Annotated in this window: 55 protein-coding genes (2 of these 55 cut by a window edge); 33 read left to right on the forward strand and 22 right to left on the reverse strand. The window is 40.4% G+C overall.

The genetic code is table 11. The features are described from left to right. Both ACSLUH_RS08040 and ACSLUH_RS08045 read right to left on the reverse strand, forming a co-directional pair. Positions 1 to 620, reverse strand: the 5' portion of a protein-coding gene (locus ACSLUH_RS08040) for a PhzF family protein (RefSeq protein ID WP_448565794.1). Its footprint begins 247 nt before the window's first position; 620 of the gene's 867 nt are visible here — the first part of the coding sequence; its start codon is at positions 618 to 620; the stop codon falls past the left edge of the window. Positions 621 to 683: 63 nt separating this feature from the next. Further along, complete coding sequence (locus ACSLUH_RS08045; protein WP_448565795.1) at positions 684 to 1,031, reverse strand: MerR family transcriptional regulator; 348 nt, start codon at positions 1,029 to 1,031, stop codon at positions 684 to 686. A 245-nt stretch (positions 1,032 to 1,276) separates the two neighbouring features. On the opposite strand from ACSLUH_RS08045, the gene ACSLUH_RS08050 reads away from it, so the two are divergent. Further along, entirely contained in the window at positions 1,277 to 3,598 is a 2,322-nt protein-coding gene (locus ACSLUH_RS08050; protein ID WP_448565796.1) for a Tex family protein, read from the forward strand. Between the two features lie 332 nt (positions 3,599 to 3,930). After that, positions 3,931 to 4,515, forward strand: coding sequence for a hypothetical protein (locus ACSLUH_RS08055; protein ID WP_448565797.1), 585 nt, complete (start codon positions 3,931 to 3,933; stop codon positions 4,513 to 4,515). 94 nt (positions 4,516 to 4,609) lie between these two features. On the opposite strand, the gene ACSLUH_RS08060 is transcribed toward ACSLUH_RS08055, so the two are convergent. Then, positions 4,610 to 6,151 carry a methyl-accepting chemotaxis protein gene (locus ACSLUH_RS08060; protein WP_448565798.1) on the reverse strand — a complete coding sequence of 514 codons (1,542 nt, stop codon included), beginning with the start codon at positions 6,149 to 6,151 and terminating at the stop codon, positions 4,610 to 4,612. A 288-nt stretch (positions 6,152 to 6,439) separates the two neighbouring features. Continuing rightward, the gene (locus ACSLUH_RS08065) at positions 6,440 to 7,474 is read right to left on the reverse strand and encodes a DcaP family trimeric outer membrane transporter (RefSeq protein ID WP_448565799.1); all 1,035 of its coding nucleotides are present in this window, start codon (positions 7,472 to 7,474) and stop codon (positions 6,440 to 6,442) included. A gap of 653 nt (positions 7,475 to 8,127) precedes the next feature. Here ACSLUH_RS08065 and ACSLUH_RS08070 point away from each other — a divergent pair. The 4 genes from ACSLUH_RS08070 (at position 8,128) to ACSLUH_RS08085 (ending at position 13,678) form a co-directional block, all read left to right on the forward strand. Beyond that, complete coding sequence (locus tag ACSLUH_RS08070) at positions 8,128 to 10,404, forward strand: S9 family peptidase (protein WP_448565800.1); 2,277 nt, start codon at positions 8,128 to 8,130, stop codon at positions 10,402 to 10,404. Between the two features lie 134 nt (positions 10,405 to 10,538). Beyond that, positions 10,539 to 10,853: a TraR/DksA family transcriptional regulator gene (locus ACSLUH_RS08075; protein WP_448565801.1), complete on the forward strand. Its 315-nt coding sequence runs from the start codon at positions 10,539 to 10,541 to the stop codon at positions 10,851 to 10,853. A gap of 9 nt (positions 10,854 to 10,862) precedes the next feature. Further along, positions 10,863 to 11,114 carry an HP1242/YdcH family protein gene (locus ACSLUH_RS08080; RefSeq protein WP_448565802.1) on the forward strand — a complete coding sequence of 84 codons (252 nt, stop codon included), beginning with the start codon at positions 10,863 to 10,865 and terminating at the stop codon, positions 11,112 to 11,114. Between the two features lie 290 nt (positions 11,115 to 11,404). Further along, on the forward strand, positions 11,405 to 13,678 hold the full coding sequence (locus tag ACSLUH_RS08085; RefSeq protein WP_448565803.1) for an ABC transporter substrate-binding protein: 2,274 nt from the start codon (positions 11,405 to 11,407) through the stop codon (positions 13,676 to 13,678). On the opposite strand, the gene ACSLUH_RS08090 is transcribed toward ACSLUH_RS08085, so the two are convergent. Beyond that, positions 13,675 to 14,373, reverse strand: a complete 699-nt coding sequence (locus tag ACSLUH_RS08090) for an exonuclease domain-containing protein (RefSeq protein WP_448565804.1) — start codon at positions 14,371 to 14,373, stop codon at positions 13,675 to 13,677. The two genes, ACSLUH_RS08085 and ACSLUH_RS08090, sit on opposite strands and share 4 nt — an antisense overlap. Before the next feature lie 7 nt (positions 14,374 to 14,380). After that, positions 14,381 to 16,234 carry a putative nucleotidyltransferase substrate binding domain-containing protein gene (locus ACSLUH_RS08095; RefSeq protein ID WP_448565805.1) on the reverse strand — a complete coding sequence of 618 codons (1,854 nt, stop codon included), beginning with the start codon at positions 16,232 to 16,234 and terminating at the stop codon, positions 14,381 to 14,383. A 287-nt stretch (positions 16,235 to 16,521) separates the two neighbouring features. On the opposite strand from ACSLUH_RS08095, the gene ACSLUH_RS08100 reads away from it, so the two are divergent. From ACSLUH_RS08100 to ACSLUH_RS08115, 4 genes are all read left to right on the forward strand, one after another. Continuing rightward, positions 16,522 to 16,770, forward strand: a complete 249-nt coding sequence (locus ACSLUH_RS08100; RefSeq protein WP_448565806.1) for a DUF4212 domain-containing protein — start codon at positions 16,522 to 16,524, stop codon at positions 16,768 to 16,770. A 3-nt stretch (positions 16,771 to 16,773) separates the two neighbouring features. Further along, the gene (locus tag ACSLUH_RS08105; RefSeq protein ID WP_448565808.1) at positions 16,774 to 18,513 is read left to right on the forward strand and encodes a sodium:solute symporter family protein; all 1,740 of its coding nucleotides are present in this window, start codon (positions 16,774 to 16,776) and stop codon (positions 18,511 to 18,513) included. Between the two features lie 64 nt (positions 18,514 to 18,577). After that, positions 18,578 to 19,018: a hypothetical protein gene (locus tag ACSLUH_RS08110; RefSeq protein WP_448565809.1), complete on the forward strand. Its 441-nt coding sequence runs from the start codon at positions 18,578 to 18,580 to the stop codon at positions 19,016 to 19,018. Positions 19,019 to 19,104: 86 nt separating this feature from the next. After that, the gene (locus ACSLUH_RS08115; protein ID WP_448565810.1) at positions 19,105 to 22,545 is read left to right on the forward strand and encodes a hybrid sensor histidine kinase/response regulator; all 3,441 of its coding nucleotides are present in this window, start codon (positions 19,105 to 19,107) and stop codon (positions 22,543 to 22,545) included. 92 nt (positions 22,546 to 22,637) lie between these two features. Here ACSLUH_RS08115 and ACSLUH_RS08120 read toward each other — a convergent pair whose 3' ends face one another. The 5 genes from ACSLUH_RS08120 to coaBC form a co-directional block, all read right to left on the reverse strand. Further along, positions 22,638 to 22,988: a DUF3718 domain-containing protein gene (locus ACSLUH_RS08120; protein WP_448565812.1), complete on the reverse strand. Its 351-nt coding sequence runs from the start codon at positions 22,986 to 22,988 to the stop codon at positions 22,638 to 22,640. Positions 22,989 to 23,322: 334 nt separating this feature from the next. Continuing rightward, complete coding sequence (locus tag ACSLUH_RS08125) at positions 23,323 to 23,979, reverse strand: response regulator (protein ID WP_448565814.1); 657 nt, start codon at positions 23,977 to 23,979, stop codon at positions 23,323 to 23,325. 152 nt (positions 23,980 to 24,131) lie between these two features. Further along, on the reverse strand, positions 24,132 to 25,595 hold the full coding sequence (locus ACSLUH_RS08130) for an aminoacyl-histidine dipeptidase (RefSeq protein WP_448565816.1): 1,464 nt from the start codon (positions 25,593 to 25,595) through the stop codon (positions 24,132 to 24,134). Positions 25,596 to 25,733: 138 nt separating this feature from the next. Further along, a complete protein-coding gene (gene slmA / locus ACSLUH_RS08135) occupies positions 25,734 to 26,318 on the reverse strand; it encodes a nucleoid occlusion factor SlmA (RefSeq protein WP_448565818.1) in 585 nt (194 codons plus the stop codon). 64 nt (positions 26,319 to 26,382) lie between these two features. Beyond that, a complete protein-coding gene (coaBC, locus tag ACSLUH_RS08140) occupies positions 26,383 to 27,585 on the reverse strand; it encodes a bifunctional phosphopantothenoylcysteine decarboxylase/phosphopantothenate--cysteine ligase CoaBC (RefSeq protein ID WP_448565820.1) in 1,203 nt (400 codons plus the stop codon). 77 nt (positions 27,586 to 27,662) lie between these two features. Between coaBC and radC the strand changes: the two genes are divergently transcribed. The 7 genes from radC to ACSLUH_RS08175 all read left to right on the forward strand — a co-directional run bounded on the left by radC (position 27,663) and on the right by ACSLUH_RS08175 (position 31,372). Beyond that, the gene (gene radC, locus ACSLUH_RS08145; protein WP_448565822.1) at positions 27,663 to 28,337 is read left to right on the forward strand and encodes a RadC family protein; all 675 of its coding nucleotides are present in this window, start codon (positions 27,663 to 27,665) and stop codon (positions 28,335 to 28,337) included. A gap of 156 nt (positions 28,338 to 28,493) precedes the next feature. Next, the gene (locus ACSLUH_RS08150; protein WP_448565824.1) at positions 28,494 to 28,805 is read left to right on the forward strand and encodes a PilZ domain-containing protein; all 312 of its coding nucleotides are present in this window, start codon (positions 28,494 to 28,496) and stop codon (positions 28,803 to 28,805) included. Positions 28,806 to 28,890: 85 nt separating this feature from the next. Then, on the forward strand, positions 28,891 to 29,559 hold the full coding sequence (locus tag ACSLUH_RS08155) for an AAA family ATPase (protein WP_448565826.1): 669 nt from the start codon (positions 28,891 to 28,893) through the stop codon (positions 29,557 to 29,559). After that, entirely contained in the window at positions 29,546 to 29,941 is a 396-nt protein-coding gene (locus ACSLUH_RS08160; RefSeq protein ID WP_448565827.1) for a hypothetical protein, read from the forward strand. The genes ACSLUH_RS08155 and ACSLUH_RS08160 overlap by 14 nt, the downstream gene beginning before the upstream one ends. Before the next feature lie 247 nt (positions 29,942 to 30,188). Further along, complete coding sequence (rpmB, locus tag ACSLUH_RS08165) at positions 30,189 to 30,425, forward strand: 50S ribosomal protein L28 (RefSeq protein ID WP_284244515.1); 237 nt, start codon at positions 30,189 to 30,191, stop codon at positions 30,423 to 30,425. 9 nt (positions 30,426 to 30,434) lie between these two features. After that, positions 30,435 to 30,590 (forward strand): 50S ribosomal protein L33, encoded by a 156-nt coding sequence (gene rpmG / locus ACSLUH_RS08170; protein ID WP_033078277.1) that lies wholly within the window; start codon positions 30,435 to 30,437, stop codon positions 30,588 to 30,590. 164 nt (positions 30,591 to 30,754) lie between these two features. Next, positions 30,755 to 31,372 carry a glutathione S-transferase gene (locus tag ACSLUH_RS08175; RefSeq protein WP_448565829.1) on the forward strand — a complete coding sequence of 206 codons (618 nt, stop codon included), beginning with the start codon at positions 30,755 to 30,757 and terminating at the stop codon, positions 31,370 to 31,372. 63 nt (positions 31,373 to 31,435) lie between these two features. Here ACSLUH_RS08175 and ACSLUH_RS08180 read toward each other — a convergent pair whose 3' ends face one another. Then, positions 31,436 to 33,172, reverse strand: coding sequence for a DUF885 domain-containing protein (locus tag ACSLUH_RS08180; RefSeq protein WP_448565831.1), 1,737 nt, complete (start codon positions 33,170 to 33,172; stop codon positions 31,436 to 31,438). 146 nt (positions 33,173 to 33,318) lie between these two features. Between ACSLUH_RS08180 and ACSLUH_RS08185 the strand changes: the two genes are divergently transcribed. Genes ACSLUH_RS08185 through mutM form a run of 3 tightly spaced genes read left to right on the forward strand, consistent with a single transcriptional unit; the run spans position 33,319 to position 35,545 of the window. After that, a complete protein-coding gene (locus tag ACSLUH_RS08185; RefSeq protein ID WP_448565832.1) occupies positions 33,319 to 33,801 on the forward strand; it encodes a hypothetical protein in 483 nt (160 codons plus the stop codon). Positions 33,802 to 33,819: 18 nt separating this feature from the next. Continuing rightward, positions 33,820 to 34,719, forward strand: a complete 900-nt coding sequence (locus ACSLUH_RS08190; RefSeq protein WP_448565834.1) for an ATP-grasp domain-containing protein — start codon at positions 33,820 to 33,822, stop codon at positions 34,717 to 34,719. A gap of 10 nt (positions 34,720 to 34,729) precedes the next feature. Further along, a complete protein-coding gene (gene mutM / locus ACSLUH_RS08195) occupies positions 34,730 to 35,545 on the forward strand; it encodes a bifunctional DNA-formamidopyrimidine glycosylase/DNA-(apurinic or apyrimidinic site) lyase (protein WP_448565836.1) in 816 nt (271 codons plus the stop codon). Positions 35,546 to 35,547: 2 nt separating this feature from the next. On the opposite strand, the gene ACSLUH_RS08200 is transcribed toward mutM, so the two are convergent. Together ACSLUH_RS08200 and coaD are read right to left on the reverse strand one after the other, a co-directional pair. Next, complete coding sequence (locus ACSLUH_RS08200) at positions 35,548 to 35,985, reverse strand: DUF6491 family protein (protein ID WP_448565838.1); 438 nt, start codon at positions 35,983 to 35,985, stop codon at positions 35,548 to 35,550. Positions 35,986 to 35,998: 13 nt separating this feature from the next. After that, entirely contained in the window at positions 35,999 to 36,484 is a 486-nt protein-coding gene (gene coaD, locus ACSLUH_RS08205) for a pantetheine-phosphate adenylyltransferase (RefSeq protein WP_448565840.1), read from the reverse strand. A 206-nt stretch (positions 36,485 to 36,690) separates the two neighbouring features. Between coaD and ACSLUH_RS08210 the strand changes: the two genes are divergently transcribed. After that, complete coding sequence (locus ACSLUH_RS08210) at positions 36,691 to 37,347, forward strand: TetR/AcrR family transcriptional regulator (RefSeq protein WP_448565841.1); 657 nt, start codon at positions 36,691 to 36,693, stop codon at positions 37,345 to 37,347. Here ACSLUH_RS08210 and ACSLUH_RS08215 read toward each other — a convergent pair. Together ACSLUH_RS08215 and waaA are read right to left on the reverse strand one after the other, a co-directional pair. Beyond that, complete coding sequence (locus tag ACSLUH_RS08215; protein ID WP_448565843.1) at positions 37,333 to 38,157, reverse strand: 3-deoxy-D-manno-octulosonic acid kinase; 825 nt, start codon at positions 38,155 to 38,157, stop codon at positions 37,333 to 37,335. The two genes, ACSLUH_RS08210 and ACSLUH_RS08215, sit on opposite strands and share 15 nt — an antisense overlap. Positions 38,158 to 38,159: 2 nt before the next feature. Then, positions 38,160 to 39,449: a lipid IV(A) 3-deoxy-D-manno-octulosonic acid transferase gene (gene waaA / locus ACSLUH_RS08220; protein ID WP_448565845.1), complete on the reverse strand. Its 1,290-nt coding sequence runs from the start codon at positions 39,447 to 39,449 to the stop codon at positions 38,160 to 38,162. A gap of 341 nt (positions 39,450 to 39,790) precedes the next feature. Here waaA and ACSLUH_RS08225 point away from each other — a divergent pair, with 341 nt between their 5' ends. From ACSLUH_RS08225 to glpG, 5 genes are all read left to right on the forward strand, one after another. Next, positions 39,791 to 40,582, forward strand: coding sequence for an alpha/beta hydrolase (locus ACSLUH_RS08225; protein WP_448565847.1), 792 nt, complete (start codon positions 39,791 to 39,793; stop codon positions 40,580 to 40,582). 187 nt (positions 40,583 to 40,769) lie between these two features. Then, positions 40,770 to 41,975 (forward strand): glycine C-acetyltransferase, encoded by a 1,206-nt coding sequence (gene kbl / locus ACSLUH_RS08230; RefSeq protein WP_448565849.1) that lies wholly within the window; start codon positions 40,770 to 40,772, stop codon positions 41,973 to 41,975. Positions 41,976 to 41,985: 10 nt separating this feature from the next. Continuing rightward, positions 41,986 to 43,011 (forward strand): L-threonine 3-dehydrogenase, zinc-binding type, encoded by a 1,026-nt coding sequence (gene tdh / locus ACSLUH_RS08235; RefSeq protein WP_448565851.1) that lies wholly within the window; start codon positions 41,986 to 41,988, stop codon positions 43,009 to 43,011. Between the two features lies 1 nt (position 43,012). Beyond that, on the forward strand, positions 43,013 to 43,357 hold the full coding sequence (gene glpE, locus ACSLUH_RS08240) for a thiosulfate sulfurtransferase GlpE (protein ID WP_448565853.1): 345 nt from the start codon (positions 43,013 to 43,015) through the stop codon (positions 43,355 to 43,357). Then, positions 43,344 to 44,195 (forward strand): rhomboid family intramembrane serine protease GlpG, encoded by an 852-nt coding sequence (gene glpG / locus ACSLUH_RS08245; protein ID WP_448565855.1) that lies wholly within the window; start codon positions 43,344 to 43,346, stop codon positions 44,193 to 44,195. Before glpE ends, glpG begins: the two co-directional genes overlap by 14 nt. A gap of 9 nt (positions 44,196 to 44,204) precedes the next feature. On the opposite strand, the gene ACSLUH_RS08250 is transcribed toward glpG, so the two are convergent. After that, entirely contained in the window at positions 44,205 to 44,594 is a 390-nt protein-coding gene (locus ACSLUH_RS08250) for a flagellar basal body-associated protein FliL (protein WP_448565856.1), read from the reverse strand. A gap of 222 nt (positions 44,595 to 44,816) precedes the next feature. Between ACSLUH_RS08250 and ACSLUH_RS08255 the strand changes: the two genes are divergently transcribed. Beyond that, a complete protein-coding gene (locus ACSLUH_RS08255) occupies positions 44,817 to 45,380 on the forward strand; it encodes a chorismate--pyruvate lyase family protein (RefSeq protein ID WP_448565857.1) in 564 nt (187 codons plus the stop codon). 11 nt (positions 45,381 to 45,391) lie between these two features. Beyond that, positions 45,392 to 46,267, forward strand: a complete 876-nt coding sequence (gene ubiA / locus ACSLUH_RS08260; RefSeq protein WP_448565859.1) for a 4-hydroxybenzoate octaprenyltransferase — start codon at positions 45,392 to 45,394, stop codon at positions 46,265 to 46,267. Positions 46,268 to 46,303: 36 nt separating this feature from the next. On the opposite strand, the gene plsB is transcribed toward ubiA, so the two are convergent. After that, the gene (gene plsB, locus ACSLUH_RS08265; RefSeq protein ID WP_448565860.1) at positions 46,304 to 48,745 is read right to left on the reverse strand and encodes a glycerol-3-phosphate 1-O-acyltransferase PlsB; all 2,442 of its coding nucleotides are present in this window, start codon (positions 48,743 to 48,745) and stop codon (positions 46,304 to 46,306) included. A 156-nt stretch (positions 48,746 to 48,901) separates the two neighbouring features. On the opposite strand from plsB, the gene ACSLUH_RS08270 reads away from it, so the two are divergent. The 5 genes from ACSLUH_RS08270 to ACSLUH_RS08290 all read left to right on the forward strand — a co-directional run bounded on the left by ACSLUH_RS08270 (position 48,902) and on the right by ACSLUH_RS08290 (position 54,760). After that, complete coding sequence (locus ACSLUH_RS08270; RefSeq protein WP_448565862.1) at positions 48,902 to 50,230, forward strand: M20/M25/M40 family metallo-hydrolase; 1,329 nt, start codon at positions 48,902 to 48,904, stop codon at positions 50,228 to 50,230. 292 nt (positions 50,231 to 50,522) lie between these two features. Beyond that, positions 50,523 to 52,730: a M4 family metallopeptidase gene (locus ACSLUH_RS08275; RefSeq protein ID WP_448565864.1), complete on the forward strand. Its 2,208-nt coding sequence runs from the start codon at positions 50,523 to 50,525 to the stop codon at positions 52,728 to 52,730. A gap of 145 nt (positions 52,731 to 52,875) precedes the next feature. Beyond that, positions 52,876 to 53,490 (forward strand): TonB family protein, encoded by a 615-nt coding sequence (locus ACSLUH_RS08280; RefSeq protein WP_448565866.1) that lies wholly within the window; start codon positions 52,876 to 52,878, stop codon positions 53,488 to 53,490. After that, a complete protein-coding gene (locus ACSLUH_RS08285; RefSeq protein ID WP_448565868.1) occupies positions 53,487 to 54,062 on the forward strand; it encodes an RNA polymerase sigma factor in 576 nt (191 codons plus the stop codon). The genes ACSLUH_RS08280 and ACSLUH_RS08285 overlap by 4 nt, the downstream gene beginning before the upstream one ends. Then, positions 54,059 to 54,760 (forward strand): energy transducer TonB, encoded by a 702-nt coding sequence (locus ACSLUH_RS08290; protein WP_448565870.1) that lies wholly within the window; start codon positions 54,059 to 54,061, stop codon positions 54,758 to 54,760. Before ACSLUH_RS08285 ends, ACSLUH_RS08290 begins: the two co-directional genes overlap by 4 nt. 113 nt (positions 54,761 to 54,873) lie before the next feature. On the opposite strand, the gene ACSLUH_RS08295 is transcribed toward ACSLUH_RS08290, so the two are convergent. The 4 genes from ACSLUH_RS08295 to ACSLUH_RS08310 form a co-directional block, all read right to left on the reverse strand. Continuing rightward, positions 54,874 to 55,611, reverse strand: a complete 738-nt coding sequence (locus ACSLUH_RS08295; RefSeq protein WP_448565872.1) for a substrate-binding periplasmic protein — start codon at positions 55,609 to 55,611, stop codon at positions 54,874 to 54,876. A gap of 45 nt (positions 55,612 to 55,656) precedes the next feature. After that, positions 55,657 to 56,256 (reverse strand): paraquat-inducible protein A, encoded by a 600-nt coding sequence (locus ACSLUH_RS08300; RefSeq protein ID WP_448565874.1) that lies wholly within the window; start codon positions 56,254 to 56,256, stop codon positions 55,657 to 55,659. A gap of 255 nt (positions 56,257 to 56,511) precedes the next feature. After that, complete coding sequence (locus tag ACSLUH_RS08305; protein WP_448565876.1) at positions 56,512 to 57,651, reverse strand: porin; 1,140 nt, start codon at positions 57,649 to 57,651, stop codon at positions 56,512 to 56,514. Positions 57,652 to 57,663: 12 nt separating this feature from the next. Next, on the reverse strand, positions 57,664 to 57,671 hold the 3' end of the coding sequence (locus ACSLUH_RS08310) for a phosphate ABC transporter substrate-binding protein (RefSeq protein WP_448566034.1). The gene runs 382 nt beyond the window's last position; 8 of the gene's 390 nt are visible here — the last part of the coding sequence; its start codon lies off the right edge, out of view; its stop codon occupies positions 57,664 to 57,666.

Here is a 57,671-nt window from a genome sequence, read left to right on the forward strand (position 1 = left end):
ATACGGGTGGATGCAGTTCTATTTGCTATATTGGTTTCTAACGTAAAAACATAAAAACCAATGAGGTTATATTTTTCTGAATAAGCAGCAATTGCTTCGAAATCAGGTGTTAGCCTTTGTAATGTCAGGATATTGTCAACACCGATCACTAAGAAACTATTGCCGGTATTAACAATTTTTGGTTCGCCAATACCGTGTTCTTTAGTTATTCCGAGCGTCTGGTAGATTTCATCTAAACTTTCATCTACATCTCGGTATTTAGGTGGCAATTGCTCCATAAATGCTTTGTTTTCTTTCAACTGGATTTGTCGAATGCCATCAATGGTTTCTTTTGAGCTGTTGGGAGTTGCAAGTAACCCTTGCTGCGATAAATAACTAAAAGCAGCGATTGTGGCGTGACCACAATGCGCGATTTGTTTTTCCGGTGTAAAGAATTCAAGCTTGTAGTCAGCCTTGGTCGAGCGTGATACAAAAGCGGTTTCAGAAAGGCCAATTTCTTTTGCCAGTAATTGCTTTTGTGCTTGAGTAAATTTGTCGCTATCTAGAATAACGCCGGCTGGATTTCCACCCGTTTTTCCATCGATAAAAGCGTTAACAATAGGTACGTTGAGGATCATCATTTATCTCCGTTAGTGTGTTGAGTTGGTTAACGTGAGATCTATGGTAATTAGCTAGACCATACTCTAGGTCAAGGACTTTTTTAATCGCGCGATTTTTTCATTGGTTACTTTGAGGTAATGCTCAATATCTTGCTTTTTTTGTTCAAGTTGGGCTAGGTGTTGTTGAAGAAACGCCATACACTTTTCTTGATCATCTTGATAATAAGCTTGTGCATAGTGCTGAATCTGACTTAATGGCATGCCCGCGTTTTTCATACAGGCAATCCAATTCAACAGGTCGACATCTTGAATACTATAATTTCTGTGGCCACTGTCATCAATATCAGGTCGCTTTATCAGTCCCTGTTTTTCGTAGTAACGAATGGTATGAATACCTAGGTTGGTTTGTTTACTGACTTGACCTATTTTCATAATCTTACCCTTCGTTTATTCGATAGCATAAAGCCTAAGCGACAATTGATGAATGTAAAGCTTTTTCATTAAGTTACCAATGTCGTGATCAAATGCTGTTAGCACGAACGAAATTTAGCCGGAAAAGCTCAACACGCCCTAGTAAAAGCACTTAACAAAATTCACATAAATACTATCATCATTCGTTCATTAACACGTTATACTATGCGCCTGAAAAATTTGTCATTCGCGAGTGGGAAAAATAAATGACCGCAATTGCTGAGCAAATCGCTCTAGAACTTAACGTTAAAACATCTCAAATTAATGCTGCAATCAAGCTCCTCGATGACGGGGCAACGGTTCCATTTATTGCTCGATATCGCAAAGAAGTTACCCAAGGCTTAGATGATGGCCACTTACGTGTTTTAGAACAACGTCTTAGTTATTTGCGAGAACTCAATGAACGTCGCGCGGTTATTTTAGCCAATATCGAGCAACAGCAAAAATTAACGCCTGAACTCGCTGAAAAAATTAATGCGGCAGATAATAAAACCCGCTTAGAAGACTTATATTTACCCTATAAACCTAAACGGAAAACTAAAGGTCAACAGGCGATTTTAGCAGGGTTGTTGCCCTTAGCCGATAGTATTGTTGCAGATTTGCAAGTGGATCCCGAGCTACTCGCTAGCGATTTTATTAACCCTGAACAGGGTATCAATGACGTTAAAGAAGTGCTTGATGGCGTCAGCGCTATAATAATGGAACGTATGGCCGAAGACGCTGAATTGTTGCAAAAGCTCAGAAATCATTTGCGTAAGAATGGTCATATTCGTGGTGTCGTCGTTAATGAAAAAGACGCAGCGGCGCAAAAGTATAAAGACTATTTTAACCACAGTGAATTGCTGATTAAAGTACCCGCTCACCGAGCATTAGCGATGTTACGTGGAAGAAATGAAGGCTTTTTGCGTTTATCGATAGAGGCGGATCCAGGACAAGACGCGAATGCCTATAGTAGCGGTGAGCAAATTATTCATGATCACTATCGATTTAATCTAAGTGCTCAACCGGCAGCAAGCTTTTTAACTAAAGTGATTCGTCGAGCATGGAAGACGAAATTGTTAACTAGCTTAGAAACAGAATTGCTTGGGCAACTTAGAGAGCGTGCCGAGCAAGAGTCTATTAAAGTCTTTGCTGAAAATTTAAAAGATTTATTACTTGCTGCCCCCGCTGGTGCAAAGGTAACCCTTGGCCTAGATCCTGGATTAAGAACGGGTTGTAAATTAGCGGTGGTTGATGAGACTGGCAAGTTGCTGCAAACCTTGACGATTTTTCCTCATGCACCGCAAAATAATTGGGAAAAATCAAAACGCACTATCGTTAATTTATGTAAACAACATAAAGTGGAGCTGATTGCGATTGGTAATGGCACCGGCTCACGAGAGTCAGACAAGTTAGTTGCCGAAGCGATTTCAGAACTTGAAGCCAATAAGCCAACGCGATTGATTGTCAGTGAAGCGGGCGCCTCGGTCTACTCGGCTTCCGAACTTGCTGCGAATGAATTTCCAGAGTTGGATGTTTCTCTGCGTGGCGCGGTTTCTATTGCCAGACGTCTTCAAGACCCACTAGCAGAATTAGTGAAAATTGATGCCAAAGCCATTGGCGTTGGACAGTACCAGCACGACGTTAACCAAAGTAAGCTAACTCAAGCACTTGATAATGTCATTGAAGATTGCGTAAATGCCGTTGGCGTCGATGTTAACAGTGCCTCGCCAGCATTATTAGCACGCGTTGCCGGCTTAAGTAAAACCATGGCGCAAAACTTAGTACAATATCGTGATCAGCATGGTCGTTTCACGTTGAGGGAACAATTACAACATGTACCACGTATCGGTCCTAAAGCGTTCGAGCAAGCGGCTGGCTTCTTACGTATCCGTGATGGAGAAAACCCACTTGATGCCTCTGGTGTTCACCCAGAAACGTACCCTATCGTTGAAAAGATTATTCGCCAATTAAACCGCGAGCTAGATCAATTGCTTGGACAAAAAGAATTGTTAGCGACAGTCGATAAAAGTCAACTAATTGATGACGATTTTGGCGTGCTAACGGTTAGCGATGTCGTCAATGAATTAGAAAAACCAGGGCGCGATCCGCGTCCAGAGTTTAAAACCGCGAGCTTTAAAGAAGGTGTTAATAGTATTGAAGATTTATCTGAAGGTATGATATTAGAGGGAGTGATTTCCAATGTTGCAAACTTTGGTGCATTTGTTGATATTGGTGTTCATCAAGATGGCTTAGTACATATTTCTTCATTAACTAATAAATTTGTCAGTGACCCGCGTGAAGTGGTTAAAGCAGGTGATATTGTTAAAGTGAAGGTCACGGAAGTTGATGTGAAACGCAAGCGTATTAGTCTAACCATGCGATTAGATGAACCAACAGCGGCTAAACCTAAAGCTAACGTAGCTAAAGCGCCAGCCAAGCATAATGCTCAGCCTAAAACGAGAGGCCAACAGAGTAAGCCTAAAGCACCTAATAATGCTGCGATGGGTAATGCGTTTGCTGATGCCTTTGCAAAACTGAAAAAGTAATACTAATAGCAATAAATAGTTAACCAATTCAGAGCTATCTCAGGATTGTGTGAACAAAGCACATTGATGCCGTTGTCGTCATTCTCGGCTTTGTCTCCTGAGTCGCTCTACTTCCTGAATCTATGCAATCGTCCAGCAAAGAGATTTGTGAGGTTATCACTTTCCTGACAAGCTCGAACTGTTTTGTCAGTTAACACGCTAAAATTAAAAAACAATACCAGCCTTTTGATTAAAAGATTTTGTTTCTTCATTGAAATTCTTTTACAGTATCGACGCACTGCAATTTTAGGAAGCAGGCTGAATTAAAATAGTTTTAACAAGGAGTTATCACGATGAAAAAATCATTCATCTATTCTATCGGGTTGTGTTTATCACTAGGAGCTTTTCAAGCGACCGCAGGACAAAATTCTGGTGTGCTTGATGGTACCTATGTACCGGTATCTGGTCATAGCTTTTCTCGAGAAGTCAGTCGAATATCTTTAGGGGAGGCGCCACGTCAAGTCGGACGCTATAGTGTCGTCCTACACCGCGAAGGGTGGAGTGACCTATCCGAGCAAGAAAAAAAGCGGATTAGAAAACGTTTGGTGATCCGTGGTGAATATACTGGGGTGATGGACATGGGTACGATGACCTTATCTCACACTTTAGTTAATGATGAAAAAACCGGGACGCTGTATTCTCAAGGCGATTTTTTGATTCCACAGCAAGGCGATGGCTTTTGTTCAGCGGGTATACCGTTAACAGGGGTTGAACAGATCAATTTTGTTGCCGGCACTGGCGATTATGAAGACTTAGTGATGGGCACTTTAGTATTGCATGCGCTAGTGAATAATTGTCCGGGTGAAGATGACTATTTGAGAAACCATTTTGATGTGATGGTTGGCTCTGGCGGGCTAACATTTTTCGCTCAACCTTAAGGCATGATGTCAGTAGGGGATACCCTACTGACACTTACTATTGTCTATCGTTTGAAGCCTATTTAAAATCAGCTGGTATTTATCGCCAGCGAAGTTAACCTCTAAAAGTTGAGGCAAGCTCTTCTAAGCCATCGGCATTCTCTTTAACTTTCTCACCATTATGGCTAACAGCTTCTGCGCTAGCGGTATTGTTTTTAGCAATATCATCAATGGCATGAATACTTTGGCTAACCTGATCGGCAACGACACTTTGCTCTTCTGTCGCTGTAGCGATCTGTGCCGTAATGCCGCTAATTTCGTCGACCATGGTTTTGATGGTTGCCATGCTCTCCTGAGCTTGATGAGTATCTTGGACACAATGATTGGCATCATCGCGACTAAGTAGCATTACATCACTCCACTTTTTCAAGGTGTTTTGCAAATCAACCACAGACCCTTGAATATGCTCTGTAGCGCTTTGGGTTCTACCCGCTAGCGTGCGAACTTCATCGGCGACCACAGCAAAACCGCGACCTTGTTCACCAGCGCGAGCCGCTTCAATGGCGGCATTCAGTGCTAATAAGTTTGTTTGGTCAGCGATCCCTTGAATCTCACTCATTATCGTGGCAATTTTGGTGGCATCATCCACTAAGGCTTCAGCACTGGCAGCAGCATTTTCGACACTCGAGGATAACTTGGTGATCTTGCCTTGCGTGGTGTTGATTAAGGTATTCGTTTGGTCGCATTGGCCAACAATCTCAGTGACTTTGTCATGAGCTTCATTGGTATTTTGGCTCACTTCTCCAATCGTTGCACTCATCTCGGTGATCGCTGTCGCTAATTGACCTAATTGGTTATTTTCTTCAAATAATCCGTCAAGTGTCTGTTGTGCGGTTTGATTTAGTTCATCAGCAAGTTGGGCAAGTATTGCCCCTGAGTCTCTGCTGCGCCCTAAAATGGTTCTGACTTTAGCTTGCTGCATGAGATAGGGATAACGTAACTTTGCCGCCAACCCTTTACCAGCAAAAATCAGTCGAGATGGGCTCTCATATTTATTATCGATAGACGCTAGCTCGCTAGGAAGTGTGATCATTTCCTCTGCAAATATAATGACCAATAACGCCACTAATACCAATAAACCTAAAGCGGCGAAAAAGCCATGTAAGACAAACGCCAATAATGTCGTGAGCATCACTAATAGCGCAGCAATGATTCTTTTAAGAGAGAGGTTAGCAGAAAACTCTCGTAGTGGTTTACCTTGGTTAATGGCCTGATAAAGTTGCTCTGCTGCTTGTTTTTGTTCATTGCTTGGGGCAACGCGAACTGACTGATAACCAACAATTTTGTCACCAGCATATAATGGGGTCACATAAGCATCAACCCAGTAATAATCACCATTCTTACAGCGATTCTTAACCATTCCTCGCCATGAATCACCACGTTTAAGTTTTTGCCACAAATCAGCAAATGCCGCTTTTGGCATATCAGGGTGACGAACAATATTGTGATGCTGACCGATAAGTTCTTCTCTAGTATAGCCAGCGATACGGCAAAAGTTGTCATTGGCGTAGGTGATATCACCTTGTAAGTCGGTGGTTGATACTAATTGTTCGCTAGAGGAAAAAGTGACTTCTTTTGATGAGCTTGTTTGGGTCATTTATGCAGCCTTGCAGTGATAATTTTTATCTAATAAACATCAACATAATTGCAATTATTATCGATAAGTTGGGTAAATGCGAATGATTATTATAATATAAATTAATTTAAGACTTTATTTACCTGAGTCTTCAAGGCAAGTGTACGGTGGATATGGTTAAGAAGTTTGTCGCTCTATCGTTAGCAGTCAGTGCTAGTATTGAAACCATATCAACACGCTCTAAAAAAAGGGGAAGATAAACTTCCCCTAACATAGCCATCATATTGGCCAACTAACGCAATGAACCGATTACAAAACGTATTTTATTGACAATTGAGCATAGTCAGAATCAAGATCTAAATCGGCAACTTCATAATTGCCAAATTCGACACCATAAGACAGTTCTTTGGTGATGTTTTGAAAAATATTGACCCCCCAATGCGTGCGATCACGGTCAGATTTATCGGTTTCGGTGTTACCATAGAAAAAGTTACTACGTAAGGTTTCCGTCCAGAAATGACGATAAGAAACCATAATGGATGTGCTATCTTCTACTTCTTCACCGACTAAGTCAGTTGATGCAGCGGCGCCAACATAGCGACCAATATTGCCACCGTGGATAGCGAAGCGTAGATCATCTTTACCAAAAGTATTAATACGGCCTGAGACACCATAACCCAAAGCAGATTCACTTTCACCACCTAGAGTATTGAGTTGTCTAGCAACAGCTGAAACCGCGACGTTACCCCAATCACCTTTGAAAGTGTATTTACCGACCATATCGGGTAGCGAATCTTGACTAGGATCACCACCATACGACTCTGGGTTTTCAATAGCGAATTGGAAATTTCCATTGGTGTATCTAATTTGGGTTTGGCGAACAAACGCTGAAGCGACTAATGGTCCACCAAAATCAGCAGCCTCTGCCAAAGCACTGGTATTCATAAACGTCGACCAGGTTTGGCCTACCGTCCAGTTTTTATATTTTATAAACGCATGGCGCATGCGAGGGCCAATTGAGTTAGTGAGTATTTGATTTCCTTCTCCAGTGTAAAAGTCCAACTCAACAAAGCCAGTAATATCACCGTGCGTATACTTGGTATTTAAACGAGATGAGGCCACCGAAAACTTAACACTTGAGATGTCTCCTTCTGCGGCGTTACCGATCCAAAAGTCACCTAAGTAGGAATTGACGTTACCATCGACATAACGGACATCACCCTGCAGATATCCACCAAAGGTTATGGTGTCTTGATCATTGATTTGTATTGAATAGCCTGCTTGAGCCTGACTCGATAGCAGCAAAACGCTTGCAGCAAGCAATGTGTGTTTTTTGTTGAACATTCTCGTATCCCCATTTGATCTGGTTAGCCTAGAAAGACTGCTAAGGATTCTGAGGCTATATTTTTTTAATTATAGTTATTAGTCTTCTACTAACTTAGTCATAACGAACCCAATGAGAAATTAGACCTAAGTCTAAGAATGGGGGTTTTGGCATTAGACTTTAGTCGAATAAATGCCTCGAGATTAGAGCGTGTTGATCTTTGATGTACATTTTTGCAGCAGTTCATTTGAAGTTTATACAAGACAGAGCCTATGTCATGTGGTTATTCCCCATAAATAGGCAATAACGAAGTAGAAATTTCAAATGGGCGCTGTCCTTAGGATTTGTTTAAACGTGATTTACTCCTTGTTGTTACTCATTTGTATAGAATAACCATACTGTATTCGCTACGCCTCGATTAAATCACGTTTAATTCGAACAAAATTTGTACCGCAAAGATCAACACGCTTTAGCAGATAACAGGAGTTTTATCGCTGAACTTAGTGACTTAAACGATAATCACTTTGACAATGCGCGTAATCCAGTAAACTTGATGCTAATATTGCGATAAGTATTTTTAATCATTTAGGGTGTGTTGATTTTTAGAGGCTATTTAAACCGCAAAAGATTAATACGCCTTAATAAAATAACTTCAATAAAATAGGGTTATGTCATGAGGAAACACTACTGGCTTACGCCGTTACTTACGGTTTTAGCTGTTAATGCTAATGGAGAATCGCTTAGCCAAGCAGATTATCAAAGAGCAGAGCAACGACTTGCTTCAAACGTAGACAAGTTGGTTGTCGGTACGTTAGAACGTCCTGTGTGGAATAGCGATGCCACAGTCATTTACCGTAGCAATACTCCCCAAGGATATCGCTTTTACAAGGTAAGTGCTGATAATGGTAAGAAAGTAGCAGCTTTTGACCATCAAAAATTGGCTGAATCTTTAGCGCGTGTCAGTGAAACGCAAGTTGATGGAAATGCTTTACCATTCAAGCGTATCGAAGAGATGAGCCAGCAATATCTTAGCGTAAAGGTTAGTGGTGTTAATTATCGTTGCAACCTTTCGAGCTACATTTGTCAGGAAAGTAAGTTAATTGAGCATAACAATGAACAATTATCTCCCGATGGCAAGAAAGCGGTATTTATTCGTGAGCACAACTTATGGATGAGAGAGTTGGCGACCAATAAAGAAACTCAACTCACCAAAGATGGTATTAAGGACTTTGGTTATGCTACTAACAATGCCGGCTGGATAAGAAGCGATAAGCCAGTGGTTAAGTGGTCACCTGATTCAAGCAAACTCGCCACATTTAAACATGATAGCCGTAATGTAGGTGAAATGGGAATAGTGTCAACTAACGTTGGTCATCCTACGATTGATGTCTGGAAATACCCATTACCCGGTGACGAGCATATTTTTAAAATTCATCGCGTGGTCATTGATGTTGATCAAAGGAAAGTCGTCCCTTTGAAAATGGCTGCAGATGATCACCGCTCTACTATTACCGATCATGTTGCAGGTCGAGATGGTCAGCTTTTGGACATAGATTGGGCTGAAGATAGTCAGGGTTTTGCTTTCGTATCGTCAAGTCGAGACCATAAAAGTGCGACGCTAAAAATTGCTGATGCAACCACGGGGCAAGTAAAGACAGTGTTTACGGAAAAAACTGACGCATTTTTTGAGTCGGGTGTTGCCGGTATCAGTTGGCACTATTTAGATAAATCTAATGAAATTATCTGGTTTTCGCAGCGCAGCAATTGGGGGCATTTGTACTTAATTGATGCCAATACCGGTAAAGTTAAGCGTCAAATCACTCAAGGGGATTGGACCGTTATAGCGCTTTTGCATGTTGATCAAGCTAACGGGCAATTGGTATTTACTGGTGCAGGACGAGAGGGCAGTGATCCTTATTATCACTCTCTGTATCGCGTCAATAAAGATGGCTCTGATTTAACGCTACTGACTCCTGAGAAAAAGCATCATCGTATTACCTTAAGTCCTGACGGTCAGTACTTTATTGACCAAGTATCAACACCAACTGAGCCTGAAGTGAGTTACTTGCGCGGTGTTAATGCGGGCAAATCGATTGAGCTTGAGCGCATGGATATTAGTGCTTTAACCGCGAGTGGTTGGCGAGCGCCTCACCATTTTGTTGTTAAAGATCGTAATGGCGAACACGACATTCATGGTTTATATTTCTTGCCGTCAAACTTCGATAGCAGCAAAAAATATCCAGTCGTCAATTATTTATATCCAGGGCCTCAAGTTGGTAGTATTCGTGGCCGTCATTTTCAGGCTGCTCGTAGAGATCACCAAGCCTTAGCCGAATTAGGTTTTATTGTGGTTGAAATAGATGCACTTGGCACGCCTGGTCGTTCAAAAGCATTCCATAATGCTTACTATGGCAACATGGGGGACAGTGGTATTCCTGATCAAGTTGCAGCGATTAAACAACTGGCAACAAAACATCAATGGATGGATTTAGATCGTGTCGGCATTTGGGGTCACTCTGGTGGTGGGTTTGCTTCAACTCGTGCTTTATTACTATATCCTGATTTTTATAAAGTGGCTGTCTCGCAAGCAGGAAATCATGACAATAGAAATTATGCGGATGAATGGGGCGAAAAATATCATGGTATGTTAATCAATCACGAGGACAACACCACCAATTATGATAGCCAAGCAAATCAACTTATTGCGAAAAACTTAAAAGGTAAATTGTTGCTGGTTCATGGCACAACAGATACCAATGTACCGCCTTATAATACGTTATTGGTGGTTGAAGCCTTGATTGCCGCTAATAAAGACTTTGATATGTTAATGCTACCTAACCGAGGCCATGGTTTTGCCATGGAATCGTTTATGTTGAGGAAAAGGTGGGATTATTTTGTTACCCATTTAATGGGTGCGACACCACCGAAAGAGTATCAATTTAGTCAATAGCATGACTGGAATGGATAAAAAAGAGAGCTTAGGCTCTCTTTTTTATTGTCTAAAGTTGGCGCCATCCTTGCGCTAGATCAATACTTAGTAGCAAGAAGCTGGCGATAATGTCGCTAAATCTAAAGGAGATAGCCATGACTGCTCAAGAATTAATAACCACCTTAGAAAATAAAAAAGAACAGCTAGTCACTCGTATTTCAGCGATAGAAGCAGATTTTAAAAAAGGGCGTTCTGCTGATTTTTCTGAACAAACAACAGAACGTGAGAATGATGAGGTTCTCGATGAAATTCATCATGAGGCAAAAGTTGAGTTGAAGTTAGTCAGTGATGCATTGCAAAGAATTGAACAAGGCAACTATGGTATTTGTTGTCAGTGTCAGGAAACCATCAGTAAAGAGCGTTTAATGGCATTGCCTTATACCGATACCTGTATTAATTGCGCCAATTAGGAGAATAACATGACAATAGAGAAACATGATTTACACCACGAATTCCCGGAATTTGAGAAGGAAATTCATCAATTAAAAACCAGTGACAACCATTTTGCTAAGTTATTTAAAGAGTATCATCAGGTTGATCATGAAGTGCATCGTATCGAACAAGGCGTTGAAAATACGACAGATGAGTATTTAGAAGGTCTTAAAAAACAAAGGTTAAGCTTAAAAGATCAACTGTTTGTTATGTTAAAAAAAGAACAAGCAACAGCGTAGACAAAAGCGTATATGAACTTAGTCTAAACGTTGATGAATTGGTTTGATATTTATCAGCGACAAAGCACCAATATCCATTGACGAACGGATATTGGTGCTTTTTCTTTTACAAACCTGTGGTAAATTTAGCCTATCATTATTGAGTTATTATATTGCCTGCTGCACTACTAAGAGACAGGTTTACAATAGAGAGCACCAAAAGATCCTAGAGGTAATTTTCTCATCAGTTTAGTTGCGAAAATACCCAACTGACATACTATTAATATTAACGCTCTAACGAATGATTACTAGTGGTTATTATCAAATACTTAACGCTATTATTGATATTGTTTGTTGCTTACTTGCCGCCATCCTTTGCTAACGAAGAAGTGGTGTTGCAATTAAAGTGGAAACATCAATTCCAATTTGCCGGCTACTATGCAGCGAAAGAAAAAGGCTTTTATCAAGACGCGGGTTTTAATGTTGAAATCAGAGCAAGGAATCCGTTAACAAGCCCTGTTCAAGATGTGTTAACTCGTCGTGCTACCTTTGGCATCGCTGACTCGAGTATTGTCTTACAACGTATGCAGGGAAAGCCTGTCGTCGTATTATCGGCAATTTTTCAACACAGTCCCTTAGTATTAATGGCATTAAAATCGTCAGGAATAAGAACCGCTGAAGATTTAATTGGCAAGCGCGTTAGCTATCAAAAAACGATTGATGGCGCGTCTATAACCGCGATGTTTGCCGCTTTAGGTATCCGGCAAGATCAGTTTACTTATGTGCCATTTACCTTTAACGATGACCGGTTGATAGAGGAAGATGTCGATGCTTTTTCGGTATACAGTACTAATCAACCGCAGTTTTATTTGAGTCAGAATATTGATGTTACTTTGATCGACCCGGCAAGCTATGGGATTGATTTTTATGGCGATTTGATTTTTTCTACTCAAGAGTATGTCGAAGAAAACCCAGAAAGAGCGCAGGCCTTTGTTGATGCAAGTATTAGAGGTTGGGAATATGCCTTAGCTCATCCAGAAGAAATCGTAGAGTTAATCATCAGTAAGTACGATAGTGAAAAAGAATTGAGTTCTTTGCTATTTGAGGCCCAAAAAACCGCACCCTTGATTCAGTCGCAAACCATGCCTATTGGCACAACCTATCAAAATCGCTTTTTTCGTATCGCCCAAATTTATGTTGATGTTGGACTTGCCAAACAAAATGTGCCCCTAAAAGGCTTTTTCTTAGAAGATTATTTAACAAAAGGGACTTTTTTAAATTATCAGTTATTGATTTATGGCGTGTTGATTGTTGCAATACTATTGATGATAACCATGAGCTTTAACTATCAGTTGCGCAAGCGTGTCAAATTTAAAACACTCAAATTAAAGCAGCTCAACGATGATTTGACTGAAAATTTAAAAGCCTTGGATGAGAAGAATGCTCAGCTTAATCAGGCGAAGCAATTGGCGGAAGTTGCCAACAAGGCGAAGAGTTTGTTTGTTGCCAATATCAGCCACGAAATTAGAACGCCCCTTAATGGTATTTATGGGTCATTGCAATTACTTCAACAAGAGCAACTCAATGATAATGCGACTGAACTTGTTGACCATGCACTTTCATCGAGTCAAAACTTATTAAATATCGTTAATGATGTCCTTGATTTTTCAAAGATAGAAGCAGGTAAACTTGAACTTGATAAAACCGTTTTTGATTTAACCGAATTAGTAAAAGAATTAAAAGAATATACCGATACCTATAAGAAACCGTCAGAAGTCAACTTGAACTTTGAAATTGATGAACATGTCCACCAGTATTGGCTTGGTGATGTTACCCGTATCCGGCAAATATTGTTAAATTTATTATCAAACGCATTGAAGTTTACCGAACAAGGTCAAGTCAGCTTACGTTGTGTTGAAGATAAGCTCGGTGAAGGGCTTATTTTCAGTGTCAAAGATACTGGTATTGGCATGGATGATCTCGCACTTGAAAAACTCTTCAATCAGTTTGAACAAGGGGATGTTTCGACAACGCGAAAGTATGGTGGCACAGGCCTTGGAATGTCGATTTGCCAAACCTTGATTAACCTGATGAAGGGTAAAATATCGGTGAATAGTTCACTCGGGATCGGCAGTGAATTTTTGGTGACGATTCCTTTAGAGAAGTCAAAGCGGTTACAAGATATTACTAACAAAGCCCACTTTAATTTGGATTTAAGCGACCGCACTATACTGGTGGCGGAAGATAATCGGGTTAACCAAACCATTTTAAAGAAAATGCTCGAGGTAACCAAAGCTAATTTAGTCTTGGTTGAAAATGGCGTGCAAGCCATCAATAAAACGTTGGAATTAGCTCCTGATTTGATCCTGATGGATATTCAAATGCCGGAAATGGATGGTAATCAGGCTTGTCAGCAGATAAGAAAACATAATACTGACGTCATTATTATCGCCGCTACGGCGAATGTTTTAAAACATGAGGTCGAGCAATATTTAAATAATGGCTTTAATGGTCATATTGGTAAGCCGATTGATAAAGCGGCGTTGTATGGTATTTTGGCGGAGTACTTAACTGCCAGTGATTAGTAGAGCAAATCTGACAGTGTCGCAGTCTTTGACATATTAGCCGTTTGCGCTAAATATAGCTCTGCCGTGGCGATAGCGTCGTTGAGGGCATTGTGGGCACTATAATAGGGCAAATGATACTGTTCTCGCAGGTTGCTCAATTGTAAAGCGCTTGGATCATAGCCAATATCACGTCGGTGCATGCGACGCTGTGCTACCACTAAGGTATCAACAACCGCCAAAGGTGGTGCCATACCATAAAGTTCAATACAGGCTTGTTTTAAAAATTGCTGTTCTATTCGGGCAAAGTGCACCAACATGATTTTTCCTGTCAGCGCATGTAATAAGGAGTCTATCGCATGCTTTAGTGAACAACCTGTGGCTTGCTGTTGATCAGTGATTTTATGTATTACCACATTACGCTCTTGTAATGCCTGTCGAGTATTTATCACTTGATGATAACAGGAGCTTAGGTCTATTTTTTTCTGGTTTATTGAAACACAACCAATACTCAACAATTTGTCGTTGATAGCGTCTAGTCCTGTTGTTTCAAAGTCGACGGCGAGTAGTGGTAATGTATCTATCAAACGCTTTGGCGAGGGCAAAGGCCTTGATAAATAATGCTTTAATGCGCCTTCTGGTGCTTTGGCTAACGCCCTTTTACGCGAAACTTCATAACCATTGAGCCAATGAAGTAGTGGGAGATAATGAGTCATACCGGCACTAATAAACCGATTGTCGGCTATCTTGCAGGGTTTTTATCACTTTAAACGCATCTTTTAAGTGTTCGCGTTCCAGCTTCGATAGCTGCTTAGGGTTGAGGTAATTATTAGGTTGTTTTCCTTGTTGCAATAGTTGTGCTTGATGTTTCATTCTTAATAAACCGAGAAACTGATAGGCGTCAATCAGATTTTTGGCTGAGGCAGAGGTTAGTGATGAACTGCCACTAGCTTGTTTTAGTCTTTCGATGGTGTTTGTTGCTTCAATACCTTCACTTAACGCATAAATTCGCGCTAAGTCGACGATAGGAGCAATACCCGTATGTTTGAGATCTAAGGTTGATTTGTGCTCGCCGCTTGCAATCAACACAAAGTCCTTGAAAAAGCCAAGCGGTGGTTTTAGCATCAAGGCATTGCGGGTTAGGTGTGCAAGAAATAACGTATTGGTGCGGGTTTTCGCTAGCATTTTTTGCCTAACCTCTGCTAACAAGCTTTCATCACCATAAATAGTGGTTAAATCAAAAAATATACTGCTATTGAGCAATGCTTGAGGTTTCGGTTGGTTAACCCATTGGTTAAAGTAACGATGCCAGACATTCTGAGGTTGACACCACTTTTCATTGGTTGCCATGATGTTACCAGGACAATAAATAAACCCACATTTAGCCAGTTGATCAGAAACAAATTTCGCCAAGTTAAAAAACCATTGCCGATCTCCGTCACTGGCGCTGTCGGCAAAAATTATTGCATTGTCTTGATCAGAATGAACATATTGCTCTCGCCGCGCTTGAGACCCTGCCGCTAACCAAGCCCAAGGTACTGGTGCTTGGCCAAATTGTGAAATCGCCATTTCGATTAAACGACCGGTTAACGCTGACGTTATCGCGCTGATACTTTTGCCAATGTTTTCGGCGGTAGTACCAAGATAAGTCATTTTAACTTGCAGCTTAGGCAGTAGTTGGCAGTATTTTATTAACTCATCAACATTTTGTGCTTTGCGGATCATATGGGTTAAATTAATCGCATTTTGGCTTTCAAAATTCATCAAATCCGTAATGGTTATCATCGCGTACAGCTTGTTATCTTTGGTGATCGGCAAATGATGTATTTCTTTGCTTGTCATTAACATCAAAGCATCAAAAGCACTGGCATCTGATGTAAGAGTGACAATATTATCCGTCATAATATCTTCAACAGGTTGTTCAAAGCTCAAGCCCTGTGCAACACAACGAGTACGAATATCTTTGTCGGTAATAATACCTACTGGGCGTTCATTATTCGTGATGACTAATGATGAATACCCCAGTTTACTCATTTGTTGGGCAGCTTGCTGAATGCTGACCTGATGAGAAATAGTTGCAATGCCTTCTTTGCAGCACTCGGCAACCGAGCTGTTGACCATAGATGAGGCGATTATTGTTTGTTCATTTAACGTGCTGACTTGTTGACTCAGTCGCTGCTCTGCAGACAACTCAAAAAATTCGCACACAATAGGAAAGTCAGCAGCTAATGTTTGTAACGTTGAATAATGTAGATGATAAAGCAAGGTATCTTCTTCTGCACAGGTGATAATATTATTGGAATCACTTTGCTGAGCAGTGAATACATCAGGCAACAAGGTGGCCCCTTCGCTAAACATAGTGACTAATTCATCATTTGCCGTTTTGCTCGCTAGTACTCCTGAGCGGATCAAATATACCGTTGCTGTTTGTTGCTCTGTTATGTCGAGCACTTTTCCTTTCGGTAAGTAGCTGATTGATAAATTCTTGGCAATCGTCGATTGCAGTTGAACGGGTAATTGCTCAAACGGGGGAATGGTCGATATAAAGTTGACGATTTCCTTCAGTTCATTATCCATTAGGGTTCACTGTCCTGATACGCTTTCTTCAGTTTTAGTTGAAATGAGCCATGAAAGTCAATGGAATTTGCCAACCCTAGACTAAAGTTGAATACCTCGATTTTAAAAACGTTGATAGTGTTGATATCAGCTGAAATGGTTTTTCTGTGGTGAACATCGGTAAGTGTCACTCAGTTAAACGTGATTTCTGCTAATAAAAACAACAGGTAAAAAGCGTAAAAATACAATAAAACGCTTTGCTAATGAGTGACTTCACTCAGCTTAGTTATCTTTGCTAGGAGAGAATAATGGAAGACAAAAAGACATATTGGCAAGAGAACCTTCGCCTAATATTTATCTGTCTTGCTATCTGGTTTGTAGTGTCATTTGGTTTCGGGTTGCTGTTAGTCGAACCATTAAATGCCATTCGTCTAGGTGGGTACAAACTGGGGTTCTGGTTTGCACAACAAGGCTCAATTTACACCTTTGTCGGGTTGATTTTTTGGTATACCAAAAAAATGAATGAACTTGACAAAAAATACCATGTGGAGGAGTAAGAAATGGATGAGTTAAAACTCTATACCTATATTGCCGTTTTTGGCTCTTTCGCGCTTTATTTCGCTATCGCTTGGTGGGCTAGAGCGGGATCTACCAGTGATTTTTATGTTGCCGGTGGCGGGGTTACACCAATACAAAATGGTATGGCGATTGGTGCTGACTGGATGAGTGCAGCCTCGTTTATTTCGATGGCTGGCCTGATAGCGTTTTTAGGGTATGGCGGTTCAGTGTTCTTAATGGGCTGGACTGGCGGTTATGTTCTATTAGCAATGTGTCTTGCTCCTTACATGCGTAAACATGGCAAGTTTACGGTACCAGAATTTATCGCCGATCGCTTTTATTCTAAAACTGCTCGGATCGTTGCGGTAATATGTTTAATCATCGCTTCGTTAACCTACATCATTGGGCAAATGAAAGGCGTTGGCGTAGCGTTCTCGCGCTTCTTAGAAATCGAGTATGATTATGGCTTATACGCAGGTATGTTCGTCGTTTGGGTTTACGCCGTGTTAGGTGGCATGAAAGGGATCACTTACACTCAAATCGCACAGTACTGTGTGTTGATATTTGCTTATACCATTCCTGCGGTATTTATTTCTTTGCAGTTGACGGGTAATCCGATCCCGCAACTTGGTTTGGGCTCTACATTAGCGGATGGCAGTGGTGTCTATTTATTGGATAAACTGGATCAGGTTGTTACCGATTTAGGCTTTAAGGAATATACCACAGCTAACATGAATGGTACCTTAGATATGTTTGCTTATACGATGTCATTGATGATAGGTACTGCAGGCTTACCTCATGTTATCATGCGTTTCTTCACCGTACCGACGGTACAAGCAGCACGCTCTTCAGCCGGTTACGCATTAGTATTTATTGCGTTGCTATATACCGTTGCTCCTGCAGTGGGTGCAATGGCACGATTCAACTTAATGAATACCATTGAACCAGCGGCGGGTCAAAACCTAGAATATGCTGAACGTCCGCAATGGTTTAAAGATTGGGAAAAAACGGGTTTATTGCAATTTGAAGACAAAAACGGTGATGGCAAAATTCAATATACAGCAGATACTGTGACCAATGAAATGGTTAAAGTTGACCGTGATATTATGGTATTGGCCAATCCGGCAATTGCTAACCTACCTAATTGGGTGATTGCTCTTGTTGCCGCGGGGGGGCTTGCTGCTGCGTTATCAACAGCCGCAGGATTATTGTTAGCCATTTCATCCTCGATATCTCACGATTTAATGAAAGGCGTATTAACCCCTGATCTGTCGGAGAAAAACGAACTCTTGGCGGGACGGATCGTGATGACCTTATCGGTGTTGGTTGCTGGCTACCTAGGGTTAAATCCGCCCGGATTTGCTGCGGGGACCGTTGCGTTGGCCTTTGGTTTGGCGGCGTCTTCGATTTTCCCTGCACTGATGATGGGGATCTTCTCCAAAAAAATGAGTAGTAAAGCCGCAATTGCCGGTATGTGTTCAGGTATTGGTGTAACTATGTTATATGTGTTCCAACACAAAGGCATAATGTTTATTCCGGGTACGTCGTTCCTTGGTGATATGGGCGCAAACTGGTTCTTCGGTATTTCACCGAATGCCTTTGGTGCTGTTGGCGCTATCGTAAACTTTGCTGTTGCATTTGCAGTAATGAAAGTAACAGGCCCAGCGCCAAGTCATATTCAGGATATGGTCACTAACTTCCGCTCTCCACATGGTGAAATAGCGGCAGCTCACGATCATTAATGCTGTTACTCATTGGTTTAATCAAGAGCTTCGCAATGGCGAAGCTCTTTACTACAGGTTTTATATGAATCGTCATACTAAAATAGCTATGTTTATCGCCCCTATCTTGATGTTAGGTGGCTATATTCTTTCTGATATGTATCTCGAAACCAAAGCGAGTGAAACCAAATTAGTGGAACTTGCGCCTTTTGGTCATTGTGATGTTTTTAACCAAAAATGCATTCTTAAGTCAGGAGAATTTGAGGTTAATCTCAGTCATGAAAATACCGTTACCACGCTAAATTCAACCTTCCCTCTTGATAGAGCCACGTTATTTTTGGTTGATAATAATAATCAAGCGACTGCCTATCGACTCGGAATGAAAGACAGTCCGTACTATTGGAAGCGGGAAACGCCACTTGCGCAATTTGTGAGTAACAAGGGCGATAAGTATAAGTTACGTCTTATTGCCGAAATAAAAGGTGGAAAATATTTCGCTGAGTTTTATACGCAAACCGTTAAATAAGACTAATGACTCGGTATAAAATCAATTATTTCAAAACTTTCTCAGCCTTGCTATTTTAGTATCATGGCATCTTAGTAGGCTCACCTATGTTTGAAAATTGGCAATTAGCAACGATAAGCATTAGCTATATTGGTTTGCTATTTTTAATTGCATACCTTGGTGATAAGTACCGTCATAAAATAGCTAAACAAAGCCAAGCAATCGTTTACGCCTTAACACTTGGCGTATATTGTACGTCTTGGAGCTTTTTAGGAACGACGGGGCAAGCGTCCAGTAACTTTCTCTCTCATCTGCCGATCTATCTTGGGCCGATTATTTTATTTGTCTTTGCTTGGCCATTTATTAGCAGAATTATTCGCACCAGTTTAAAGCTTAATCTAACATCGTTAGCTGACTTATTGGCAGCTCGTTTTGGTAAATCACATAATCTTGCCATTTTAGTCACTATCGTAGCGTTAGTGGGAACTTTGCCTTACTTGGCGCTGCAATTAAAAGCAATTGTCTACTCGTTAAGTCAACTGCAAACGCAAACTACTGATACCAATTGGCAAATGGGGTTAATCACTAGTGTTATTTTAGCTGGCTTTACCATTGTCTTTGGCATCAGAAATATCGATGTTACTGAGCGCCATCCTGGCGTTATGTTAGCGATCGCTTTTGAAAGTCTCGTTAAGATCATTGCGTTTTTGGCGGTTGGTTTGTTTGTCACCTTTTTCGTTTTTGATTCGCCAAGCGCCATTTGGCAACAATCTGGTGCTAACCAGCAGTTATATCAAAACACTAATTTCTCAAACATAATGTCGATGTTAGCAATGCTGGTGATTGTCATGGCAGCTTTTCTGTCTTTACCTCGGCAATTTCAAGTGATGGTTGTGGAATTAAGAGATCAAAAAGATACTTGGCTTAGTCGCTACATATTTCCATTGTATTTATTGGTTTTTGCTCTGTTCGCTGCGCCGTTAGGTTTAGCGGGAGACATACTACTTGGTGATAGTGTGCCTAAAGATACCTACGTGCTTTTCTTACCTGCACATCAGGGGCAAACGTGGCTGACCTTGGTTGCTTTTATTGGGGCGATATCAGCGGCTAGCTCAATGGTCATTATTTCCGCAATTGCGTTAAGTACCATGTTAAGTAATGAAATTATTTTTCCGATGCTATTTCGAGCCAAGTCTGGGCAGCAAGGCGATTATGAGCAATTTCGTCAGCGACTCCTCAATATCCGAAAAACGTTGGTTATTTTTGTTATCTTGCTTGGTTATAGTGTGTTCCTGCTGGCCTCGCCAGATACATTAAGTTCACTTGGCGAAGTTGCCTTTGGCGCTTTTGCTCAGCTGACGCCGGCACTTATTGCTGCATTTTATTGGCGCAGAGCAACATTGACAGGAGTATACGGAGGTATTCTCGTTGGTTTTATGCTTTGGCTACTACTTAACTTTTTACCTCAGTTTGGCTTATATCAACAACTCTTCATGGATGGCTTCTTACCTGCAAACACTACGGCTAGTCTATTGAGTTTAGCGGCTAATATTTTCGTTATGTGGACGCTTTCTCAAATTAGTCGTCAAAGTGTTCAAGAGCGAGTCCAAGCTTCGCTATTTTTGGATTGGCAATCGCCAACTCGTTATGCGGCCAAGGTTAATCGTCATATTGACCACCGAGAGTTAGAACTATTGGTTTCGCGGTTTGTAGGTGAAGATAAAGCTAAGCATAGTTTTCAAAAATTTCAACGGCAGACAAACAAGAAGGCATTGGGGAATGTTGCCTATAATCAGTTACTGCTAGAGCATACCGAAAAAACACTCGCGAGTGTCATGGGGGCTTCAAGCGCTCGTTTAGTGATCTCTTCAGCTATTGATGGCCGAGATATTGCGTTAGATGAATTAGCTCTATTGGTTGAGGAAGCATCTAGTCAGCGTCAGCAATACAGTGAAAATTTGCTACAGAGTGCGATTGAGAATGCCAGTGAAGGGATATCTATTGTTGATCAAGATCTTAATTTGGTGGCATGGAATAAAAAGTATATTGATATTTTTAACTACCCTAAGGAATTGATCTATAAAGGTTGCCCAATAGAAAAATTAATCCGCTTTAATGTTTCTCGAGGTTTAGTGGGCAAAGGGGATATCGAGCAACAAGTCAGTAAACGACTCGCTTATTTGCGCAATGGCAGTTCACATAGCTCTGAGCGTGTTCGAGAGGACGGTAAAGTGATTCGAATTGAGGGCAATCCTCTGCCGGATGGTGGTTTTGTCATGTTATTTTCTGATATCACCGCCTATCGTCAAGCTGAACAAATGTTAAAAGCGACCAATATCGATTTAGAAGCCATTATTCAGGAGCGTACGCAGAAGTTAGCACAAACTAACCAAGCGCTTGCGGTGGCAAGAGAAAAAGCCGAGCAAGCTCATATCAAAAAAAGTTTGTATTTAAAGGCTTGCAGTCATGATTTGATGCAACCGTTAGAAGCTGCTCGGTTATTCACCAGTGCTTTGATCAGTCAAGAAAATTTAAACGATGAGCAGTTAAGGCAAGTAAATAATATTGATCGCTCTTTAAAAGTTGCCAATGACCTGTTGTCTGAACTAGCAGAAATAGCGCGCATCGAAAGTGGTAATATCAAGCCGCAATTGACGGTTTTTCCGCTATCGTTATTATTTCGTGAGCTAGAGCAAGAGTTTTCGGCAGCGACCGTTGAACAACAAATCGAATTTAGGGTTTCTTCTACCAATGTTTGGGTAACATCAGATCGCAGTTTGTTAAGGCGTATACTTCAAAATTTGGTGGCTAATGCATTTCGTTATGCAAGCCCTGGTAAAGTTTTGCTTGCTGCACGGGTCATTAATGACAACGTTGATATTTTCGTTATTGATAATGGACCCGGTATTCCAAAGGATAAGCAAAATCTGGTCTTTGAGCAGTTTACGCAACTGAATAATGGCGCAGCGAGCAATGGACGTGGTTTAGGGTTAGGCTTAAACATCACCCAAAGTTTATCGGCCATTTTAGCACACCCGCTAACGTTAAAATCAGAGCAAAACAAGGGCTGTAAATTTCAATTATCGTTAAACAAAGCAAAACCTAGTAGTAACCTCGCAATCGAAAAGCCGGCAGTGAGCGTTAGGCTGACTGATGTTACTGTAATGTGTATTGATAATGATGAAGATGTTTTGGCTGGCATGGTCGAGCTTTTATCAACATGGCAATGTCGCGTGTTAGCGGCGGCTTCTTTTGAAGAAGCTGAGAACTTATTTCAGCGTCATAAAGATGATATTGAAATCTTGTTAGTCGATTATCAACTTGACAATGAATATGATGGCCTGACATTGATTGCAGAGCTAAGAGCGCAATGTCATCACTACCTACCAGCGATTTTAATTACCGCGACTACCGAACAAGATATTGAAGAAAAAACTGAACAAGCCGATGTTGGTTATATGAAGAAATTAGTTAAACCTGCGGCATTAAGAGCAATGATGGGGGCGATGCTCGCCCAAACGTTAAAGGCGCGATATGCCAACGAGTAAAAGCATCGTTCTTTAGTCACAATAATTAATCATCAAGAAGTGCTTGCATTGAGTTTTAGCCAATGCAAGCTGCTTAAAACTGATAAGACTTTTTACTCAATACGTTTTTTTGCTTCTTCTTCAAGATGTTTTGAATATTTAGCAATTTCTGCGATTTGATTGCTGACTTCTTTTGCTGGAATTTTACCAATAATAAAATCACCTGTTTCTAACGCAGAGTTTGCAGCAGCAAATACTAAGAGATTTTGGTTATTGCACAAAATACCTGCGTAGACCGCACGCAATTTCAAATTATTTTGTTTTAAATATTTGCGTAATCGATTTTTGTCGTTTGCGGCAACGTATTCACAGATTCGCAAAGACACTTCGTCAAATGCTTGGCTTGATGGCGTATAGCCTGCTGCTGTTAACACTATTGCGCTTAATATCAACCACTTTTTCATGTTGTTATCCTTAATAAACCAGTGAGTCATTCTGATTTTTTGACCCGTTCGGCTTAAGTGTGGTCGCAAAAGTGTGTTTTCTCAAGAAATCAACGTCAACAATAGTTAACTAACTTAACCTCAGGTTTGTATAAGAAATAGCACGAAAGTAATAAAATTAACCGCTTAAGTTTATTGTCGCTTTCTAGCAGGCTACTTTTTACTTAATTCAAGGCGTATTATTGTAGGAATAGCCAGCTATTTCACGACAATATAACGCAGAAGTTGGTAAAAATAGGCGTTAGAAATGCATTCCTTATGCAGAGCTGGGGTTAACTTATATCGACTGTTTTGCTTACTCTGCAGAGAATTGATTATCCGATAAATCCAATTGACTAATGGCAATAACAGCTTGTGTACGGTTGCGCACGTTAAGTTTTCTAAAGATGGCAGTAGCATGAGCTTTAATGGTCGCTTCTGATACGTCAAGATCATAGGCGATTTGCTTATTCAACATGCCTTGAGCAAACATCATTAGAATTTTATATTGTTGTTGAGTGAGGCTGGCAACTCGTTGGGCAATATCGCTATCTTGAGTGTTGGTATCGGATAAGAAATTTTCAGGTGTCCAGATATTACCCGTTAACACCTGTTCTATCGCTAAAAAGATCAGTGTGACAGGGCTCGACTTTGGTACAAAACCCGAAGCGCCATATTCCATTGCCTTCGCGATGGTGTCATGTTCTTCATGGGCAGACACGACAACCACAGGGATTTGAGGGTAATGGGTTCTTACATGAATTAAAGTATTAAAACCGTGGGCGCCTGGAATATTTAAATCGAGTAATAATAGATCAGCGTCTTGATGGGCGGTTAATTGTTGCTCTAATTCGGCAATGGTTTGCGCTTGTATCCACAAAGTATCGGTTAATTGTCCCTTCAAGGTGTCTAACAGTGCTTGCCTAAACAGTGGGTGATCATCAGCTATTATTATTTTTTCTGGCTGAATCATAACGTTACCTTAATTAAAATCGATTCACTAGAGTATACCGTTAATGGAGAAAAGTTCACTAGTGTTGTTGCAAAAGGGCTGAAGATCTTCACGTTGTTTGCAATACATCGTTGACGGAAGATAATCAGACCTTTAGCGAAGAGACTTCGGCCCTAGGCGGCCTTCGTTGGGATCTCTTCAAGTACCGCTACTAATAACTGCCAATATTGGTCAACTGTTTTTATATTGACCATTTCATCGGGTGAATGTGGGAACTTTATTGTTGGTCCAAAAGACACCATATCCCAATTTGGGTAAGCCGTTTTAAATAATCCACACTCTAATCCAGCATGAATTACCATAATTTCTGGAACCTTGCCAAATAGCTTTTCGTATGTGTGACGCACCGTCGCCATGATAGGAGAGCTGGTATCGGGTTTCCAACCTGGGTAAGCGCCAGAAAAGGTGATGTCTGCGTTTGCTAAAGTAAATACTGAAGCAACGGTGTCCTGAACATCCTGACGACCATCGTCATGAAGGCTGCGGATCAAGGTTAATGCTTCAAAGCGATTACCTTTAGTACGCATTACGCCGAGGTTTAAAGACGATTCGACAATACCTTCTATATCATCACTCATGCGAACAACCCCATTTGGACACGCATTAAGCGCGTGAAGAATATTTTTTTGGCAGGCCATCGACCAACATTCATCAAAGGTTTCTGGTGAGATCAGTAAAAAGGTTAAATCAGGCTCTACTGACGCTAAGTTTTGTTTTAATGCGCGTTCGTAGTCATTAAGCGCTTGCTTAAATGGTTCAACATCTTCTGGTGCGATAACAAAGCTGACGTCTGCTTCTCTTGGGATCGCGTTACGCAGACTGCCACCTGATAAATCGGTGATATGCAAATCAAACAAGTTAATAGCGCGTAATAAAAAACGGTTAAGCAATTGACATGCATTACCGCGACCTAAATGAATGTCGACCCCAGAGTGGCCACCTTTTAACCCAGATAAGTTTAAGTTAAACGACTGATAATTATCGGGCACAGCTTGCAGTTCCAATGAGAACTTTGCACTGCCATCAATACCACCGGCACAACCCATATAGACTTCACCTTCTTGCTCAGAGTCGGTGTTGATGAGTATTTCACCTTGAAACCAACCCGCTTTGAGGCCAAATGCACCGGTCATACCAGCTTCTTCATCAATGGTGACCAATACCTCTAATGGACCATGTTTTAGATCATTACTAGCAAGTACCGCTAACGCAGAAGCAAGGCCGATACCGTTGTCAGCGCCAAGGGTGGTGCCTTTAGCTTTAACCCATTCGCCATCGATATAAGGGGTAATTGGATCGGTTAAAAAGTCATGCACAGTATCATTGTTTTTTTGTGGCACCATATCCATATGCGCTTGCAATATGACACCTTTCCTGTTTTCCATGCCCTCAGTCGCTGGTTTAGCAATACGAAGATTTCCAACTTCATCTTCTGAGACATCTAACCCCAATTCTTTTGCCCACGTTTGGATCCAGGCAGAGATTTTTTGTTCATGCTTTGAAGGGTGAGGAATACTACAAATGTGCTCAAAAAGTTGCCACAATGTATTTGGTTGAAGGTTTGCTAAAGTGCTCACATGAAATCCTTAAATTGATTTGATTGTGTGATTAGTCAGATAAAAACTATGGATAAATGGTAACGAATATTGGCGTTGAGTGCATTATCAACGCCAAAATCACTTAAGGTAAGGTGTAAGTGAAGGCTGACAGGTATTTTACTTTCCTGCCATTAAAAATTGCCATTGCTCATTGAAGTTTTCGCTTGGTTTTTTGCTAAAACTTGAACGTGCATATTGGCAAATTTTACCCTCGGCAAATGCAACGAGGATATTGGCGATAGGAAGTTCGGCGACAGCGAAGTTTTTTCCTTCTCTTAATTTTCGCTCGCGTAATATTTGTTTGAATTGTGATTCAAGCTTATCAAAAAATTGGTTGACGCGAGCACGTAAACGTTCATTTTCACCCATTAATGCATCGCCAGATAAAATACGGCACATACCAGGGTTTCGCTCGGCAAATACTAACAACACATGCATAATATGATGGCAGCGTGTTATTGCTTCTTTGTGGTCAGCTAAAATTAAGTTAACACGAGAAAATATCGATTCTTCAATAAACTCAATTAAGCCTTCAAACATTCTCGCTTTTGATGGGAAATGACGATAGAGAGCGGCTTCTGAAACGCCAACTTCTGCGGCCAACTTGGCTGTGGTGATGCGCTCACCCGGACTTGTTTGTAACATAAGTGCTAAGCATTCTAAAATTTGTTGTTTTCGATTGGGCTTTTGATTAACCGACATAAGTAATTTCTCAAGTGCAGGTACAGCGATGTCGCCAGTACCAGTTATCAATTTATAATGTTAATTATTGTTTTTTACTAACTTCTATTGCAATAAGTTTCACGAGTTCTTGGGCGATTTGCGCTTTATTTGCAAGCGGTAACTCAAATTTCTCATTGGCACTAAAAACAGTTAGCGCATTGTTTTCGCTGTTAAAGCCTTGTCCAGGTGTGGCGACGTTGTTGGCGGCAATGAGATCGAGCTTTTTACGTTTCAATTTATCTTTAGCGTAGTGTTCAACGTCCTGAGTTTCGGCGGCAAAACCTACCGTAAATGGCTTTGGCGTTTTAGCGGCAACATCAGCAACAATATCGGGGTTTTTCACTAACTGAAGTGTCATCGTTTCAGCTGACTTCTTAATTTTCTGATCAGCAATGGTGGATATTTTATAGTCTGCTACTGCGGCGCAGCTGATAAAAACATGAGCTTTGTTGACATTTTCCATTACGGTCTGATGCATTTGTTCGGCACTTTCTACTGCAATAAGTTCAGACCCTGCTGGTGCGGCAATATTTACTGGCCCCGAAATCAGCGTAACCTTTGCCCCAGCATTAACCGCAGCCTGCGCGATAGCATAGCCCATTTTTCCTGAGCTGTGATTAGAAATATAACGCACTGGGTCGATTGCTTCACGGGTGGGGCCTGCAGTAATAAGCCAATGCTGATTATTGAGGTATTGTGGTTGAAAATGACTCAGGGTTAAAGAGACTAAATCAGGGACGTCAAGCATTCGGCCTAATCCGATATCACCACAGGCTTGCTCTCCCTGACCTGGCCCCCAGATATGAAAGCCTCTTTGCGCTAACTCAGAAATATTGTTTTGGGTCACAGGTGCATGCCACATTTGTTGATTCATTGCTGGTGCGATGGCAATCGGAGCGGCACTTGCTAAACAAATAGTCGATAAAAGATCGTTAGCCATACCCACGTTAAGTCTGGCGATTAAATCAGCGGTTGCTGGCGCAATGAGAATGAGATCTGCCCATTTCGCTAATTCGATATGCCCCATGGCTAATTCAGCGTCAGTATCTAATAAACTATCAGAGACTGGATTTGAAGAAACCGCTTGTAACGTCAATGGCGTAATAAAGGCTTTTGCACCCTCGGTCATCACGACTCGAACGTCTGCACCATGCTCTTTTAGGCGTCTTATGAGTTCTGGAGTCTTATAGGCTGCAATACCAGCACTGATGCCCAAGACGATATTTTTTCCCTCAAGAGTTTTCATTTACTGCTAATCTTATCGATGTTTGGCGATAAGATATCATCAAAGTTGCATAAATTAAAATATTCTACAAGGAGGTAGTGATGTTAAAAGATTGGCCCGCCACAGAAAAACCGCGAGAGAAATTACTTGAACTGGGGGCGCAAAGTTTAAGTGATGCTGAACTCTTGGCAATATTTTTACGCACTGGGGTTAAAGGGTGTCATGTGGTTGATTTAGCAAGAGGCTTGCTCAAGCATTTTGGTAGTTTAACGGCAATTTATCGAGCAACCGAAGACGAGTTTTGTCAGTATAAAGGTTTAGGTTTGGCGACTTATGTGCAATTGAAAGCGTGTTTAGAATTGTGCAAGCGATGTTTAGGCGAGGAATTAGCGCAACAAACTGTCCTTACATCTTCAACGACAACAACCCAGTTCCTTCAGTCGCAGCTACGTCATGAGAACCGAGAAGTGTTTGCGGTGCTGTTATTAACTAATCAACATCAAGTGCTTGCTTTTAAAAAACTTTTTTGGGGTACGATTAATGCGTCGGTAGTTTATCCACGGATTGTACTTGAAGCCATTTTTGCACATAATGCTAATGCCGTTATTTTTACACATAACCATCCTTCAGGTATTGCTGAGCCAAGTTTTGCAGACAAGCAGATTACCGAACGTTTGGTGACGATGTTAAAAATGATAGATGTCAATGTGTTAGACCATGTCATTATCGCTCAACACCGAAGTTTTTCTTTTGCAGAGCATGGTTTGCTTTAGTGACATTTTCAATTAAACGCTATGCTGTATTATGTAGGTAAGAGAAATATTAGAAGATTGCACAAAGACCCTGAACACTTTGGGTTAAAATAGTTGCAACTGATGGAAATGCCAGTTAATTTTAACCGAGCAGAACCATGATGTAAGGAATGACTGATGACAGATGCTGATCAAGATAAAACAGAAGATGAACGTAGACAATCGTTTCGGTTGGATATGGAAAAAGAGCTGGTTGATATAAGCTGGCAAGACGAACAAGGCAAACAGGTAAGTCGAAAAATCGTTTGCTTGGATTTTTCTAAAGGTGGCTTGAAGTTAGATTGTGGCTGTGCAATTCCATTAGATACGCCCGTTACCGTGGTGTTTAAAGCAGCTGATCCGAGAAGTCAAAAATTAACAGGGCGTGTCATACGCTGTATCCAACAGGACAATGGTTGGTTCGAGGTGGCATTGCAACTTGATGCCTAAGCATTTTGCGCGAAAAGTATAATTATGCTCTATACTAAAAGATCGCTGCATTGATAATAAAGTAGTTAGAGAAGGAATTGGCAATATGATGATATTAGTTGGCGGTGAGAAAGGTGGTAGCGGTAAAAGCTGTCTTGCTCAGAATCTTGCCGTGTACTTTGCGAGAGATAAGCAAGCAATTGTATTAATGGTAGATTGTGACCCGCAACGAACAACGTCTGATTGGATTCAAGCCCGTAACGCTGATCCATCGTTACCGGCGATAAACTGTATTCAGTTGTATGGTAAAATCCGTAATGATTTATTAAGTTTGAATCAACATTACGATTACGTCATAGTCGATTGTGGTGGTCAAGATAACTTAGCGCTTCGTGCAGCAATGTCTGTGGCTGATCATGTCATCATTCCGCTTAGACCAAAGCGTCGCGATTTGAAAACAGTGCCTCATATGGAAGATATGTTGAGCACCTGTAAAATGGTTAACCCTAAAATGTTAGCGTCATTTGTTATTACGCAGTGCCCTGCGTTACCAACGCAAGCAGGGCGTATTATCGAGGCTAAAGAAGTTTGTAGTTCATACGGAATTAATGTACTCAATGCTGTGACCTATAACCGTAATGTTTACGATGACAGTGAAGAAAGTGGCTCGTCTGTTTTGGAAAATGATCCGACCGGAAAAGCTGCTGAAGAAATGAAAGCGATAGCTGAAGAGCTATTGGCGATGAAGCCGGATGACTCACATGAGTTTAAGTGATTTAAAAAAGTCAAACCAGTCAAAAGGTAAAAAGAAGCAATTTACTGTTGATGAGTTTATTGCCGATGCTGAAAATTACGCCAAAGGTACGCCAGAAATAGTGAGTGGTGATAAATCCCAGAAACTTGATTTAAAAGAAGCAATTGCAGCGGCTAAACAATTTGAAGTAAAACAACGAGCGGAACGACGTCAGAAAAAAGATGAAAAACCGTTTCGTCATGCAACCTTTACCTTAAGTGAACAAGCAATACAGCAATTGCAGGAACTTGCGGTAGATAGCAATTTAGCAAAATCAAGGATCATTCGGATCTTGATTGACGAGTTATGCAATAAAGAGCAACAAGAAAAGATTAATAAATTACTTGGTTCAGATGTCGAATAATTGCTAGTTTTTTCGTCTGATCAGCTGAACATTTAACCTAATAGTGCGTGAAATCTAAGTGATTACCACGCATTTTTTATTTTAAATTATTGATTTTTAACGGCTTAGCGAGCAAAAAGCAGAGAATTGGTATAAAAACTAGATTTACCGTAACACTTTCACTATAATATGCCACCTTTTTCAGGATCCCGGGGCGACGGTCTTGGGGAAATAAAGCTCGAGCTGAAATTAATTTTGGAGTACTCAAATGTCTAAAGTTTGCCAAGTAACCGGCAAAAAGCCAGTCGTAGGGAACAACCGTTCTCACGCAAGAAACGCAACTCGTCGTCGTTTCTTACCAAACCTTCAATCTCACCGTTTTTGGGTAGAGAGTGAAAATCGTTTCGTTAAATTACGTTTAACTCCGAAAGGAATGCGTATTATCGATAAAAAAGGTATCGATGCAGTTTTAGCTGACATTCGTGCCCGTGGCGAAAAAATCTAAGGAACCATCATGCGTGATAAAATTCGTTTAGTATCAAGTGCTGGTACAGGTCATTTTTATACTACTGACAAGAATAAAAAGACCATGCCTGAAAAGATGGAGATCAAAAAGTTTGATCCTAAAGCACGTAAGCACGTTATCTACAAAGAAGCTAAAATTAAGTAATCTTGGTTAGAATGACGATAAAAACCCAGCCGATGCTGGGTTTTTTTTATGGTTAAAATTCAACCTATACTTGTTTTTTCCGAATTGCCCCCAACAATTACCGATAGTTAACTCGAACAAAAATTAAACATGAAAGATCAATACGCTCTAATCAAGGAATAGACATGCCACAACTTAAACTTACTTATTTTGATGTCGATGGTGGACGCGGTGAAGCGATTCGCCTAGCAATGCATATCGGTAACATAGCATTTGATGATCACCGATTTTCATTTGCTGATTTTGAAGCAGAACGAGCCAAAACCCCGTTATCGCAAGTGCCAGTATTGACCCTTGATGGTGAGCAGATAACACAATCAAACGCGATTTTACGCTATATCGGCAAGTTAGCTGATTTATATCCTGCAGATAATAAACAAGCACTGATTTGCGATGAAGTTCTGGATGCTGTAGAAGATTGTACCGATAAGATCGTCGCTACCTTCTTTTTAAAAGGGGTAGAGCTCGAAAAGGCTAGAGAGCAATTAGTTCAAGGAGATTTGACAAAGTATCTTCAATTTCTTGAGCGTAAATTGAGTGCTCAAGGGGGAGAATACTTTGCCGATCAGCGTTTAACCATTGCTGATCTTAAGGTGTTACCTATGTTATCTTGGTTAATGTCAGGGCAACTTGACCATGTACCACAAGATATCGTGGCAAACGTTGCACCAAGCTTAGTAACGCATCAACAAAAGATAGCGAATGAGCAGGTAATTAAAGCGTACTATCATTCTCGTAAATAGTAAAAAGCTCGGTGAACATTATTGGCTCACCGAGCTTTCATTGCATTCTAACGCTAAAGTTAGTTACTTTTGTGACGCTATCCAATCAAGGGTAAGTTCTTCAAGCAACGCCATCGGTAAACTACCGTTTTTCAACATTTGATCATGGAAACGGCGAATATCAAACTTATCACCAAGCTCTTGCTCTGCTTTTTGGCGTAGTTCGCGAATTTTTATTTCGCCAATTTTGTATGATAACGCTTGCGCAGGCCAGCTAATATAACGATCGATTTGGCCAATTACGTCACTCATACTGAGAGCGGTATTTTTCGCTAAATAATCAATTGCTTGCTCTCTTGTCCAACCTTTTGCATGAATACCAGTATCAACAACAAGGCGACAAGCACGCCATGCTTCATAGGTTAGACGGCCAAAATCACTGTAAGGATCTTGGTAGAAGCCCATTTCCTTACCTAAGCGCTCAGAATATAGACCCCAACCTTCACCATAAGCGGCATGATAAAGTGTTTTTCTAAATTCCGGCATTTCTACTTCTTGAGAAATAGCACTTTGCAAGTGGTGGCCTGGCTCACCTTCATGGAACGTTAGGGCTTCTAACGTGTAAAGTGGCTGCGCTTTTAGATCTGCGGTGTCTAAAAAGTAAGTACCAGAAGTAGTGCCAGTGCCATCTGACGCGACATAGTAGGCACCGCCATTAGGACTAGATTTTATGTCGAAGGTACCCCGAGGAAGTACAGAGAACCATTTTGGTAATTGAGCAGCGGCTTTACGGGTAATGTAACTGGCTTTTTCGATCAAATCTAATGCACTATCGGTGTAGAAACGCTCGTCGGTGCGCAAAAATTCAATAAACTCATCAAAGCTACCTTCAAAACCAACGCTTTTAATGATGTCACGCATTTCTGCTTGAATGCGACTCACTTCATCTAAACCAATTTGATGAATTTCATCTGCGCTTAAATCGGTTGTTGTGTAATACTCAATTAAATAATCGTAATACGCTTGACCATTTTCTACACTGCTAATACCGGCCACCTTGCGACAATTAGGCATATATTTTTGAGTGAAAAAGTCATAAAAACGCTGGTATTCAGGGATCACTTTTTCAGAGATTAATTGCTTAGCCTGTTGACGATATGCCGCTTTGTCAGCATCGCTAAAATTTGTTGGCATATTGGCGAGAGGTCCCCAAAAGTCGCTGTCTTTAACATCAGAAACAACATGCTTGCTGATCGACTTATGGTAGTTTTTAAAGCTTTCACAATAATGGGTATAACCTTTATCGACCGCGATGGATAAATCGTCAATATGTTCTTGATTATATCGAGGGAAGTCAGCAAGGCTGATCATGTAGTTGTCATAATCTTGCTTGGTTAAAAATGACATATTGGCGGGTGCGCCAGCAAAGTAACTGTGAAAGCCCGAATAATAGGTCAATGGAAAATAGTGATCGAGTTGCTGATAGCTTTTTGCTTCTGCTTGGCGTTCATATTTAAATAAACGATAGGTGACTTGTTCATTTTCAGGCAGTTTATTAACATCAATGCTTGCCAAACGTTTAAGTAAGTCTTGGTTGTACTTTGCGCGGCGCTCTCTTCCTTTTGCAGACATTTCTGGCAATTTACCATTCATTCTGAAGGCATCGGGATCTTTGCGGAAAAAAATCTGTTCTTTATTGGCGACTTGCCAATGTTCGTCTAGTAAGGCATTAAAGTCGCTTGATGCATCAAATGCTAAGGCTTGAAAACTGCCTAAGGTAAATGTTAAAGCAAAAACGCGTGATAATGTTGCACGTTTCATGGGACACTCCTGTTTTTATAAGGCCTATAGTGTAATGAATTTGCGCAAATGAAGTCTAGCGCTTGTTTGGTAACAATTTTTAACGTTTTCCTTGAAGGAATAATAATTTATCATAAGCTCAGTTTTAAAAGCACTGAAGAGTCTTTATGGCTAAACTATCGAGAGCGGGTTGGAATAACGTCATTATTTTTGGGGTAATGGGATTTATCCTCATTATTAACGCCACAAATAATAATGTATTTTCTACCAAATCAGAATCTCACGCACAGCAGTATCTGCTTGGTGAAAATGCGGTGATCTTAACGCTACAGGTCAGTGAAGAAGTATCAATACAACGCTTAGGTACAAAATGGCAGGCGACGCCAGAAAAAATAACCGGACAGGCGCTTGCTCAAATGATGCGCTCATGGCAGCAGCTTGAAGGTGAGTTAATAAGCGCGCCAGAGGATGTTGATTTAAGCTTAGCTTTACCGATAGTGGTTAGTGTTGCTAATCGGCAGCATCCTCTTTCACTAAAATTAGTAGCAACCGATGATCAACTCTTGATTTTTAATGACGCGAATCAACGTTGGTATGTGCTGCCGATGGCATTGTTTCCACAACTTTTACCAAGTGAAATCTTTGGATAATTTTTTAGGGTTAAGACAATGAAACATTGCGCAATTTTATCAATGGATTGTTTAGATGATTTTGAAGTGTATGACCAGCTTATTGAAGCGCCATTAGCAGGCCTTGGTTGGCAAGTATCTACGGTCTCTTGGCGCAATCGTAATGTCAGTTGGTCTGAATTTGAAGCGGTGATTATTCGAACACCTTGGGACTACCAAGAAGATCCTCAAGCGTTTTTAGCCGTTTTACAAGAGATTGAACAGTCAACGGCACATCTAGAAAACGCACTAGACATCGTGCGCTGGAATATTGATAAGCGTTATCTTAGAGAGTTAGCGCAGCTTGGTGTTAAAATCGTACCGACCAGTTGGCAATTAGCGCGCAAACATGTAGCGTTAACAACCGATGAACTGTCGCAATTTTTTGCTGACGTTAATCAGTCTCAGATCATCATTAAACCAACGGTCAGTGCTAATGCCGATAATACCTTTTGGCTTACTAAAGACAATGCTAATACTCAAATTGATAACTTAAACGAGGCTTTTTCACATCGAGATTTTATGGTGCAGCCTTTTGTTGATAGTGTTGTCAAAGAGGGAGAGTACTCTTTATTTTATTTTAATGGCCACTACAGTCATGCGATTTTGAAGACACCTAAACAAGGTGATTTTCGCGTGCAAGAAGAGCATGGCGGACAACTTAGCTTAGTGACTCCAGAGCAGAGTTTACTGACAGCTGCCAACAAAACGCTATCGGCTATAAAGCAACTGTTTCAAACACCTCTATATGCGCGAGTTGATTTTGTGCGCTTTGATAATGATTTTGCGTTAATGGAAGCTGAGCTTATTGAACCGTCGCTGTACTTTAACATGGATAAGCAATCAGCAAGTCGTTTTGCACATGCATTTGTTGAGCGCATGCAGCACCTCGCATTATAACAGGAATACTATGCCCGAATTACCTGAAGTCGAAGTTTGCCGCCGTGGAATTGAACCGTTACTGACCGGTAAAAAAGTGATTGATATTGTTGTGCGTCAACGACAATTGCGTTGGCCTATCCCCCAAGAAGTTGAACACGCTATTGGTCAAACGCTAAGTGCTGTTGAACGACGGTCAAAGTATTTACTGTTGCGTTTTAGTACCGGTACTTTGTTAATTCATTTGGGAATGTCAGGTACTATTCGGGTATTATCCGGTACACCCAAAGCGGCTAAGCATGACCACGTTGATATTTTATTTACTGCTAATCAGCTGCTACGATTTAATGACCCAAGAAAGTTTGGTGCTATTTTATGGTTCGAGCAACACATTGATAGCCAAGGTATTCTTGATAAATTAGGCCCTGAGCCGTTAACGGAAGAATTTGAGCCTGATTACCTATTTGCGAAGGCAAAAGGACGAAAAGTGCCGATAAAAACATTTTTGATGAATAATCAAGTCGTGGTTGGTGTTGGGAATATCTATGCTAATGAAGCATTATTCAAAGCAGGAATTTTACCAACGGCACCTGCCGGCAGTATCGCTTATGAGCGCTATCAAAAACTGACCCAGATTATTAAAGATGTGTTATCAGCAGCAATAACGCAAGGTGGAACAACGTTAAAAGATTTTACTCAGGCAGATGGGAAGCCCGGCTACTTTGCTCAAAAACTTAATGTTTATGGTCGAGCGGGGCTACCGTGTGTTATCTGTCAAACAAGGTTAGAAGAAGTTAGGCAAAGCAATCGCAGCTCGGTTTTTTGTCCGAGCTGCCAGAGTGAATAGATTTACGTGTTATCTTTGTTGGATTTAGGTAAGCCTATATTGCGAATATTTTCAGTTTGTTCAGGCGTCAAAGGATAGATTTTATCTATGGTACAAAAGTAAAGTTGATTGCCAGGAGTTGAAATAGAATCAAAGCGAGCTGACAACGTATTATCCTGCGATTGATTGATTAGAATGGTTTGCGCAAATACCAAATCATTGCAGCTACCTTTTAATTTAATCAAATAATTTCGCTTAAAGGTTGTTGAAATAATTAAAAAATTTCGAGTCAAAGAAACCCAGTTATGGTAGCGAAAAGTATTAATGCTGTTAACGCTGGCTAAATTTTCCTCATTAATCAGTTGCTGGTAAGCTAAATCTCGTTGTTCATAGCTAAGCTCATTTTTACTACATCCTACGAGGAAAAGTCCGATAATAAACGACAGTAATAAACCTTTCATAGATAATCACTCCTTATTTCTTGTGAAGGGTTTCCATTAGAGCTTCTTTAACACTCGGGTGCACAAACTCGCTAACATCACCATAATGTAATGCAACTTCTTTGACAAGTGTTGAAGAAATAAACGAATTTTCTTCCGCTGGCGTTAAAAATACGCTTTCCAACTCAGGTGATAAGCGTCGATTCATATTAGCCAATTGAAATTCATACTCAAAATCGGAAACCGCTCTCAATCCTCGAATGAGGACATTGGCTTCATGTTGTTTAGCAAAGTCGACTAACAAACCGGTAAACCCGACAACACTGACATTGTCTAAATGAGCCGTTACTTTGTTGATCAGTTCCACTCGCTTGGCTAAATCAAAGCAGGGTTTCTTGCTCGGGCTTGCTGCAACAGCAACAACCACTTCTCCAAAAAGATGGCTAGCACGTTCAATTAAGTCTGCGTGACCGTTGGTTACAGGATCAAATGTTCCTGGATATATCGCTTTTACTGTCATGATCAATAGTCGTTGGATTTTTTCGTTATTGTAGTATTGCTTACCTGATGATGACAACTGTTAACAATATTTTGTTATCATGTATCAGCTTTGCATTCCTCGATCAGCTGCCACACTCTAAAGTATTTACTCAAAGTCACTTACTTTACCGAATTTTTTTAGTATGATACGACAATGGTCATTCACTTTAGGTAGATAAAATTAGTATGAAAACCCGTGATAAAATAATTCAAGCAAGTATCGAGTTATTTAATGAGCAAGGCGAACGTAACGTAACTACCAATCATATAGCTGCTCACTTAGGTATTAGTCCGGGAAATTTGTACTATCACTTTCGCAATAAAGAAGACATTATCTTATCTATCTATGAAGAATATGCGCGAAATTTGTTACTCGATACTTTTCCACAAGTTTCACCTGATATTAAGCCCTTTGATGCCGTTATTCTTTACATGGATGCGGTTTTTCAAGCGTTAATGAAGTTTCGCTTTTTCTACGCTAATTTGCCGGTATTATTAGCAAAAAATCCACTTTTGCACCAAAAATATGTTGAAGTGCAGCATACTATTACTGGTCGTTTGAATGAAATGCTACGCTCTCTGCGAGATGCAAATATGATGACGTTTGATGATGATGAATTATCAGACATTGTTAGTATTTTACGATTGATCAATACCTTTTGGTTAAGCTTTTATCAAACACAAAATGAACATGCTGAAATTAATGATTCGGTATTTTATGATGGCGTTTTGAAAATATTGGTGATGATACGCCCCTACATTACTGACTCTGCGATGCCTGAATTTTTAGATGCCCGTCAGATGTATCGCGAACGACACAAAGATGCATTAGCGGTTGCTTAAGCTGTTAAACTTTTCAAGATAACCATTGAGTAAATGTTGCCATTGCTCTGGTTCAAAATAGAACTGGGGTAACTTGTGTTTTTCTTTTAAAAAAGAGCGATGTAATCTGTCTAGATTACGTTGACGCCACTTCCCGTTACCAGAGCGAATCGAACCTTGATCAAAATCGATAAGCCAAACCTTGCCTTGTTTATCAAGCAAAATATTGTGGCAGTTTAAATCGTGATGGTAAACGTGATGATGATGGAACATGGCAATACAAGCGCCAATGTTATGCCAGTTCTCATTTGCTAATGGTGTTAGCGTTAACATACTGACTAGGTCTGAGGCATTATCGATACGGGCTGTCAGGATATCAGCTTGGTAATAAAAGCCAGTTCGCTTTATTTGGCAAGCTACGGGCATAGGTGCAGGTAATTGCTGTTGCTGCAAGTAAGCCAATAGTTGATACTCTCTAACGGCTCTTGTATTTTGGTATCCGCTAAAAAAGTATTGGTCGTTGAGTAATCGGCCAATTAAGCCTCCGCGAAAATAATGCCTCAATACCCATTGTTGGGTGTGATATTTGACAAAATATGTGGTTCCTCGACCTTGAGCCGTGCCAATCACTGCTTGTTGCTCTTGCCAGTATTGTTGAGAAAAGAACTGGGGAGAAAATGAATCAATAACGTTAGCATTAAAAAGCGCGTAATAACCTTGCGCTCGAAAGTGACTATGGGGCTTTTGGTTAGTCGATGGCAATTGATTCAAGGGGGTATTCTTCGCTGTTAGTGTTGGTGTTATTGTCGCGTGGTAGTATTCATTGGTCAACGTTAATCGTTTAGCAGGGATATAAGTGTATCAATAGTTTTTTGAGTAGCGCCTTGATTTGCTAAAACAACTTGTTGCCCTAACTTGCCAAATTCTTTTGCTTTTTCGCTATCGCTGAGTAATTGTTGGCAATGCTCGACGATATCATTGGTTAAATTTGACTGGGCTGGCATTTGCCATAATCCGCCACCTTTTATTAGTTGCTCGGTGATATCGACGAAATTACTCATGTCGGGACCTACGATAATCGGACAACCAAATAGCGCCGGCTCCAAAGGATTATGACCGCCAATAGTGGAAAAGCTCCCTCCGATAATGGTGATATCGGCTAAGGCATAAACTGACAATAATTCGCCTAAGGTATCAATCACCCAAATAGCCGTTTCATTGGTAACCGCTTGGTTTAAACTGCGACGTGCAATTGTTCCATGTCGCTGTGCCAGTTGGGCGATTTGCTCAAAGCGTTCTGGATGCCTAGGTACGATGACAAGTAACAATTTCTCATTGCGCTTCTTAAGTTGATTAAACACATCTATCGCTAACTGTTCGTCACCTTCATGGGTACTGGCGGCAACTAATAAGGTTCGCTTACCTTGAATCAATGAAGCGAGTTGTTTTGTTTTTGTCAGCACATCATTGCTTGCTGATATATCGTATTTAAGGTTGCCAGAAACAACGGTTTTGCTTTGCGGGGCACCTAAACTAATGAAGCGTTCAGCGTTAGCCTGACTTTGGCAGAGTATCGCATCAAACTTCGTTAAGCATGGTGCAATTAACCAGCTTAACCCTTGATAGTGTCGCACGGATTTGTCTGACAATCTCGCATTGATTAACAAGAGTTTTATCTTCTTGCTATGACACTGTGCGACTAGATTTGGCCAAAGCTCCGTTTCCATAAAGATAAAAGCTTTAGGTTGTAGTTGTTTTAGGAAAAGCCAAGTAAAGGGCCAACAATCAAGTGGTAAATAACAGTGTTGTACTCGGTCATTAAATAATTTTTTTACTTGTGCTGATCCGGTTGGTGTAAAGGTGGTAAACGTAATAATTAAGGTCGGGTCATCAGTTAAAAGTTTTTCAACAAAAGGTCGTAATGCTAATACTTCGCCGACACTGGCAGCATGCAAAATGATTCCGCCTGATTGAAAATTTTTCGGAAGTAACCCTAATCGTTCTGATATTCGTTGTCGATAAGCTGTTTGAGAACGAGAGCGTGCTAACAAAGCAATGAAAATTACTGGCAGTAGCAGCAAAATGAGTATGCGATAAAAAAATAAAGCGATGAATTGATACAAAATAAACTAACTGTTAACGACCGGTAGTTTCATTATACGTTAACACAGGTTATTTCTAAATATTTACTGAGCTGAGGAAAAAATGGCGTCGCTCTTCGTTAAAAACTTATCGATGAGCTCACTAAACATCAAAGTTTTTGCTTTGATAAGCAATAGGCATAACACGTTATAAATTTTAAACAAAGGCCAACAGACCTTAGGGTTTGGTCTGGAAAATCTTCTAGCCGACGGTCAATTTTTACGCTACTCTGGCATAGATAAGAGAATGTTAATTCAATTGGTATTATAGTGAAATAAGCGCTTATCCAATACGACAAATTTCAGGAGCATAGTAACAGTCAATGAAGAGATTATTATGGCTACATTATTTGGTTTTATTCTTTGTGACGTTTGGAGTATGCGCACAGCAATATATTGATCCAAATGAGATAACGACGCCAAAAGAACCTGATAATCTTGTTCGCTTTAAAACACAAGATGAGTTAATGCTCGCTGGCTATTATTTTTCGGGTTTAGAGCAACGGCCAGGGGTGTTGATATTACATGATTGCAGTAACTCCGCAGAGAGTTATACCATGCTTGCAAAAGCGATTGCTGAAACTGGTTTAAATGCATTAGCCCTTGATTTAAGAGGCTATGGCTATAGTTCAAATGTGATTTATTCCCATAGTATCATTAAAAAAACATCGAAAGATTTAAATATGTATCAAAGTGAGGTGGTAAGAATCACCTCATTTTGGGAAAGTGATATTGCCGCAGCTTACCATTATTTACAGAATAAAATTGGTAAAGAACAACCTATTTCAGTGGTTTCATCAGGCTGTACCGCCCCGCAAGCTGTTTATTTGGCAGAAAAAATTCGTGTGCATAGTTTTGTGATGATCACACCCAAGTTTAGCTTTATGGACCGTGAGAAATACAAAAATCTTATTGATATACCGGTTTATTTTTTAAGTTCTGCACACCACGCAGAATCCAATCAAGTTGCTCAAGAACTCTTTGAGTGGAATGGTGATGGACTGTCTTCGCTCCAAATCGTTAAGGGGAACCGAGAAGGTCATATCGTATTGAATCGAAATCCCTATTTGTTGTCTAACATTGCAACGTGGTTAAACCGTGTGATGGAAAAATAAAATTAACCTTCTTGCAATTTAAACGCTTGTGCAACTTTGTCGCTGTACTCCGGCTATAATATGCGTACAATAGCGCCAAATTAAATCAAGATAAGATTCGCTAGGTTAACTTTCTTGTGACTTTATCACCCATAACCTGTCGAAATAACTATACTAAATTCGATATCACTAATAAATTGAGGCCCCTATGTCAGTTAATAGTAATGCTAACTTTTATTCCCATATTCAAACACAAATCGATCAGGTCAAAGCTGATGGGCTATATAAAAGTGAACGGGTTATTACAACTGCGCAGCAAGCAGAAATTGCTGTCGCCAGTGGTGAGCAAGTTGTCAACTTTTGTGCGAATAATTATTTAGGACTTGCTAATCACCCCGCGCTTATTGAAGCAGCTAAACAGGGATTGGACGACCATGGCTTTGGTATGGCTTCGGTACGTTTTATTTGTGGTACCCAAGATATTCATAAAACCTTAGAGCAAAAATTGAGTGATTTTCTCGGTATGGAAGACACGATTTTATACTCTTCATGTTTTGATGCTAACGCAGGTTTATTTGAAACCTTACTTGGGCCGGAAGATGCGATTATCAGTGATGCATTAAACCATGCGTCGATCATCGATGGTGTGCGTCTGTGTAAAGCAAAAAGGTTTCGATATGCCAATAACGATATGCAAGAGCTTGAAGCTCGCCTCCAAGAAGCTGATGAAGCTGGGGCACGATTTAAATTAATTGCCACCGATGGTGTATTTTCTATGGATGGTGTTATCGCGAATTTATCAGCCGTGTGCGATCTGGCAGAGAAGTACGGCGCATTAGTGATGGTTGATGATTCCCATGCGGTAGGCTTTGTCGGGGATAAAGGGCGAGGCAGTCATGAATACTGTCAGGTAATGGGACGAGTTGACTTAATCACTGGAACATTAGGCAAAGCGATGGGTGGTGCATCCGGTGGTTATACTTCAGGTAAAAAGGAAGTCATTGATTGGTTGCGTCAACGTTCACGCCCTTACCTATTTTCTAATTCATTAGCCCCAGCTATCGTTAGTGCTTCTATCAAGGTATTGGAATTGCTTGAACAAGGTGATGATTTACGTAAAACATTAAAGGAAAATGCACGTTATTTTAGAGAGCAAATGGAAGCTGCAGGCTTTACCTGTGCTGGCGCAGATCACGCGATTGTTCCCGTTATGCTTGGTGATGCCAAGGTTGCAAGTGAAATGGCTAACCGTTTACTTGCTGAAGGGATTTATGTTATTGGCTTCTCTTTTCCTGTTGTGCCAAAAGGACAAGCGAGGATTCGTACACAAATATCTGCAGCGCATACACAAGCTCAACTCGATAAAGCAATAGATGCATTCACGCGCATTGGTAAAGAAATGGCGATAATTTAAGGTAGCGACGATGAAATCTTTAGCAAAGTTAAAAGCCGAACCTGGCATATGGATGACAGAAACCGAAAAGCCAGAGCTTGGTCATAATGATTTATTAATTAAGATTAAAAAAACTGCAATCTGTGGCACTGACATTCATATCTATAATTGGGATGAATGGTCACAAAAAATCATTCCCGTACCAATGGTGGTTGGTCATGAATATGCAGGTGAAGTGGTAGGCATTGGTCAAGAAGTAAAAGGCTTTGCTATCGGTGATCGCGTTTCAGGGGAAGGCCATATTACTTGTGGACATTGCCGAAACTGTCGCGGTGGTCGCACCCACTTGTGCCGAAATACCGTCGGTGTTGGTGTTGATCGTGCTGGTGCATTTGCAGAATACTTAGTGATCCCTGCCTATAATGCATTTAAATTGCCTGATGAAGTTTCAGATGATTTGGCCGCTATATTTGATCCGTTTGGCAATGCCGTGCATACCGCGTTATCATTTGATTTGGTAGGTGAAGATGTTCTGATCACTGGTGCGGGCCCTATTGGTATTATGGCTGCAGCCGTTGCTAAACATGTTGGTGCACGTCACGTGGTGATAACTGATATTAATGAATATCGACTCGATCTTGCCAAAAAAATGGGGGCAACACGCGCGGTCAACGTAAGCAGAGAGAATATTACGGATGTAATGAAAGAGCTTGGCATGACAGAAGGTTTTGACGTTGGTTTGGAAATGTCTGGTGTGCCAGTAGCGTTTACGATGATGCTCGAGAACATGAACAATGGTGGCAAGATTGCCATGTTAGGTATTCCGGGAAGTGATATGGCCATTGATTGGAGCCAAGTAATTTTTAAAGGCTTAACCATAAAAGGGATCTATGGTCGTGAAATGTTTGAAACTTGGTATAAAATGGCGAGTTTAATTCAATCGGGCTTAGATTTATCACCGATTATCACCCACCATTTTTCTGTGGATGATTTTCAACAAGGATTTGATATCATGCGCTCTGGTCAATCAGGTAAAGTGATTTTAGATTGGGAATAATATGAGTAATTCAGAGTCGTCAGTTAAGCATATGCAGTGTCCTGAACTTCAACTATCATTGGACAGTGATAATTTCGTTGTTGTTGATATTCGCGATCAGGCTTCTTATCAGCAAGGCCACATTCCAGGGGCGATTCATTTAACCAATGAATCACTGCCTGAGTTTTTACGTGACGCTGACTATGATAAACCGACAGTGGTTTGTTGTTACCATGGTATTTCGAGTCAACAGGCAGCACAGTTTCTTATCAGTCATGATTTTACCGAAGTGTACTCATTAGATGGTGGCTTTAGTCAATGGGGCATGTTGTATCCGGAGCATATTGCTGTAAATGCGTCATCCTGATTTACAGCCACTTGTTGAAGTAGCGCAGCAAAATATAGCGCTACTCTTCAGTAATTATTTAAATAGCTTAGGTATCTTAAGCGACGTTCAATCTTTAGAGCATCGCTTTGTGATACGCGTTGATGATCATCAGTTAGATGAAGCACATCAACTATTTGAAGAGTTTATCCGTCAACCTCATCATCCGCGCTATCAGCAAGCAGCTTGGCAACAAGGCAAAACTGTGACCTTGTCGAAACCGCAAGGTAATGCAAGCTTTGTACAACAGTTTTTAGCGCATGGCGGTTGGTTGACCTTAGTGGTATTTATCGCCTGTTGGCTTGTTTATATTCTTGCACACTTAGGGCTTGGACGAGATTTATTTACCTTGCTAAGGTTTTACAATGTGTCTGATTTTAGTCTCATTGCTGAGCAGCCATGGCGCTTAATTGGGCCTATTTTTCTCCATTTTTCATTGCTTCATATTGCTTTTAATACCATGTGGTGGTGGCAATTAGGCGGTGCGATAGAAAAAGAACTCGGCAAGGGTGAACTTTTACAGCTACTGGTGATTTCTGCAATTTGCTCTAATGTTGGCCAATATTTAGTGACGGGGCCCAATTTTGGCGGGTTATCTGGGGTCGTTTACGCATTGGTAGGGTTTGTTTGGATAGCGGGGTGGTTAGCTCCTCAGCGTGGCTTAATCCTATCAAAACCAATTATTGGCTTTTTGCTGATCTGGCTAATGTTAGGTTTTACTGATTTTATGCCAATAAATATGGCTAATACCGCTCATTTAGTTGGCTTGATTAGTGGTTGTTTCTTAGCCCTTTGGCGTTTTAAGGTTAAAGCCGACTAATTTTTTTGGTTAGTTGTCCAGCCATTGGGTAAAAAGTAATTTTTTGATCAAAGGTTTACCCGTTTCTTGCTGTAATATACTTTTGACTTTTTCCTCACAGAGTTTTTGAATCTCATAGCGACCATTAATCGACTTAATTTTAGCTTCTGGCTGTTGGCCGATAATATTAATGATGGCATCGCGAAGTAAAGGAGCATGATGCTCGACCACTTCATAATTCTTGGCATCTTCAATCATTAACTCAACATTCAAACGTACGTAACCCATCTTTTTCTTCACCGCAACGTAGTTGGTGATAATTTCTGGCTCAAAGCCGAAATAAGCATAATCTGCGGCACTGAGTTTCGCGAAAGAGGTAACTAACCAAAAACAAAGAAAAAAGAATGAAAAACGTATCATTTGGCCTAAGTTCATAAATATTGAGAGTGATATATTTATCATAACCTGAAAATAAGTTTTTGCAGTGAAAAATTTTGATTAATTGGCAATTCATAGGTGGTTTTTTTCACCAATTTTTAATGATCACATCAACAGTGATTAAAGATTTTCTAAGGTTTTGCGTTAAAAAAACTGCTATCATGCCGGTCAAATTGTCACGAGTATTTCAATCACCCTTTTATCATGAGTACAGCACAACATTTCTTTCCAGTGCGCTTACCTGCCGTTTGGCGCAATAGGCCTGCAACAGAGCTATCACCTAATTTATTAGATTGGTTATTAGATGAAAGCTCTTTGACGGCAAGATTAAAAGCGCTCAGTGATACGTTTCATGTTGAAGTACTTGGAGAGCGCACAGAGCCATGCCCAGCAGATGAGGCGACAGCTGAGGTCATTGAAGGAGAGATGGTGTTAGTTAGAGAAGTGTTGCTTTTTTGTGATGATAGGCCACATGTATTTGCTCGAAGCTTGTTGCCGCTTACATCGTTAACCGGCGAAGAGCAAAGGTTGGCAACTTTAGGTAATATGCCACTTGGTCAAGTATTATTCAGTGATCCTAGGTTGGTGAGAAAAGATATCGAAGTGGCATGTTTTAATGAGCATAGTGAGGTTGCAAAGGTAGCGAGTCACTATCAATTGCCGGTAAGTCAATCGATGTGGGGAAGGCGCTCAACTTTTTTATTGAATCATAAACCGTTAACCGTAGCTGAAGTATTTTTACCAGGCTCATTCGCTTATCACAAATAAAGTATGTTGAAATGATGGCTTCTATAAAAAGTAATTTTCCAAATAATTGGGCGGCAATAGTTCAAATTACCCGTATGGATAAACCTATCGGTACCTACTTATTATTATGGCCAACTTACTGGGCGTTATGGATTGCTGCGGAAGGTTTTCCGCCATTAGAACTTTTACTCATTTTCACCCTTGGCGTGTTTGTTATGCGCAGTGCTGGGTGTGTGATTAATGACTATGCTGATCGACATGTTGATGGCCAGGTAAAGCGGACGCAGAATCGTCCTTTAGTTTCAGGAAAAATAACCAGTGAGCAAGCATTGACGTTGTTTGGTTTGCTTATTGGAGCTGCATTAGGCTTAGTGGCGATGCTTTCTTGGTACACGATTAGTTTATCTGTTATCGCATTAGTATTGGCAGCAAGTTACCCATTTATGAAGCGTTATACGCACTTACCACAAGTCGTGCTTGGTGCGGCATTTAGTTGGGGCATGATCATGTCTTTTGCCGAGCTTCTTGGTGAAATTCCACTTGTTGCTTGGCTGTTATTTTCGGCCAATTTATTGTGGACCGTGGCTTATGATACTATCTATGCGATGGTTGACCGCGATGACGACCTGAAAATTGGGGTAAAATCAACAGCAATACTTTTTGGAGTCCATGATAAGCGCATAACCGCATTCTTACAGATAGTCACTATTGGCCTACTGATGATTGTTGGTGATATGCTTGCTTTTGGCTGGCCTTATCAACTTAGTTTAGTGATTGCTGGTGGACTGTTTTGCTATCAACAAATGATGATAGCACGCCGAGAGCGCGAACGTTGTTTTAACGCTTTTCTCAACAACCATTGGGTCGGATTAACAATCTTTATTGGTATTGCTATTGAGTACCTATAGAGCGCTCTAGTTAAGTCAATTTCTGATCTTGATTGATTAGCGGGCAATACTTTGTAATACATTAATATCGACAAGGTTGGCGGTAACCTGTTTAAGTGTATCTAAAGTACTGTTTGAAATTAACTTACTGTGCTCATCTATGCCAATCAGTTGTTGGTTTTTCATCGTCTGAATTAAAGCCGATTGTGATTTTTTGTCGACAAATTCAGGTGCATTGATATTGTTTATCACTGAAAGACGTTTAGCAATACTGACGACTTTATCTTCCAGATCTGATTTACTAATTGGTTCCAATCGCTTAACTAAACTACAGATAATCATTAAGCGTTGTAATGACTCGTCAGCGCATTCAGCTAAAATATTGATTTGTGTTTTAGCTTCTTGCTCAGCTCTTAACGACCAAAAGCCTGCTTTGGTTTGTTTTACTGCGCCGAGTTGTTCTAAAGCTTCAAGAACTTGGACTATTTGCAAGTTAAACTGTTCTTGATCTTGCCAGAAAAAGAGATCATTTTTTAGGACGTTGAACACTTGCCAACAATCTCGTTTTAAAGTGTCGATATTTATTTTTGCATGACGCTCAAACATACGACAGATCAATGCCGGTAAAATATAGGTATGCAAAATATTATTGCGATAATAGCGCATTTCTAATGCAGCTGACGCGCTCAAAGAAATAATCTCGCCAAAACTGTCTTCGTTAATATCGACTTTATTTAATGCAATAACATCATCGAGTAAAGTTTTTCCATCACAACTTGGGATGGTCAACTGCTGGCTATAGGGAGCTTGGCGCTGAATGGTAAGAAATAAATCGAGTTGTTTTTCTAGTGCTTGACGAGAAAGGGCTTTGTTGTCGGTAGCGTGTAAGATCAATGCAACCAAAGAAACACCGTTTAGCGCAGCACACTTGTTGATCGCCACCATGACATTGTCGGCTAATAAATTGACTTTCGGCGTCAACCAACTGGGTTTTTGGGGCTCAACGGGATCGATATTTTCTTTCCAATTAGGAACTTGTTGATCAAGAAAGCGATTGATATTGATAGGCTCGCCAAAATTGACATAACCTTTACCATAGTTACGTAAGTTTTTAATTGCCTTAAAGACCCCAAAAATTGATTCATTTTGTTTTTTGCTGCCACTTAGCTCTTTGTGATATGTGCCTACTTCCATGACATGCTCATACCCCAAATAAACAGGTACCAATGTTAAAGGTCGGTCTATTCCTCTCAATAACCCTTGCATGGTCATCGCAAGCATTCCGGTTTTAGGGGGAAGCAGCTTACCGGTGCGACTTCTGCCGCCTTCAGAATAAAACTTTACCGAGTAGCCTTTTTCAAAGAGTAAGCTTAAATACTCCCTAAATATTGTTGAGTAGAGCCTGTTACCTCTAAAACTGCGTCGAATAAAAAAAGCACCAGCTTTTCTAAAAATTGGACCGGCTGGCCAAAAGTTCAAATTGATCCCAGCAGCAATTCTTGGTGTTACTAGCCCTTGTTGATAGATAATATAGGTTAATAATAAGTAATCCATATGACTGCGATGACAAGGTACGTAAATAATTTCATGGCCTTCGTCTGCCAGTTGTCTAAGTGTGTCAGCATTGCTCACTTCAATTCCGTTATAAATGCGGTGCCACAGCCAATGTAATACTCGTTCGCCAACTCTTATCATCGATTCGCGGTAATCCCCAGCGATTTCATCCATCATTGAAGCGGCTTCTTTTTTAAGTTTGAGGTATTTCTGTTTATCTCCTTGAGATTCATCGGCTAATAGCTTTTTAATGGCAGGATTTGAAAACAATTGTTTGAACATTTGTTGACGATGCATTAAACGCGGGCCTGTCGCAGCAATGGTTTGTCTGAAAAAATGAAAGCGAGCAACACGCAACAATTTTCTAGAAGTATGCTCGTCAGCACCATGCTTGTCGGCCATGTAACGAAACGAAACGCCTTCACTAAAACGAACCATGACATTTCGGCCAAGAAACAAAACAATGAAAAGTTTTCTCAACCAAGAGGGGGATTCCTGATCTGCTAAAATTGTTCCGACATTTGCATTGCGTTTTTCAATGGCAGGCTTTCTACCCCAGGTTATATTTACCGGAATAAGCTGACCATTAAGTGTTTGATGATGAAGGTGTTGTTGTAGGATATTTGTACCTTCATTGAGTGCTGTTGTCGAATGGCACCGACGCCATTTAAATAACGGCGTAGGATTTTCTAAACATAATGTGCGCTCAAACTCATTGTCGTCAATTTTTACTTTATCAAATGGACTGGGTAACCCTAACGCTCGACAAGCTTTGGCCAAAGTCAGCAAGTCACTCGTTGATTGATGTCGCAAAATATAAAAAATAGGTTTATGAGTAGTGCATTCTTCCGTGTTTAACTTTTCGTCCCTGACAATACGACATTTCACTAATAACCTAATCGGCAGTGTTAATAGTAATGTGAGTATATTGTGCAGTGGTGACATAGTAATTCGCTCAACGATTTAATACCTTGCAGTTTATCATGCAATGGTAGGACTTTCTGTTAATGATTTAATTTCAATAAGGTTAAGGTTGTTTCGATCAGTAGACAATTATAGCAATGATGATTAGGGTAACAGTTCTAGGTAAAAGGATACATTATGAAAAAAATAATACTGACATTGTTCATTTTAACCAGCACATTATTGCTATTTTGTAGCAAAAGTATAGCAATTCCACTCAATAAACATGAAAAAAACATCATTAAGCAGGTTAAAGCGCACTTACCTGCAACGTTAAAATCATTAGAGAGCGCTGTTAATATTAATAGTGGCACCATGAATTTTGAAGGTGTCGAGCAAGTGGCAAAACTATACATTCCACAATTTCAGCGTATTGGCTTTAACGCTGAGTTTATATCAGGTAAAGCATTTAACCGAGCGGGGCACTTGATAGCATCTCGACTTAGTGATGATCCAACTGCGATAAAGGTGCTATTGATTGGTCATTTAGATACGGTTTTTGCCAAGCATGATGATTTTCAAAGCTTTTCTCTTAAAGGGAAAGAGCAAGCAACAGGGCCAGGCATTGTTGATATGAAAGGAGGTAATGCCATCATTATTGCCGCATTGGAATCACTTGAGCGATCAAACTTATTGGATACTATCAGTATCAAGGTGGTGATGACCGGCGATGAAGAAAATAGTGGTCGGCCTTTGCAGTTATCTAAAGCTGCAATTATTGATGCTGCTAAATGGGCAGATATCGCCCTTGGTTTTGAGAATGGCGATAGTAATATTAAAACGGCGATGGTAGCGCGTCGAGGTTATGTGGGCTGGCAACTTCAAGTTTCTGGTAAACCTGCTCATTCGTCGCAAATATTTCGAGAGGATATTGGCTATGGCGCCATTTACGAAGCCGCTCGAATTATCACGGATTTTCGTGAAAAATTATCGACGCAGGAAAACCTAACGTTTAACCCTGGGCTTATCGTTGGCGGCACACAAACTGAATATTTTCCTGATAAATCTTCGGCAACAGCTTATGGAAAAACCAATGTCATTGCCAAAGAAGCGACGGTCATTGGCGATATTCGAGCATTATCAATGACACAGTTTGAGCAAGCCAAGCAAATTATGCAACATATTGTCAGTGAAAATTTGCCGCATACCGAGGCTAAGTTAACGTTTGATAACGGTTATCCTCCTATGTCACCAACGCCAGGAAATCATCAATTGCTGACGATGTATTCGCGTATCAGCACTGATTTAGGCTATGAGACCGTTGTCGCGGCGAATCCAAGAAAAGCAGGTGCTGCTGATATCTCGTTTGCAGCGGAACATGTTGAAATGGCAATTGATGGTATTGGATTAATGGGGTGTTGTGGACATACAGATCAAGAAGTTGCTGATTTAACTAGCTTACAAAAAAATATTGAGAAAGCAGCCATTTTGCTTTATCGCTTGAGTAATACTGATTTGTCAAAGTAATCTTTTTGCTAACGGGGGATTGATAAAATATCCTCCTCTTACGCTTCATATTCCTTCTCTCACTTAAACGTCGAATTCATAACATTGTAACATAAAATAATTGCATATTATTTTGCTTTTGTTAGTCGTTGTTTTTATTGTTAAAAAATAAAGTGTAACAGAATGTTAACGAAATGGTATTTTTCATCAAATTAAATTTTTGTTTATTTTTTGTTAAATTGGTTGGTTATGTACTAAGTTTAGGATTCCTGGCCAGGAACAATACTTTATAACTACAACAATAAGGAAAGATATGAAAAATCTATATTCCAAATATATTGTTTCTGTCTCGCTAAGTGCGTTAAGTGTTGGTGCATTAGCCAATAACGAAACGAGCTTACAAGCGAAAACAGAAAATGGTACGCCAACTTTCATTGCTGGAAAACTTGGTAAATTTGTCCCTCATACGGCTACCTCAGCGATTTCTAATCTTATTAGCGAACATGCTCAATACCAATTAAATGGTAATGAGGCTTTTGCCATCAAAGATCATTGGATTGATAAGCTAGGCAAGCAACATTATCGTTTAACACAAACGATTAATGGCTTGCCTGTCTACGGTACCAGTTTGACGGTTCACACCGAGTCATTAACCAGCGGATTGCGCAGAACGGATACCGCAAATGATGTTTATGCGGTTACTGGCGTTGTTGCCAAAGCGTTTCATACCAAGGTGAAAAAGTATGCGGCAAGCAGCGCTAAAGGTGATGCTAAGAAAGTTAAAAATCTAGCGAAAAAGCATGGCAAGGTTGTCACCGAACCAACAGAAGTTTATGTGTATTTACCACTTGAAGAGCAAACGGTAAGGGCTTGGAAAGTTGATGTTGAATGGAATAACGGTGGTGAGGATTTTGGTTATGATCACCTATTCTATGACGCTGAAACGTTAACGCTATCGACAAGGCATGCGCAGGTGCATAGTGCCAAAAGTTGGAAGACCTATGATCTGCAAAATCAAAATCAAAATTATGCACCAGGCGTACTTCGTTGTACCAACACGCAAAGTTGTGGAGATTCCTCAGCACAACGAGCACATGATGGTGCGTCAATTGTTTATGATTATTACTTAGAGCGTTTTAACCGTGATAGTATTAATAATGGCGGCATGACCATGGTGTCGAGTGTTCATTTAGGGTACAACGTCGCTAATGCCTACTGGACTGGTAGTCAAATGATGTATGGCGATGGTGATGGGCAAATTTTAGATGACCTGACATTAAGCTTTGACGTTATTGGTCATGAATTAACCCATGGGGTAACTCAGTATACAGCCGGACTAATCTACAATAATGCTTCTGGTGCACTTAATGAAGCATGGTCTGATATTCTAGGTGTCGCAGCTAAAGCATATCGAGATGGCACCACACAAGCTGATTGGATGCTAGCTGAAGAAAGTTATACACCAGGCACAAGTGGTGATGCGATGCGTTATATGAATAACCCTACGCTAGATAACTACTCTAAAGATTGGTGGCCTGAGCGTATTCCTTATACCAGCAATCCCAACAACTCTAACGACCAAGGTGGTGTACATGGAAATTCAGGTATTGCCAACTTAGCATTCGCTCTGTTAACCGATGGCGGTAGCCATCCTCGAAATAAGTCTACTGCACAAGTACCTGGAATAGGTTTATTAAAAGCAGAGCAGATATTTTATCGAGCATTAACGACGTATATGTCTCAAAGTACTAACTTTGCTGGGGCAAGAAGTGCTACGGCACAATCGGCACTCGATTTATACGGAGAAGCGGAAAAAGTAGCTGTTGAAACAGCATGGTGTGCCGTTGGTGTTGGCACCTGTCCGTCGACAGACCCTGATACCGGGACGATAGAAACATTGCAAAATGGTGTCGCAAAAACCGGTATCTCAGGCAGTGCCAAATCAGAAAAACTGTTTAAGTTAGATGTACCTACAGGAGCAACTAATTTGACTTTCAGTACCGTCGGTGGCAGTGGTGATGCAGATCTTTATGTCAAGTTCGGTAGTGAACCAACGTTAAATAGTTATGATTGTTCAAGTACTTCTCCAACCAGTGATGAAACGTGCGCAATTTCGTCAATCCAAGCGGGCACCTATTACGTTATGGTGCAAGCGTGGAATGATATCAGTGGCGTAACATTAACCGGCAGTTTTGATACGTCGACGGGCGGTTTAGAGCCGATAGACGTTTCAGCTAGCAATGTTTCTGTCAGCAGAGGAAGTTGGACACGCTATACGTATGAGCTACCAGCTGGTTATAGTAGTATGACGGTATCAATGAGTGGTGGTAGTGGTGATGCAGACTTATATGTTAACCATGGAAGTCAATCGACGTTAACAAATTATGATTGTCGCCCATATCGCAATGGTAATAATGAAAGTTGTGATTTCCAGAATCCACAAGCAGGAACCTGGTATTTAGATGTTTATGGCTATAGCAATGCCTCAGGAATTACGTTGAGGTTAATCGCTAATCCTTAGTAGTATTATTTATCAATCAAAGGTGATGTTTACATCACCTTTTTTTTGTCTACGCAAAAATTTAACCCCTTTTTTATTGATCGTTCGTTGTAGTAGTTACAAGGTTATTTCGACCTTGATTTACTCGTAAATAAGAGAGGCTTGTATGAAAAAAATTATCATTCCAACGGTTTTAGGCAGTGCAATAACTCTGGCATTATTTGGTTTTATGGCATCGTTAGTAAAAAGTAATCAGCTAGCGATTATCGAAATCGAACCACCAACGGTAGTGCAAATATATGGGAAGCCTGAAGATTCAAAGCCGATAGACAAAAAGCCGCCTCTAATAGAGCCACCAGTAAAACCTAAACCAATGCCACTAGATCTTCATGAACCTCTAGAGCCAGCCGAACCGACTATTGCTGTAACCAATATCCCCTTAGATACTACGACTACGAGGACACTAACTGCTTTTGATGGTGCACCTGATAGAGAAGCGCAAGCAATTGTTCGTATACCGCCAAACTATCCAATGGACGCAGCTCAAAAAGGAATTCAAGGGTGGGTTAAATTGCAGTTTGATATTAATAAAGTAGGGCAAGTTATCAATGTTGAGGTTATTGATTCTCAGCCAAGTCGTATTTTTGATAGAGAAGCTAAGAAAGCACTAAAAAAATGGAAATATAAAGCTAAAGTAGAAAATGGTCAGGCCATCGAGCAAAAGAATGTTAGTATTCAACTAGACTTCACATTGGAACAATCAGGGAACATGAGCATTTGAAGTTAAAAGCTAGAATCCAAGGTTGGGTAACAAATCGAGTGAGTGCAGAGTATCTGCTCACTCGGTATCAAAAGACAAAAAAAAATCGCTATTTGACTTTGTTGGTTGAGCAGTACAATCGCTCACTTTATCATTATTTATTGACGATGAGTGATCAAGTGTTAGCGGAAGATGTTCTACAATCAACGTGGTTGACCGTAGTGGAAAAGGCGCGATCAGTCCAAGCCCATACTAATGTTAAAAGTTGGCTTTTCACCATTGCCCGTCATCGACTCATCGACGAGTTGCGACGAAAAAAGCGATGGAGTAGTGATAGTTTCGATGAAGCATACCATTCCAATAGTTCTGAACCATCGTTAGACTCTTTTTTAATGAATGAGCAGCAACTTGATAGGTTTAATCGAGCATTAGATGGTATGGCACTAGCACAGCGTGAATCCTTTATACTTCAACAGGAGGGTTTTAGTATTAATGAGATATCTCAACTAACTGATGTTGAACAAGAAACAGTGAAAAGTCGCCTGCGTTATGCTCGCCAACACCTGAGAAAGCATTTAGGATATCTAACATGAAGCCAGAATCTAGTGATCAAGAAATTGAACACTTATATCGACAACGTCAAAGTCGCATTAAAGTACCTGAAATTGATGTTGAACGACTAACGTCAAAAAAAACCCAAGTTAGTCTGCCCAAATCATTGCTGATGATCTCCCTCGGAGGAGGTTTTGCATCTTTTGCGATTATGGCTTTGGTACAACATCTTGCTAAACCAACACATGATTTAACAACGTATACTGAGCCAGAGCGCTATGTTGAGGTAAGTGTCCATAGCCCTGAAGCCGATGCACCTACATTAATAGCAACAACATTACCGCCAGAGCCAAAAATGCCAGAGTTACCACCTCAGCAAGGCTCGCAAAAAGTGTTGCAAAGCCGTGTGGATGTAAGTGAATTTCGGGTGATTATACCTAAGGACCTTAAACAGGAGATTTCTCAACAAGTACTTAGCTCGCCTAAGCTATCTTTCCAACCGATATATAGAGTGTTACCTAAATTTGATCGTCAAGAAATAACAAAGCGCGACTTTGGATTTGTTAAACTGGCTTACCATGTTAACCAACAAGGTGAGGTTTATGACATTAACGTTATTGAAGCGAGTGCATCGAAGTCACTGATAAGGGCATCCAAAAAAGCATTAGCACAATGGCAGTATAGTAAAGGGGTAGTAAACCATAACGAGATGGAAATTGTATTTTCGTTTGAAGAATAGAGATTAATTCAATTGGTATTAAGCCTACGTTGCAGTGATGTAGGTTAAATGTTTTACAAAAAGCACGAGGTTATCCGGTAAAATTCTAATGGAAATTGTTAACTAAACGGCAATTAGCGATAGCTAACCACCATCTTTTGCCATTGGCTATCGTCATACATGGCATTTATCTTTGGTAAAAGCTCTTGATAAAGTGACTGTAAATTTTTCGGGAAGAGGACCCTTCTGGAAAATTGATCATGTGGTTTCTCAGAAAGATGGAATTTACCGCGTAACGCTTTATCCTGAGTAATGTATTTAAATGCACTTTGACTGATGATTGCTGTGTCGATACGTTTATTCAATAACATATGGAGTAAAGCGTCTTCTCCAACTGTATCGACACGAACTAATTCATTTTTTTCCACTAGCTCATTGATTCCTCGATAATAAAAGCCTCTAACGCCACCCAATATTTTGTCTCTTAAAGATTGTGGGTTGTTGTATTCAAAAGGTGATTCTTTTAAAGAAACAAAGTCGTCTCTATCAACCAATATTTTGTCTGACCATAAGTATTTACTTTCTTCTTTATCTTTAAACCATACTGGGTTTACTCCAAGCAACATACCGTCGAGCTTTCCTTGCTCAAGCATCAATGTAATGCGTTTTCTTGGTACAAAAATGGTGTGAAAGTCATAATTTGGCGCAACTTCATTTAAGTATCTTGAAAAGTCAAAATACAGTCCTTGTTGTTTAACCAAATCTACAACAAACGGAGGTTTTAAATGATATACATAGACATTAACTAACTCTTTTGCTTGAGAAAGCCAAGTAATCGAAATAAGAATAAAAAATAGTGTCGCTTTAATCATTAAGTTTTGTGAATAGTTGTTTATCCTCAGTATGGTACAGAAGTCTTAAACTGTCAGGTTATTCTCTGATAATTGCTCAGTTTGTCGACTCTGATTCACATGCCATTGAAATAATTGGCTTGCGATAAGAGAAACGATGCAATAGGCAGTGAAATAATAAAAACCGTGACCAACCGACGATAACGTTTCTGAACTGATTATTAAATCAATTTTAAAACCAAAAATGTTGAGTTGCTGACTTTGGGCTGTTTCCGCATGATTAGTGGATAAAACGGCTAAAAACACAGCAACAACAAAGACGTCAGCCATCGACCACTTGCCGATATTAGCGACAAAATTGATCAACTTTTTCTCCCAGATTGTTTGATGCTTTAAGTAGGCAATTGCTAACAAAACACTTTTCAATAATGGAATGCAAACAGAAAATAGAAAAATAAGTATCGCCACGAGTATGCGTTGATCTTGCCAAAGTTCCTCTACCGTAGTGAGTAAGGTAAGCTCTTTATTAACAATATCGGTAGTTAATTGTGAGCCGCCAATACCAGCGAGAACCGTCATGTCTAACGAAAATAACGGTAGTAATATTCCGGGGAAAAACAAAAACAACGCGAATATATTTAAATAAAAAGCAAAATGTCTAAGCATTACGATAACCTAAATTTAACAGTAGCAGCCTAGTATAACCACTCGAATGTGCGCGACAAGAGCAGGTAAAAATAAAAGGGGGATGTAAAACTTTATTTAGGCGTATTTTTTGATTTTAAGATGGCAGTATTTTAGCTAATACGTGTATGTGCAACTTCTAGATGTCTCTATCAAGTTGAACGTTGTACTGGAGATAAAAACTTACTGTATGAAAGTAGTAGGTGGTAACACTGTACCACCTACTGAAAAGTCATTTTAGAAGACAAAGTCAACACCTAAACTGATGGTATCTGAGTCACCATGGTATGCCCAACCCGTTGGTGCATGGCCTTGGTCGACAAATTTATCATATTGTATTTTGAATGAAGCATTGGGTAAAAAGTTATAGCGCAATCCATAGCTCATCATGTAATGTTCTTCCAAATCATTTGTCGGAATAGCAGTGCGTTTGTGGTCAGCTTTTGAGTATGAAATATATGGCTGGTAGTCATCCATATTGTAAACAAGTGAAACTAAATAGGTTGGGAACTCAGTACCACGCCCGTCATTTTGCTCAACAAAATTCCACTCGAATAAAATGGTAAATTGGTTGAGGTTTACCGTACCACCAAACCCTACAAAGGTTTGATCAAATGGTTTATATGGAGCGATACTGCCGTCTTGTTCTATTGTTTCCCTATCGCGGTCATTTTGAAAATAAACAAACCGAACATCAAAGAAATCACCAGAGATATTCCAGTTAAAACCTAAGATATTCTCCCAAAACTCATTGACGGTTCTCGCATTACCCCCATAAAGCTTATTGTAGTAAGTCATTTCGACATTATCGTAGGAGTATTCGTTACCATAAAAACCGGTTAACACGGTTGAATAGTTGCCTAAATCAAAGCTGTAGGAAACATTGATACCATTAAATTGTGTCACCTGCCACCAATACAGGTTTGAAGGTGGTCTCATCCATGGGTAGGCATAACCAACTTCAGAAAATTCAGAAAAGTAGTACATTGGAACGTTTCGACGACCAATCATTACTGAAAGTTGATCTGACGCTTGATAAGTCAAATAATACCAATCAAATTCTGGTTTAAAATCATCGACGCCTTTAGCTACTAATTGTGCAGTAATTTTAAACTTATCACTTAACATTGTGCTTGCTTGCACGGCTAAAATGGATTCAGGTGTAAATGAAATATCATTGTCATACTGACCCACATCATAAAAATCGGCGGTGAGTATTTCGTCTCGTTTTTGACCGGGATTTAAAGGGTCATCCACTGTGCCGAGTGTTCGGCCAGCGATGATAGAGCCATAACCACTGATTTCAATATCAGCGAAAGCGCTAAAACTTGTGGTTACAGTAAGTAAGAGTGCAATTGCGTTAGTAACTGTTTTCATGGTTCTGCCTCGCTAAAATG

Source organism: Thalassotalea ganghwensis (genome assembly GCF_053485795.1).

Coding starts and splice junctions, on each gene's coding strand:
- ACSLUH_RS08045 (WP_448565795.1), bottom strand. CDS start 1,031: ATGAAAATAGGTCAAGTCAGTAAACAAACCAACCTAGGTATTCATACC.
- ACSLUH_RS08050 (WP_448565796.1), top strand. CDS start 1,277: ATGACCGCAATTGCTGAGCAAATCGCTCTAGAACTTAACGTTAAAACA.
- ACSLUH_RS08055 (WP_448565797.1), top strand. CDS start 3,931: ATGAAAAAATCATTCATCTATTCTATCGGGTTGTGTTTATCACTAGGA.
- ACSLUH_RS08060 (WP_448565798.1), bottom strand. CDS start 6,151: ATGACCCAAACAAGCTCATCAAAAGAAGTCACTTTTTCCTCTAGCGAA.
- ACSLUH_RS08065 (WP_448565799.1), bottom strand. CDS start 7,474: ATGTTCAACAAAAAACACACATTGCTTGCTGCAAGCGTTTTGCTGCTA.
- ACSLUH_RS08070 (WP_448565800.1), top strand. CDS start 8,128: ATGAGGAAACACTACTGGCTTACGCCGTTACTTACGGTTTTAGCTGTT.
- ACSLUH_RS08075 (WP_448565801.1), top strand. CDS start 10,539: ATGACTGCTCAAGAATTAATAACCACCTTAGAAAATAAAAAAGAACAG.
- ACSLUH_RS08080 (WP_448565802.1), top strand. CDS start 10,863: ATGACAATAGAGAAACATGATTTACACCACGAATTCCCGGAATTTGAG.
- ACSLUH_RS08090 (WP_448565804.1), bottom strand. CDS start 14,373: ATGACTCATTATCTCCCACTACTTCATTGGCTCAATGGTTATGAAGTT.
- ACSLUH_RS08095 (WP_448565805.1), bottom strand. CDS start 16,234: ATGGATAATGAACTGAAGGAAATCGTCAACTTTATATCGACCATTCCC.
- ACSLUH_RS08100 (WP_448565806.1), top strand. CDS start 16,522: ATGGAAGACAAAAAGACATATTGGCAAGAGAACCTTCGCCTAATATTT.
- ACSLUH_RS08105 (WP_448565808.1), top strand. CDS start 16,774: ATGGATGAGTTAAAACTCTATACCTATATTGCCGTTTTTGGCTCTTTC.
- ACSLUH_RS08110 (WP_448565809.1), top strand. CDS start 18,578: ATGAATCGTCATACTAAAATAGCTATGTTTATCGCCCCTATCTTGATG.
- ACSLUH_RS08115 (WP_448565810.1), top strand. CDS start 19,105: ATGTTTGAAAATTGGCAATTAGCAACGATAAGCATTAGCTATATTGGT.
- ACSLUH_RS08120 (WP_448565812.1), bottom strand. CDS start 22,988: ATGAAAAAGTGGTTGATATTAAGCGCAATAGTGTTAACAGCAGCAGGC.
- ACSLUH_RS08125 (WP_448565814.1), bottom strand. CDS start 23,979: ATGATTCAGCCAGAAAAAATAATAATAGCTGATGATCACCCACTGTTT.
- slmA (WP_448565818.1), bottom strand. CDS start 26,318: ATGTCGGTTAATCAAAAGCCCAATCGAAAACAACAAATTTTAGAATGC.
- coaBC (WP_448565820.1), bottom strand. CDS start 27,585: ATGAAAACTCTTGAGGGAAAAAATATCGTCTTGGGCATCAGTGCTGGT.
- ACSLUH_RS08150 (WP_448565824.1), top strand. CDS start 28,494: ATGACAGATGCTGATCAAGATAAAACAGAAGATGAACGTAGACAATCG.
- ACSLUH_RS08155 (WP_448565826.1), top strand. CDS start 28,891: ATGATGATATTAGTTGGCGGTGAGAAAGGTGGTAGCGGTAAAAGCTGT.
- ACSLUH_RS08160 (WP_448565827.1), top strand. CDS start 29,546: ATGAGTTTAAGTGATTTAAAAAAGTCAAACCAGTCAAAAGGTAAAAAG.
- rpmB (WP_284244515.1), top strand. CDS start 30,189: ATGTCTAAAGTTTGCCAAGTAACCGGCAAAAAGCCAGTCGTAGGGAAC.
- rpmG (WP_033078277.1), top strand. CDS start 30,435: ATGCGTGATAAAATTCGTTTAGTATCAAGTGCTGGTACAGGTCATTTT.
- ACSLUH_RS08175 (WP_448565829.1), top strand. CDS start 30,755: ATGCCACAACTTAAACTTACTTATTTTGATGTCGATGGTGGACGCGGT.
- ACSLUH_RS08180 (WP_448565831.1), bottom strand. CDS start 33,172: ATGAAACGTGCAACATTATCACGCGTTTTTGCTTTAACATTTACCTTA.
- ACSLUH_RS08185 (WP_448565832.1), top strand. CDS start 33,319: ATGGCTAAACTATCGAGAGCGGGTTGGAATAACGTCATTATTTTTGGG.
- ACSLUH_RS08190 (WP_448565834.1), top strand. CDS start 33,820: ATGAAACATTGCGCAATTTTATCAATGGATTGTTTAGATGATTTTGAA.
- mutM (WP_448565836.1), top strand. CDS start 34,730: ATGCCCGAATTACCTGAAGTCGAAGTTTGCCGCCGTGGAATTGAACCG.
- ACSLUH_RS08200 (WP_448565838.1), bottom strand. CDS start 35,985: ATGAAAGGTTTATTACTGTCGTTTATTATCGGACTTTTCCTCGTAGGA.
- coaD (WP_448565840.1), bottom strand. CDS start 36,484: ATGACAGTAAAAGCGATATATCCAGGAACATTTGATCCTGTAACCAAC.
- ACSLUH_RS08210 (WP_448565841.1), top strand. CDS start 36,691: ATGAAAACCCGTGATAAAATAATTCAAGCAAGTATCGAGTTATTTAAT.
- ACSLUH_RS08225 (WP_448565847.1), top strand. CDS start 39,791: ATGAAGAGATTATTATGGCTACATTATTTGGTTTTATTCTTTGTGACG.
- kbl (WP_448565849.1), top strand. CDS start 40,770: ATGTCAGTTAATAGTAATGCTAACTTTTATTCCCATATTCAAACACAA.
- tdh (WP_448565851.1), top strand. CDS start 41,986: ATGAAATCTTTAGCAAAGTTAAAAGCCGAACCTGGCATATGGATGACA.
- glpE (WP_448565853.1), top strand. CDS start 43,013: ATGAGTAATTCAGAGTCGTCAGTTAAGCATATGCAGTGTCCTGAACTT.
- glpG (WP_448565855.1), top strand. CDS start 43,344: ATGCGTCATCCTGATTTACAGCCACTTGTTGAAGTAGCGCAGCAAAAT.
- ACSLUH_RS08250 (WP_448565856.1), bottom strand. CDS start 44,594: ATGATACGTTTTTCATTCTTTTTTCTTTGTTTTTGGTTAGTTACCTCT.
- ACSLUH_RS08255 (WP_448565857.1), top strand. CDS start 44,817: ATGAGTACAGCACAACATTTCTTTCCAGTGCGCTTACCTGCCGTTTGG.
- ubiA (WP_448565859.1), top strand. CDS start 45,392: ATGATGGCTTCTATAAAAAGTAATTTTCCAAATAATTGGGCGGCAATA.
- plsB (WP_448565860.1), bottom strand. CDS start 48,745: ATGTCACCACTGCACAATATACTCACATTACTATTAACACTGCCGATT.
- ACSLUH_RS08270 (WP_448565862.1), top strand. CDS start 48,902: ATGAAAAAAATAATACTGACATTGTTCATTTTAACCAGCACATTATTG.
- ACSLUH_RS08275 (WP_448565864.1), top strand. CDS start 50,523: ATGAAAAATCTATATTCCAAATATATTGTTTCTGTCTCGCTAAGTGCG.
- ACSLUH_RS08280 (WP_448565866.1), top strand. CDS start 52,876: ATGAAAAAAATTATCATTCCAACGGTTTTAGGCAGTGCAATAACTCTG.
- ACSLUH_RS08290 (WP_448565870.1), top strand. CDS start 54,059: ATGAAGCCAGAATCTAGTGATCAAGAAATTGAACACTTATATCGACAA.
- ACSLUH_RS08295 (WP_448565872.1), bottom strand. CDS start 55,611: ATGATTAAAGCGACACTATTTTTTATTCTTATTTCGATTACTTGGCTT.
- ACSLUH_RS08300 (WP_448565874.1), bottom strand. CDS start 56,256: ATGCTTAGACATTTTGCTTTTTATTTAAATATATTCGCGTTGTTTTTG.
- ACSLUH_RS08305 (WP_448565876.1), bottom strand. CDS start 57,651: ATGAAAACAGTTACTAACGCAATTGCACTCTTACTTACTGTAACCACA.